The organism is Campylobacter concisus, from assembly GCF_902460575.1.
Classification (GTDB): Bacteria; Campylobacterota; Campylobacteria; order Campylobacterales; family Campylobacteraceae; genus Campylobacter_A; species Campylobacter_A concisus_AW.
Window position 1 is genome coordinate 362,594 of record NZ_CABPUY010000002.1, and the last position, 57,671, is coordinate 420,264.

A 57,671-nucleotide genomic window follows, 5' to 3' on the forward strand; every position below is an offset into this window, starting at 1 on the left:
CTCTAATGGCAAGCCAAGATTTCCTATATTTTTAAGGGTTAGAGAGGATTAAATTTCATCTATGGTCTCTTTTAACGCCCTAAAAGAGCTAAGCTGCGCCTCCTCATCAAAAATGAAGCTTTGAGCCATGATCTCATCGACTTCAAGTCTGTTTTGAAACTCTAAAATTTGCTCTTTAACGCTTTGCTTTGAGCCTATAAAAGAGCACGCCATCATCTCTTCCGTGACGCTTCTTTCTCTATTTTTTAGCTCTATCTGCCTAAAGTCGATCGGTCCAAAATGCGGAGCCTGTGCGCCTGCCTTGCCACTTATGGCAAAGACCTCGTCGTTATCTTTTTTTGGCGGTTGCAAATACTCTTTTCCGCCAGTTACTACGTTTAAGAAAAACTGCGTTTGCGTAGTGGCTAAACTCTTTGCTAGCTCGTCACTTTGGGCTATTATCACATTTGCTCCTGCGATGACATAAGGCGTGGCAAGAAACGAAGAAGGTCTAAAATTTTGACGATAAATTTCTACCGCTTTTTCTAGCGCACGTGGTGCAAAGTGCGACGCAAAGGCATAAGGCAGACCAAACTCAGCCGCCACATATGCGCTATATATGCTTGAGCCAAGTATGTAAATAGGTGGAAATTTTTCAATTTTTGGATAGGCTTTTACGGCTCTTTTGGCGTTAAAATAGTCCATTAATTCGTTTATTTGCATATCAAATTCTATCTCTCTGGCACCGCGTCTAAGCACCGCAGCTGTCTCTTGGTCGGTCCCTGGAGCTCTGCCTAGCCCAAGATCGACGCGGTTTGGATATAGAGTCTCAAGAGTGGCGTACTGCTCGGCGATAGAGTAGGGGCTGTGGTTTGGTAGCATCACGCCGCCAGAGCCCACACGAAGGCTTTTTGTATGCTCTAAGATGTGCGCGATGATGAGCTGCGTGGCTGAGCTAGCTAAATTTTTCATATTGTGATGCTCGGCAACCCAGTAGCGATTTATGCCGATATCTTCGGCAAATTTAGCCAGTCTAACGGCTGCGTCTATGGCGTCTTTTGCGTCACCGCCTTGTTTTATCGGTAGTAAATTTAAGATTGAAACATTCATTTTTATCCTTTTTTTGTAGATGAGGGATTATAAAGATTAAATTTAAAATAAATTGTAAGTCTATTTTAAATTTGTAAAGGCAAAGACCTATCCACGCAGCCTTCAAGCAAATTTTAAAAACTAACCTTGCTTTACTTTTGCTTTACTCTATTTTTGATAAAATTAACCACTTTTTTATGAAAGGCTTAAACTTGAAGATTTTAGTAACAGGTGGAGCTGGATATATCGGCAGCCACGTAGTAAAAGCACTTTTAAAGCAAGGCAAAGATGAGATAACCATCATCGACAATCTCTGCAAGGGCTCACAAAAAGCACTTGAGGCACTTCAAAAGATAGGAAATTTTAAATTTATAAATGCAAATTTAGAGGATGATTTGAGCGAAATTTTTGCAAATGGCAAATTTGATGCGATCATTCATTTTGCAGCGTTTATCGAGGTCTTTGAGAGTATGAGCGAGCCGCTAAAATACTATCTAAACAACACCGCAAACGTCGCAAGAGTGCTAAAATATGCAAAAACTTACAATGTAAATAAATTTATATTTAGCTCAACTGCCGCAGTTTATGGCGAACCAGACGTGGCAGAAGTGAGCGAGACAACGCCTACAAATCCGATAAATCCATACGGCAGAAGCAAGCTCATGAGCGAGCAGATCATAAAAGACTACGCCGCTTCAAATGAAAATTTCAAATTTGCGATACTTCGCTATTTCAACGTCGCAGGCGCAGACGAAGAGGGGCTGATCGGTCAAAACTATCCAAACGCCACGCACCTTATCAAAGTAGCGGTGCAAACAGCTCTTGGCAAGCGTGAGAGCATGGGTATCTTTGGCGATGACTACGCGACAAAAGATGGCACATGCGTTAGAGACTACATCCACGTTAGCGATCTAGCAGACGCCCACATCAGCGCACTTGATTACATCAGTCAAAATGGTAGCGAAACTTTTAACGCGGGATATGGTAGGGGATTTAGCGTAAAAGAGGTCATCGAGACCGCAAAAAAAGTAAGTGGGGTAAATTTTAAGGTGTTAAATGCGCCAAGAAGGGACGGCGACCCAGCTATCCTTATCTCAAACGCAAGCAAACTGCGCTCGCTAACAAGTTGGAGGCCAAAAAGAGACGATCTAGCGCTCATCATAAAAACTGCCCTTGAGTGGGAAAAAAGAATTTAAGGATAAGCATGAAAATAGCAGTAATCGGAACTGGATATGTTGGGCTAGTAAGTGGTGCATGCTTTGCTAAGATGGGCAACAGTGTGATCTGCGTCGATGTTGATAGCAAAAAGATCGAGGCGCTAAAAAACGGCGTCGTGCCTATATATGAGCCAGGGCTTGCTGATATCGTGAGTGAGTGCTATAAAAATGGCTCGCTTAAATTTAGCACGCAGATAACCGAGGCGCTAGAGCATGCAGATGTGCTATTTATTGCAGTTGGCACACCTATGGGCGCTGATGGACAGGCGGATTTAAAATATGTTCTCTCAGTTGCCAAGTCAATCGGAGAAAATTTAAACAAACCACTAATCGTAGTCGATAAATCAACCGTTCCAGTGGGCACTGGAGCTAAGGTGCATGAGGTGATCGAGGCTGAGCTTAAAAAGAGAAATGTAGAGGTTAAATTTGAAGTCGTCTCAAATCCAGAGTTTTTAAAAGAGGGCGCGGCGGTTGAGGACTTTTTAAAGCCAGATCGCGTTGTTATCGGAGCTAGCAGCGAGTGGGGCTTTAGCGTGATGAGAGAGCTTTATGAGCCATTTATGAAAAACCACGACAGGCTCATTTGCATGGACGTAAAATCAGCCGAGATGACAAAATACGCTGCAAATTCGATGCTGGCAACCAAAATAAGCTTTATAAACGAGATAGCAAATATCTGCGAACGTGTGGGCGCTGATGTAAATTTAGTTAGAAAAGGCATCGGCAGCGACTCAAGGATCGGATATAGCTTCATCTATCCAGGATGTGGATATGGCGGCAGCTGCTTTCCAAAAGACGTCGAAGCGCTCATCTACACAGCTAGACAAAATGGCTTTGAGCCAGAGCTTTTAAACGCGGTCGAGTCAAGAAATAAGACCCAAAAAAGAGTGCTTTTTGATAAAATTTATAACTTCTTTGGCGGCGATCTAAAGGGCAAAACGATCGCACTTTGGGGGCTTGCGTTTAAGCCAAATACCGATGATATGAGAGAGGCTAGCTCGCTAACTTTGATAAAGCTTTTAGACGAGGCTGGCGCAAAAGTGGTCGCTTACGATCCAAAAGCGAGTGAAGAAGCTAAAAAATATATGCCAAATTTAGATGTGAAATATGCTAAAAATAAATATGACGCTCTTGATAACGCCGATGCAATGGTGCTTGTGACAGAGTGGAGCGAGTTTAGATCGCCTGATTTTATGGAGATCAAAGAGAGGCTAAAAAATGCTGTCATATTTGACGGACGCAACCAGTATAACGCTAAAGCTTTAGCTGAGCATGGATTTAAGTATTTTCAAATAGGCGTCAAAGCGTGAAGCAAATTTTATCTCTCGTAGTTTTTTTGCTGCCTTTTGCGCTTTTAGCTAGCGAGGCTTCAGGCAATAGCGAGGCAAAGGCGCAGGAGCAGGTTTTTGAGCTACCTGTCTCAAAGATGCCGGTTGATTATTTTAAATATGAAGTTGCATTTTTTAAAGAGATGCAAACAGACTGTGAATTTGCTATGCTAGAGGGTGGACATTTAGATAAAAAAGAGGATAAAAGCGGGGTTTATTATGAATTTAGCGCAGAAGATAAGCCGCTTAATCCTTGCAACGGCAAAAAGAAAAAGAGGCAAATTTATTATGAATTTACTCAAATTTTGCCTGGCGCTAGCCCCATAAGGATCGTAACTCCGCAAGGTGTAGGCGCAGAGATAAGAATTTATGAACGTATAAAAACAATAAAACCAAAAATTTTAAAAAGGAAAGATAAATGAAACACTTAAGTAAAAAATAATTATAAGGTTATTTAAAATCATGGCATTAATAGTATTATTAGTACAGAGATAAGAATTTATGAACGTATAAAAACAATAAAACCAAAAATTTTAAAAAGGAAAGAGAAATGAAAATAGCAGTAGTAGGACTTGGATATGTGGGACTTCCACTAGCAGCAGCTTTTAGTGAGAAGTACGAAGTAGTCGGCTTTGACGTAAATGCAAAACGTATAGAAGAGCTTAAAAGTGGCTATGATAGAACGCTTGAACTTAGCAACGAGCAGATGAAAAAAGCGATCGATAATGGCATGAAATTTAGCCTAAATTTAGATGACATCAGAAGCTGCAACTTCTTCATCGTAACCGTCCCAACTCCTATAGATAAGAACAAACGCCCAGACCTAACCCCAGTGGTAAAAGCGACCCAGAGCGTAGCAAAAGTGCTTAAAAAAGGCGACATCGTTGTCTATGAAAGCACTGTCTATCCAGGCGTTACAGAAGAAATTTGCGTACCACTTCTTGAAGAGAGCGGACTTAAATTTAATAAAGACTTCTTCTGCGGCTACTCTCCAGAGCGCATAAACCCAGGTGATAAAGAGCACACTGTTACAAAGATCAAAAAGATAACAAGTGGCTCAACTCCAGAGATCGCTGACAAGGTCGATGAAATTTACCGCTCAATCATCACAGCAGGCACTCACAAAGCTTCAAGCATCAAAGTAGCAGAGGCTGCAAAGGTTATCGAAAACACCCAGCGCGACATCAACATCGCCTTTATAAACGAGCTTGCGATGCTATTTGAAAAGCTTCACATCAACACCATAGACGTGCTTGAGGCTGCTGGTACTAAGTGGAATTTCTTAAATTTCCGCCCAGGTCTAGTCGGCGGTCACTGCATCGGCGTAGATCCATACTACCTAACTCACAAAGCTCAAGAGGTAGGCTACAACCCTGAAATGATCCTAGCAGGTCGCCGCATCAATGATGATATGGGCAGATACGCAGCCGATCAAGTGATAAAACTAATGATAAGAAAAGGTGTGCTTATCAACAAAGCGCGTGTGCTTGTTCTTGGTATGACATTTAAAGAAAACTGCCCAGATATAAGAAATTCTCGCGTTATAGACGTGGTTGATGAGCTAAAAGACTTTGGCTGCAAGGTCGATGTGACTGATCCTTGGGCTGATAGCGCTGAGGTAAAACATGAGTACGGCTTTGATCTAGTAAAAGAGTATAACCTAGACGACTACGACTGCATCGTGATCGCCGTAGCTCACAATGAATTTAAAAAGCTCAACCTAAAAGGCCACTTGGTTTATGATATAAAAAATATCTACCCAGAGGCTGACGCTAGGCTGTAAGGAATTTAGTGCACAAAGTAAGCGTAAATTGTAAAATTTTACTTATCTTTCTGGCTGCTTATCTGTTTGGATTTGCAGCTAGGATGCTTTGGGTATTGTGGGCAAAGGATATGCCAGAGTTTTACTTTAATGGCGAATTTATGCTTACGACAAATGACGCATACTATTACGCAGAGGGCGCTAGAGATATGCTTGCTGGCTTTCATCAGCAAAATGACTTTAGCCCCTTTAATCACCCAATCTCAACCATAGTTTTTTATATTTGCAAAATTTTACCTTTCAAGATCGAAAGCGTGATGTTTTATATGAGCGCGCTTTTAGCACCTCTTATCGCACTTCCAGTTATCTTGATATCAAATGAGTTTAAAGCTCTAAAAGCTGGGGCCGTGGCGGCATTTATGAGCGTTATCTTGCCAGGCTATCTTGTAAGAACGTCACTTGGTTACTTTGATAGCGATATGCTAAATGTCACATTTGCGCTTTTTATCATCTATCTTTTGATCAGACTTTTAAATGCAAATGAACAAAAATTTATCGTTTTACCGGGGCTTTTTGTATCGCTTTATCTTTGGTGGTATCAAAGCTCTTATGCTCTTATTTTAAGCATCATTTTTATCTTTTTTATCTACACGCTTGCTTTTATGCGAAGCAGGATAGAAAACTACCAAGCGATATTTTTTATGTTTATAAGCATCGTTAGCTTCAATATTTTTTCAAAAGATCCGCTTATCGCAAATAAAATTTTGATTTTAAATTTAGCGGTTATTGCTTCATTTTACGCCATTTTTTTCAAATATAAAAAACTACTTTCACCCAAAATTCTAAGCATTTTTCTAGCTATTATGCTAGCTATTTTTATCTATTTTGGTGGTTTTGATTTTATTATCTCAAAGATTGGCAGTTACGTTTTAAAAAGCAGCTCAGAGGTTGCAAGTAAATTTCACTTTATAAGCGAATACACGCTAATCGATGAGGTAAAAAGCGCTAGCCATTTATATTTTGTCTATTTCATGGCTGGAAATATCCTTATTTTGCTAGCTGCAGTGATTGGATATCTGGCGCTTTGCTTTAAATTTCGACCATTTTTACTTAGCTTGCCACTGCTTGGACTTGGCGCTTTATCGCTATTTGGCGGAGTTAGATTTGCTATGTATGTAACGCCACTTGTAGCACTTGGTTTTGGGTATTTCTTACACTTTTTTTTAAATTTATTTGACCTTAGAAATTCTCTTAAAAATTTATCCTTTTTTATCTTTGCAGCAGCTGCGCTTGATCCAAATTTAGAGATCGCTTACTCTTATAGACCGCATACTTTGATCACGCACGATGAGGCAATGGCGCTTGATCAGCTAAAAAAGGCTGCTAAGCGCGATGACTACGTGCTTTCGTGGTGGGATTATGGATATGCGGTAAGATACTTTGCTGATGTTAAGACGCTAAATGATCCTGGCAGGCAAGGTGGCGAGAATAACTACTTTGTTAGCCTTGCTTTAAGAAAAGATGAGGCAACCTCAGCTAAGCTAGCTAGAGTAGTGAGCGAGTATAGCGATATCTCGTTTGAGAAAAAGAGCAGAGCGCTAGAAGAAATTTTAAAAGATCACAACACAAGCGATCTAAACACCTTTTTAAGCCAGCTTGAAAGCGCAAATTTTACTATGCCAGCGGCAAAAAAAGAGGTTTTTTACTATCTTGTGCCAGATATGATAGATATCGCTCCAAACATCTTTAGATATAGCTACATCGACGTTATGAGTGGCGAGAAGCCAAAAGAGGAGTTTTTTTACTACATTAGCCCTATAAATAGCGTTAGCGAGGCTGGCATAGACCTTGGAAATGGCTATATCTTACCGCTAAAAGAGCCAAAATTTATCACACAAAACGGCGAAAAAGTGGCGGTAAAGTCCTTTTATAAGATAAAAGGCTCTGGCAAAGAGCTGCAAATAGACGAGAAAACTATCGACGACAAGGCAAAAATCTCTGTTTTATTTTTAGAAGACTATGCACGCGTGGTTTTAGTTGATGAAAATGCCTTAAATTCAGCCCTTGTGCAGCTTTTTATATTTGAGCGAGCAGATGAGCGATACTTTGAGCCATTTGTCATCTCAAGTGGTGTAAAAATTTACAGGTTAAAAGTCTAATGCTGATCAATCTAATAAGCTCAATCGTCGTTTTTGTCGTATCAATGGGCATAAATTTCTTTCTTACGCCATTTATCTTAAAAAGCCTTGGCAACGAGGCTTTTGGCTTTGTAGGACTTAGCAACGCCATCGTTAGCTATGCAGCAGTCGTAAGCGTGGCGATCAACTCGGTCAGTGGGCGCTTTGTCGCTCATGCGTGGCACAAAAAAGACCTAAGCCTTGCAAACACCTACTACTCATCAGTGCTTGTTGTAAATATCTTCTTTTGCGCCGTTGTCGTGGTGCTTAGCTCTGTTTTCATACTAAATTTGCAAAGCTTTTTAAATGTCCCTGAAAATTTACTCTTTGACGTGAGAATGACCCTTGTTTTTTACTTTATAAATTTCTGCGTTGGGCTATTTAACGGCGTTTTGACGGTTTGTGCTTTTGTGACAAACAAGCTCTACCTACTCTCCATCAGAAACGCCATCTCAAGCGCGATCCTAGCAGCCCTCATCGTGGCGCTCTTTTTCTTTTTTAAGCCATTTATCTCATATATCGCCATTTCAGCGCTAATCGCTAGCCTTTTTGTCTTTTTTAGCACCATTTTTATGTCAGCTCGCATCACGCCAGAGCTAAAATTTAGCCTTAGTAAATTTGACTTTTCTAAGATCAAAGAGCTTCTAAGCTCTGGCATTTGGAACAGCTTTAATGCGCTAAACCGCATACTTTTAACAGGCATGGACCTTTTTATCTGCAACATTTTTGTAAGTGCAAACGCCACTGGCCTTCTTTCAGTCGCCAAGGCCGCTCCTATCATACTTGAGAGCTTTGTAGCGCAGCTTAGCGGTATCTTTGCACCAAAATTTGTCGAGCTTTACTCTAAAAATTTGATCACGGACCTCATAAAAGAGGCTAAATTTTCAATGAAGGTGATCGCCTTTGTGATGAGCGCTCCGGCTGCATTTTTCGTCGTTTTTGGGCTTGATTTTTACACGCTTTGGCTACCTTTTAAAAGCACAGATGAGGTTAAATTTATCTACAATGTCTCGATGATAACGCTAGTGCCGATCGTCTTTATAAGCTTTGTTTTTTCGCTTTTTAACCTTGATAGCGCGACAAACAAGCTTCGCCGACCAGCCATTGCCAACACCATTCTTGGCGTTAGCACGATCATAGCGCAGATCGCACTGCTCAAATTTAGTGACTACGGCGTTTATGGTATCGTCATCGTCGCAGCCATTTTTTATAGCATAAGGATTCTCGGCTTTGACCTCATAAATGCCGCCTTAAATTTAGAGGTGAAGCTCACCACATTTTACGGGGTTTATTTTAAAAATTTAGCCGTTTTTGCGCTTTGCGTGCTTGCGATGTTTGCCTGCAAGGACTTTGTGAGCTTAGATAACTGGCTAAAATTTGCTATCTTTGCTGCGATATACGCCGGCGCAGCTTATGTTTTGGGATATTTTTTGTTTTTTAATGCCTTCGAGCGAGGCATAGTCTGGCGTAAAATTTTAAAAAAATTTAAAAGGTCTTAAATGAATGAAATTTATTTGATCTCTTTGGCAAAAGATACCAAAAGGCGCGAGCTTTTGCAGCAGAAATTTGGCTCTTATGATAGCTTTAAGCTAATAGACGCAGTTGATGGCAGGGAGCTAAACGCGAGGGAGTACTATAAGATCATTTCGCCGTCATTTAAAGCTTACGGCAAGGTTTTAAGCCCAGCAGAGGTTGGCTGTTCGCTCTCACACGTAAAAGCCTACGAGGCATTTTTGGAAAGTGAGGCGAAATTTGCCCTCATCTTTGAAGACGACGTGATAGGAGATGACAATGCCATAAAAGAGGCATTTTTTGCAGCTAGCAAGATGCCTGAAAATAGCGTGCTCATATGTGGCATGCAAGATGGGCTGGAGGGCAGGTTTAGCGCCTTTGGCAAAAAGGTGGATAGTAGCCTAAGTAAGCCACTTTGGCAGGTTTCAAAGCACTCATTTTCGAGCATTTATAGAGCAGGGGCTTATGTGCTAACTAAAAAAAGCGCTAAAAATTTGCTTGAAATTCATAAACGTGCGCTTTGCACGACCGATGTTTGGGACTATTTGCTTGGCGTTAATGATATGCAGATGTATTTTTGCGACCTTTTTGCGCATCCAACTGATCTTAGTGGCTCAAATATCGAGGGCGAGCGGCTTGAGAGGGGATACAGCGCAAATTTAAAAGCATACATAAAAACATTTAAATTTATACTTTTCTCACGACTTGAGAAGCTTCAAGGCTACGAGAGAATTTTTAAAAGGGGCTAAATGAGCGAGCCATTAATCAGCATCGTAACCGCGACTTACAAGCGTCCAGAGCTTTTAAAAAAGGCCATAAAAAGCGCTCTAGCTCAAAGCTATAAAAATTTAGAAATAGTTGTAACCGACGACGGCGATGACGAGAGTGCGAGTGAAATTTGCAAGAGTTTTAACGACGCAAGGATCAAATTTGTAAAAAACAGCGCTCACAAAAAGAGCCCAAATGGCAACAAAAACAATGGCTTTGACAACGCAACAGGCGAGTTTGTCTGCTTGCTTGACGATGACGACGAGCTTTTGCCAGATGCTATAAAAGAGTGCTATGAAATTTTAAAAAGTGGCGAGTATTCGTGCGTTTTTGCAGACGCGATTTGCGAAAAAGATGGCGTGATGACCGATGTCGTGGCTGGTAGAAGCCCATATAGCAAGAGTGGGGCGATGAGTAAGGTTGATTATCACTGTGGGCGGATAAATGGCGAGTATTTTAAGCTTTTTTCGCGTGAATTTATAGATGATTTTAGGTTTGATGAGAGCAGTTTTGGCGGCGAAAATGAGCTTTATATCCGCTTTTTTGAAAAAAATGTCTTCTATCTTAAAAAACCACTTTACATCTACCGCATCGCAAGAAGCGATAGTGCGACGCTAAATGCCAGCAAGCACGCGCTAAATGTGGCAAACGCTTACATCAAAACAGCAAATTTGCACTACGACATCGCTATAAAAAATGAGCCAAAATTTCTAGCTATGCAGTATAAAAATGCCGCTTACTACGCCAAAATAGCAGGCGAATATGGGCTGATGCTAAGGTGTATCTTTAAAAGTCTTAGCATTAAATTTAGTAAAGAAGCGTTTATTTTCTTACTACTTAGCCCGCTTCCAAGTGGCATTTTACCGGCACTTTCAAAGCTTAGAGTGAAGATAAAACAAAGGTTTGGCGTATGAAGATATTATTTGTCACATCAACGCTTAGAAGTGGCGGTGCAGAGCGGGTTTGCGCGGTGATCGCATCAAGATTTAGCGTGGATCATGATGTAAGCCTTGTTAAATTTGACAAGGACGAGCCATTTTACGAGCTGGCAAGTGGCGTGAAGCTCATAAATTTAGGCGTTGGAGCTGATGAGCTTGGCTTGGTTGGAAATTTAAAAAAGAGAGTTTTAAAGGTGCTTGCTTTAAGAGCGCTCATAAGAGAGGGCAAATTTGACGCTGTGATATCATTTTTAGACGCCGTAAATACCTTGGTGCTCTTTAGCTCAGCAGGGCTAAAAACGCCTATAATCATAAGCGAGCACACAAACTACCTTGCGCCAAAAAGGGCGATCTTTAAGGTGCTAAGACGCCTTAGCTATCCATTTGCAAACGCACTTAGCGTCTTAAGCGACGAGGATCTTGGCTACTACTCGAAATTTTGCAAAAATGTGATGAAAATTTACAACCCGCTCTTTGAAGAGGTGCGAAGCGAGAGCTTTACTAAAGAAAATTTAGTCATCTTTGTTGGCAGGCTAAATAAGATAAAAAACTGCGAAATGTTTGTAAGAGTGGCCGCAAGCTTAAAGCAAAGCGGCTATAAATTTGTCGTGGCTGGAGATGGCGGAGAGAGGGTAAATTTAGAAAATTTAGCTAAAAATTTGGGTGCAGAGGTGGAGTTTTTAGGAAATGTAAGCGACATCGCCTCACTTTATAAAAGGGCAAAGGTGCTGCTATCTTGCTCAAATTTCGAGGGTCTTGGAAATACATTGATAGAGGCGATAAACTATGACTGTGTGCGGGTTGCGACAAAAACTAGCGGGGCAAAAGAGCTTATAAAAGATGGCTTTGATGGCTTGCTTTGCGAGATAAATGATGTTGATGATATGAGTGAAAAGCTTGCAAAAATGCTGCAAGATGAGGCAAAGATGGGCGAATTTGTCAAAAACGCAAGAGCTAGACTTGATGAGTTTAGCGTGAAGCAAATTTATAAAAAATGGTTGGAGCTTTTAAAGCTTGGAGGTGTGAAGTGAAAATTCTTTTTGTCATCGCCGCACTTAGAAATGGTGGGGCTGAGCGCGTGCTAAACGTGCTTGCAAATGAGCTTTGCAAAGACAATGAGATCACTATCGCCTTGCTTGAAGAGGACCTTGGACTTTATAAATTTAGTGAAAAGATAAAGATCATAAACCTTAATGTGAGTGGCTCAGGGCTGGCTTTAAAATTTAAAAAAATCCTCGCTCTTAGAGCGCTTTTTAAGGAGCAAAGGGCTGATCTCATAATTAGCTTTATCGACTGGACAAATGTCGCTTGCGTGCTGGCAAATGCTGGGCTAAAGAGCAAACTAATAGCAACCGAGCACCACGAGCATAGCTACTTAAAAAGTAAAGTAGCAAGCGCTATGCGTGATATTAGCTACCGCTTTGTAGATGGTTTAAGCGTGCTAAGTAAAAGCGACTACGACTACTATAAATTTGCCAAAAATCGCGAGGTCATACATAATCCACTTTTTATCGGCGTGCCTGAAATTTGCGAGAAGCAAAACGTCATCTTAAGCGTGGCAAGGCTGGAGGCGGTAAAGGGCTATGATATCTATTTTGAGGCGCTTAGTAAGGTTGATAATAGCTTGCTTGATGGCTGGGAGATAAAGATCGCAGGCAGCGGCAGGCAAGAGAGTGAGCTAAAGCAAATGGCTTCAAATTTAGGGCTTAATATCAAATTTCTAGGTCACATGAGCGACGTCACAAAGCTTTATAGTGAGGCAAAAATTTTCACTCTTAGCTCACGAAGCGAGGGGCTTTCAAATGTGTTAATAGAATCAGGCGCCTTTGGTTGCGCTAGGCTAAGTAGCGACACCGTGGGCGCAAGAGAGCTTATAAATGACGGCATTGACGGGCTTATCTTTAAAAATGGCGACGCAAATGATCTAAAAGAGAAACTTGAGATGCTTTTAAAAGATGAAAATTTAAGGCAAAAACTAGCAAAAAACGCCAGCGAAAGTGCAAATTTATTTAGCAAAGAAAATATCATCAAGCAGTGGCGAGAATTTATAAAAAAGGTTGTTAGCAAGTGAAAAAATTAGCCGTTTTTTTATACTCGATGGGGCCTGGCGGGGCTGAGCGAAATGTGGCAAATTTACTGCCATTTTTGATCAAACGTTATGAAGTTCATCTCATCTTAATGAGCAAGGTCATCGCTTATGAGATCCCAAGTGAGGTACAAATCCACTTTATAGAAAATAGCGATCCTTACGAGAGCGGGCTAAAGAAGCTTGCAAGGCTCTTTTTAGCGATGCCAATGCTTGCCTTTAAATATAAAAATCTTTGCCAAAATTTAAGCATCGACACGCAGTTTGTGCTGATGAACCGCCCATGCTACATAGCCGCAATAGCTAGGATTTTAGGGCTAAGGGCTAGGCTGGTTATCAGCGAGCGAAGTTGTCCGTCTATCTTATATAAAGACGATCTAAGTGGCAGGGTTAATAAATTTTTACTCACTCATCTTTATAAAAAGGCCGATCTCATTTTGGCAAATGCAGCTGGCAACAAAGAGGATCTGGTGCGAAATTTTGGCATGAGTGAAGCAAAAACAAAGGTGCTTTATAACGCCCTTGATCTAAAAACTATAAATTTACTAAAAGATGAGCCACTTGAGGATGGCTTTAAGCCATTTTTCATAAACATAGGCCGCCTTGATAGTGGTAAAAATCAAGCCATGTTAATAAAAATAATTGCCTCCATTAGCGACCCTCGAGCCACGCTTGGCATCCTTGGCAAAGGGCCTTTAAAAGATGAGCTACAAAATTTGATAGACAAATTTGGCGTGGGTGATAGAGTAAAGCTTCTTGGCACTGATAAAAATCCTTTTAGGCATATAAAAAACGCCTCTTGCTTGCTTTGTGCTTCGCGTTTTGAGGGCTTTTCAAATGTCTTGCTTGAAGCGCTCGCATGTGAAAAAACCATCATCTCAACCGAGCACAAGAGCGGCGCAAAGGAGCTTTTGGGCGATAGCGAGTTTGGCATCTTAGTGCCTGTTGATGACGAAAATGCGATGAAAGAGGCGATGATAAAGGTGCTTAACGAGCGTGAAATAAGGCAAAATTTTGAAAATGTTGCGTATAATCGGGCTAAATTTTTTGATAGTGAAAACATAGCGAGCGAGCTTATAAATTTTTTGGAAAATCCTAATGAATAGAAATTTATTTTTTAAAAATTACTCTTTATACCTTATGATATTTGCCGCAGTCATCTTTGGCATGGTTTGCAGGCTTTACTGGGTCTTTTGGGCGAGCGAGTATCCAGTCTTTTTCTGGAACAACGAGCTGATGATCAGCACAAACGATGGCTACGCATTTGCCGAAGGGGCAAGGGATATGCTAGCTGGCTTTCATCAAGAAAACGACCTTAGCTACTACGGCTATCCGCTTTCCACACTTACTTACTGGATCGTGAAATTTCTAGGCGTCAAGCTTGAGACAGCGATGATTTATATGAGTGTCTTTTTCTCATCGCTTGTGGCTGTGCCTGTTATCTTGATCGCAAACGAATACAAAGCAAAAATGGCTGGCTTCATCGCTGCACTTCTTGCAGTGATCGCAAATAGCTACTACAACCGCACGATGGCTGGTTACTACGACACCGACATGCTCATCATCCCGCTTAGCGTCTTTGTCGTTTGGGGGCTTGTTAGAGTGCTTGAGAAAAAGGACGCAAAGAGCCTGATAATAGCACCTTTAAGCGTGCTTATCTATATGTGGTGGTACTTAAGCGCCTTTTCGCTTATTAGCATTTTAACCGGGCTATTTTTACTTTACACGCTCATTTTTGATAGGAAAAATCCACTTTTTTACCTTGAAATTTCGCTGCTTTTGCTTGCCATCTCAAACCTTGATCTAACTCTTAAATTTATCGCTGTTATCGTTATTTATGCACTTTGCCTATTTAAAAAAGAGGTGATAAATTTAAAAATTGCTCTTGGTATTTTGGCGGTTATCTTTGTCGTTTTTGTCATCCGTGGCGGGCTAAATCCGATAATCTTTCAGCTTAAATTTTACGTCTTTAGAGATGCGCCTGAAGTTGGCGGCATGAGCTTTCACTTTTTTAATGTCAATCAAACTATCCAAGAGTCAAGCGTCGTTGATTTTACGCTATTTTGCGAGAGGATCAGCGCAAATGTCATAACATTTTTGATCTCGCTTGCTGGCGTCGCTCTGTTTTGCTACAAGCACCGCTCATTTGCCGTCTCGCTTGGCATGCTCGCACTTGGCTTTTTAGCCTTTAAAAGCGGCCTTAGATTTACCATTTATGCTGTGCCTATCATGGCACTTGGCTTTGGCTACTTAGTGGAGTTTGTGCTTGCAAATTTAAAGCTAAAAGGAGCCGTGCTAAATCTCATAAGAGCCTTCATAGCAGCTCTTGTGCTTGCTCCAGCGCTCATTCACATCTATGGCTACAAGGCTGAGCCAGTCTTTGTAAATAAAGAGGTTGAAATTTTAAATAAGCTAAAAAGCATCGCAGGACGCGAAGACTACGTGCTTGCGTGGTGGGACTATGGATATCCGATTAGATATTACAGCGATGTTAAGACGCTAATTGACGGCGGAAAGCACCTTGGACGTGAAAATTTTGCCGTGAGCTTTGCGCTTGGAAGCGACGAGATGAGCTCGGCAAATATGGCAAGGCTCGATGTCGAATACACTGAGCGAAATTTCAAAGAGCACTTTAATGGCAACTTGGCTCAAATTTTAAAAGATAGAAATTTAAGCGTTGATCAGTTTTTTAGCGAGATAAAAGAGGCAAATTTTAGCCTACCAGCAAAGAGCAGAGAGATATATTATTACCTGCCAGATAGGATGCTTAGCATCTTCCCGACCATTTTGCAGTTTAGCAAGATCGATCTAAAAAGCGGTAAAAATTTAAACAACGGACTTTTCATCACCACAAGAGCGATCTCGCAAAGCGAAAAGGGCATCAGGCTAAGTGGTGGATTTACTCTAACAAGTGATGTCACAAATTTGATCTATGATGGCAATGTCCTACCACTAAGATCTTTTATAGAGACCGACTACAACGAGGCTGGCAAGCTAAATGTAAAAGAGTATAAAAATAATGAAAGCTCAAACATTTCTGTCATTTTTATGAGGGATTATGGTAGGTTTATCATCCTTGATGAGAGTATTTTAAATAGCGCCTACATCCAGCTTTTCGTGCTTGAAAGATACGATCCAAAAGTCTTTGAGCCAGTCATACTTGATGGGGCAGCAAAAGTTTATAGGCTAAAGAGGTAGAGATGGCAAGGATAGGATTTTTAAGCCACGCTGATATGAGCATACACTTTTTTAGACGCCCTATCATGCAGGCTTTAAAAGATATGGGGCATGAGGTTTTTGCTATCGCTCCAAAAGGAAATTTCACTAATGAGCTTGCTAAAAGCTTTCACACCGTCACCTACGAGCTTGATAAGGCGAGCCTAAATCCACTAACCGTGATAAATAACTCAAAAAAACTATCTCAAATTTTAGGCGAGCTAAATTTAGACCTGCTGCAAACTGGCGCTCATAAGTCAAATGTCTTTGGCACGTTTGCTGCTAAAAACGCTGGCATAAAGCACGTGATAAATTTGGTTGAAGGCCTTGGTAGCTTTTATATCGATGATGATATTAAGACAAAGGCCGTGCGTTTTGTTATGGAGAGCCTTTATAAGCTCTCTTTTGCAAAAGCTGATGCTTGTATCTTCGTAAATGACGCAGATCCAGACTATCTGATCTCTAGAAATTTGATAGATAAAAGCAAGGTGTACCGCATAAAAAGTGTCGGCGTCGATACTGCTAAATTTGACCCAGCTATCACGCAGGCAGCTGATCTTGGCGATAAAAAGGTGGTTCTCATGATCGCCAGAGCCATGTGGCACAAGGGCGTTCGTGAATTTTACGAGGCAGCAGAAATTTTAAATGGCTATAAAAACTGCGAATTTGTCTTTGTGGGCGAGGGCTTTGCTGGCAATAAATCAACCGCAGACGAGAGCTTTTTAAAAGGTGGTAAAGTGCGATATCTTGGCGCTAGAAATGACATACCACAGCTTTTAAAGGCTTCTTACTTACTGGCTTTGCCAAGCTACAAAGAGGGCTTTCCAAGAACGGTTTTAGAGGCGATGAGCATGGCTAAAGCAGTCGTTGCAAGCGACGTGACAGGTTGCAATGAAGCTGTAAGAGAGGGCTACAACGGGCTTTTGTGCAAGGTAAAAGACGCAAGTGATCTTGCTGGTAAGATAAAAATTTTACTTGATGACGAAGCACTTTGCGCTAAGCTTGGAGCAAATGGCAGGGACTGGGCAGTTAGTGAGTTTGACGAGAAGCAAATCGCAAAAAGATATATAGAAATTTATAGGAAATTTATAGATGTATAGAAATTTTTTAAAGAGGGTGATTGACATTTTAGGAGCTTTGTTTTTGCTCATTTTAACATCGCCTATCATCATAGCGACAGTGGTCTTTATCTATTTTAAGGTAAGCCGTGATGTCATTTTTACACAGGCAAGACCAGGGCTAAATGAGAAAATTTTTAAAATTTATAAATTTAAGACGATGAGCGATGAGCGTGACGCAAATGGCGAGCTCTTGCCAGATGATCAGCGTCTTAGTAAATTTGGCAAACTTATCCGCTCTCTTAGCCTCGATGAGCTGCCACAGCTCTTTAATGTGCTAAAAGGCGACATGAGCTTCATTGGACCAAGGCCGCTTTTGGTCGAGTATCTACCCATCTATAACGAAACGCAAAAGCACCGCCACGACGTGCGCCCAGGTATCACGGGTCTAGCGCAGGTAAATGGCAGAAACGCCATAAGCTGGGAGAAAAAATTTGAGTACGACGTCTATTACGCTAAAAATTTAAGCTTTATGCTTGATGTAAAGATCGCTTTGCAGACCATCGAAAAGGTGCTAAAAAGAAGTGGCGTCAGCAAAGAGGGGCAGGCGACGACGGAGAAATTTAATGGCAAAAACTAAGAAAATTTACATCTACGGAGCGAGCGGGCATGGGCTTGTGATCGCTGACATCGCTAGAGATAACGGCTATGATGAGATAGTTTTTTTAGACGATGCTAGTGAGCGTAAATTTAGCCCAGAGCTTGAAAAAGCTGACATCATAATAGCCATAGGTGATAATAAAACAAGGCAAAAGATCAGCCAAAAGGTGGAGGATGTTGGTTTTGGGATAGTAAATTTGATCCATAAAAGTGCGGTTGTGAGCGAAAGCGCTGTGATAGAAAAAGGCGTAGTGGTCATGCCAAATGCCGTGATAAACGCAAAAGCTCGCATAAAAGAGGGCGCTATCATAAACTCTGGCGCAGTGATAGAGCATGAGTGTGTGATAGGCAAATTTGCTCACATCAGCCCAAATGCAGCCCTTGCTGGAAACGTTAGTGTTGGCGAATTTACGCATGTTGGCATTGGCTCAAGCGTCATTCAAGGCATAAGCATCGGCAAGAACTGCATCATAGGCGCTGGTAGCGTGGTTGTAAGAGATATAAAAGATGGCATAAAGGCGTATGGCGTGCCTGCATGCGAGCGTGCTAAGATATAAATTTAAAAATAAGTGCTAAAATCTCCAAAAAATCACGAAAGGTATGAAAATGGATAGGGTTTTTTTATCTCCACCAAATATGAGTGGAAAAGAGCAAGAATATATAAAAAAAGTTTTTGAAAGCAACTACATAGCGCCACTTGGCGAATATGTCAATAAATTTGAAGATAGCATAAAAGCTTACACTGGCGCCAAAGATGCACTTGCACTATGCGCTGGAACTGCGGCACTTCACCTAGCACTTCGCGTCCTTGGTGTAAAAGAGGGCGATTTTGTGCTAGCTTCTAGCTTTACTTTCATGGCTTCAGTCTCGCCGATACTTTATGAAAAGGCAACTCCAGTCTTTATAGATAGCGACGAGAGCTGGAATTTAAGCCCAGAGCTACTTAAAAAAGCGATATCAAATTTACCTAAAAAGCCAAAAGCGCTAGTCGTCACTCATCTTTACGGACAAGCTTCAAAGATGAAAGAAATTTGCGAAATTTGCCAAAATGAAGGCATCGCTTTGGTTGAAGATGCAGCTGAAGCACTTGGTGGATTTTACGGCGGCAAGGCACTTGGCACATTTGGCGTGATGGGCGGATATAGTTTTAATGGCAACAAAATCATCACCACTTCAGGTGGCGGCATGCTAGTTGGAGATAGCGAATTTGTAGAAAAAGCTAGATTTTACAGCACGCAAGCAAGAGAGCCTTTGCTTCACTACGAGCACAAAGACTACGGTTACAACTACCGCTTAAGCAACGTTTTAGGCGCTATTGGCGTGGCTCAGATGGAAGTTTTAGAAAAGAGAGTCGAGCAAAAGAGAAAAGTCTTTGAAATTTATGAAAAAGAGCTTGGCGATATTTTAGAATTTATGCCAGAGCTGCCAAATTCTCGTGGCAACAGATGGCTCACAACCGGCGTTTTTGCTAAAAAAGATGCACATTTAAAAGTTATAAAAGCACTAGCTGACGCAAATATCGAGAGCCGCCCACTTTGGAAGCCTATGCACTTGCAGCCTGTCTTTAAAGGTGCGTTAAGCTTTGTCGATGGATATAGCGAAGATCTATTTTCAAGAGGAATTTGCTTGCCAAGTGGCAGCGATATGAGCGAGCAGACACAAGAAAGAGTGATAAAAATAGTCAAGGAAAATGCGTAAATGTTTCATGCAACGAAGTTAAAAAGGCTCGTATTTTTCCTTCTTGGTGATGTTTTTATATTTGTTTTTTCGATATATGCAGCATATCTTTTAAGATTTAACGCCGACATCCCAGATATCTACGTGCAAGGACTTTTTGTAACGGCTGGATTTTTGATCGTATTTAAGCTCTTTTTCATGTGGATGTTTAAAATTTACAAGGTGCCATGGAGATTTTTTGGCTTAAACGAGGCACGTAAAATTTTCCTAGCTCACGTTTGCGCGGCGATCTTATTTACGATCGTGTTTTTCATCATACAAGATTTTTTAAATCCTTACCCAAGAAGCGTTATCTTTATCGACCTTCTCATCTCATGCCTACTTATCGGGCTTTTGAGAATTTCAAAACGAATGGTGCTTGACTTTTCAAACAGACCTCACAAAGGCGAGCCTTGTATCGTTATAGGCGCAACCTCAAAGGCACTTCACGTCTTACGTGGCTTAAAGCAGGGCTATCTTGACTACTATGCAGTTGGTGTGGTAGATGGCAGAAGCGACCTTGTTGGCACATATTGTGATGGATTTTTAGTTCAAGATAAAAAAGATATACCAAGCCTTATAAAAGACTATGACGCAAAGACTGCTATCATCGCACTTGCGCTCGATCAAGACGAGCTTCAAGCTTTGGTTGATGAGCTAACTGGATATGGCATAAGAGATATGAAACTCTTTTCACTTATCGAAAATGAGCCGATCAAAGATATTTCGATCGAAGATTTGCTCGCTAGAAAGCCAAAAGACCTTAATCCAGAAGCCATTTCAAATTTCTTAAAAGATAAAAGAGTGCTTGTCACTGGAGCTGGTGGCAGTATAGGAAGCGAAATTTGTAAGCAGTGCTTGAAATATGGCGTAAGTGAGCTTATAATGGTTGAACACAGCGAGTTTAACCTTTATAAAATAGGCGAAGATACAAGAGATAAAAGAACTGTTAGCAAGCTCGTAAATATCACAAATTTAAAAGACTTTGAAGAGGTTTTTGAAGAATTTAGACCAGAGATCGTCATCCACGCAGCAGCTTACAAACACGTGCCACTTTGCGAGCTAAACCCTCGCTCAGCAGTTGAAAACAACATCCTTGGCACAAAAAATGCAGTCGATCTTTCTAAAAAATATGGTGCTAAGAAATTTGTCATGATCTCATCAGACAAGGCTGTGCGCCCAACAAATATCATGGGCACAACCAAGCGTGTTTGCGAGCTTTATGCGCTAAATTCAAACGAAGCAGGTGTCTGCGAGATAGTTTGTGTGCGCTTTGGTAACGTCCTTGGCTCAAGTGGCTCAGTCATACCTAAATTTAAAGCGCAGATCGCTGCAAACAAGCCTTTAAGCGTCACGCACCCAGAGATCACAAGATACTTTATGCTTACATCTGAAGCGTGTCAGCTAGTCCTTCAAGCAGCCTCTATCGCAAAAGGCGGAGAGCTTTTCGTGCTTGACATGGGCGAGCCAGTTAAGATCGTCGATCTTGCTAAAAAGATGCTTCTGCTTTCAAACAAAGAGCATCTGGGTATCGAATTTGTGGGGCTTAGACCTGGCGAGAAGCTTTATGAAGAGCTACTTATCAACAAAGATGACGTTCAAACTAAGTATGAGTCGATCTTCGTGACACACTCACAGCCATACGATCTAACCCTTTTAAATTCACAGATAAATGGGCTTTTACAGCTTGAAGATGACGAGGTAGCGCCTGCTCTTAAGGTGATCGTACCAGAGTTTAATCATGCATTAAATTTAAAAGGCTAGTTTTGGTTATAAAAGATATTAAGAGATTTAGTGACACGAGATATAAGGCAAGGGCGTATATCTGCTATTTATTTAGTAGAAATTTGCCAAACAGACTGCCTGGAGTGTGCTTAGAAAACATAAAAGCTGGTTTTGATAAGATCAGCCACGAGATAGAAAATTTTGACGCACTATACATTTTAGATGAAAATGGCATACAGATCGAAGACTCGATCAGCCTAAATGAAAAGTATAAAATTCCAAAAGGCGAAAACCGCGCAAACAAGGCATACTACTACACCGCTGTGCGCGAGAAAAGGTGCGTTTTAAGCGATCCATATCCATCAAGTCTAAATGGAGGTTTATGCGTCACAGCAAGCGTGCCTATCTATAATGAAAAAAATGAGCTTAAATTTATCGCCTGCATTGACATAAGCCTAGAAAATATCCTAAATATGGTCGATAGCGGCTTTGTCGAGGAGCATTTTGGTAGATTTTTAAAGACAGTTTATGCACTCTTTTGTGCATCGCTTTTTATGATCTGCGCATTTTTATTTTGGCACGGCGTAAAGAGCTTTATCTCAAAGAGTATCGAGCATATAAATGTCGAAGAAATTTTTGAATCAACCATTATTTTAACGCTAGCTCTTGCCATTTTTGACCTTGTTAAGACGATATTTGAAGAAGAGGTTTTGGGCAAAAATCACGAAGAAAATAGCGTTATTTATAAGACGATGGTTAGATTTATCGGCTCTATCATCATCGCACTTGCCATTGAGGCGCTTATGCTTGTGTTTAAATTTGCTATCACAGCACCTGAAAATATCATAAACGCTATCTATCTAATAGGCGGCGTGGCGATGCTGATGGCGGCACTTAGCTTTTATCTCTTTAGTGTAAAAAGACAAGAGAACAGATGATTGCTATTATTGACTACGGTGCTGGCAACATCAAAAGCGTGATAAATGCTTTTAAATTTCTTGGACATGAGTGCGTTTTAGTAAGTGAGCCCGAGAGTTTAAAAGAGTACTCTCATATCGTTTTACCAGGCGTTGGAGCTTTTGGTGAGGCGATGAAAAAGCTAAAGATGAACGGCATGGATGAGGCGATAAAAGAGGCTGTAAAAAGCGGAAAAGCCTTTATAGGAATTTGCCTTGGCATGCAGCTTTTGTTTGAAAAAAGCTTTGAATTTGGCGAGCATGAGGGGCTTTCTCTTTTGCCAGGAGAGGTCGTTAAATTTGATGAAGCTAAATTTGATAAGCCACTAAAGATCCCACACGTTGGCTGGAATACGCTTAGCTTTAAACAAAATGGCCCTTTAAATTTAGGGCTAAAAGAGCTTGAGTATTTATACTTTGTGCATAGCTACCATGTAATCTGCGATGATAAATTTGCACTTGCAAAGACAACTTATGGCTATGAGTTTACAAGTGCTGTGCAGCATGAAAACGTCTTTGGTTTTCAGCCTCATCCAGAAAAAAGCCATGAGGTTGGGCTTAAAATTTTAGAAAATTTTGCGAGGTTGTGATGGAAATTTTCCCAGCGATAGATCTAAAAGAGGGGCAAGCAGTTAGGCTTAGTAAAGGGCTCATGCAAAGCGCTAAAATTTATAGCAGTGAGCCAAGTGAGCTTGCTAAGAGGTTTGAAGGTTACGGCGCAAAATGGCTGCATGTAGTTGATCTTGACGGAGCATTTGCAGGAGAAGCTATAAATTTTAAGACTATCGAAAAGATAGTGAAAGCTACAAATTTAAATGTGCAAGTTGGTGGCGGCATAAGGGATGAAGAGCGTATAAAGCGCTATTTGGACCTTGGAGTTAGCAGAGTGATCCTTGGCTCGGTTGCCCTTCGTGATCCAGAATTTACAGCAAAAATGGCTGGAATTTACAGGGTCGTAGTTGGCATAGACGCAAAAGATGGCTATGTGGCAGTGCAAGGCTGGGGTGAAGTTTCAAATATAAAAGCGGTCGATCTTGCAAAAAAATTTGCAGATGTGGGTGTAGAAGCTGTGATTTGCACCGATATTAACAAAGATGGAATGCTTGGCGGAGTTAATGTTGATTTTAGCTTGCAAATAGCTAGAAGCAGCAAACTTGAGACCATAGCAAGTGGCGGTGTGAGCGATATAAACGACATTTTGGCGCTTAAAGAGACAAATGAGATCTCTGGCGTGATCGTTGGTAAAGCTTACTATGAGGGACGACTTGATTTAAAAGATGCTTTCAAACAAGTTGGCTAGCGTTAAAGCTTTTATAAATTTTAATTAGCTAGAATAGGGCAATTTTTACTAAAAGGATATTATGTGAAGATTTTGGTTGTAGATGACAGCTCAACAATGAGAAGGATCATAAAAAATACTTTGCAAAGGTTAGGACATCAAGAAATTCTCGAGGCTGAGCACGGGCTTGAAGCTTGGAATATCTTGACACAAAACGAGGGTATTGAGGTTCTTATTACTGACTGGAACATGCCTGAGATGAACGGTCTTGAGCTTGTTAAAAAGGTAAGAGCTGAGCAAAAATATGTTGATATGCCTATCATAATGGTAACAACAGAGGGCGGAAAAGCCGAGGTTATAACAGCTTTAAAAGCAGGTGTTAATAACTACATCGTTAAACCTTTTACGCCACAAGTTTTAAAAGAGAAGCTTGAAGACGTTCTTGGTTAATGAAAGATAAATTTTACGAATTAAGCATCAAAACATCAAATTTTTATGATGAAATTTTAGAGTTAGTTTTTTCTTTTGGGGTCACCTGTGTAGAAGAGCTAGATCATGAGATCATCATCAGGGAAGAGTATGATCTAAAAGATATAGCTTGGGGTGTCGAAGAGTATACAAAAGGGCTCTCTAGTGTTCGTAAAATTTCAAATGATTTAAAAATTTCTCTTAATTTAAAAGAAAATAAAGACTGGCTAGGCGAATATAAAAAGGCAGTTAAGCCTATTTTGGTTGATAAAATTTATATTAGACCTAGCTGGGAAGAGCCACTTAGAGGTGTAACAAATATCATAATCGACCCAGCTCTAGCTTTTGGCTCAGGGCACCATGAAAGCACAAATTCTTGCTTGCAACTTTTACAAAAATATGCAAAAAGTGGTGATAGCACTTTAGATGTGGGATGCGGAAGTGGGATATTAAGTATTGCATTAGCAAAGCTTGGCTGCAAGGTCGATGCCTGCGATACAGACGAGCAGGCCACGCAAAGCTCGCTTAGCAATGCCCAGCTAAATGAGGTTAAATTTAATAAAATTTGGACAGGTTCTATTGCAAATTTAGAGCAAAAATATGACATCGTCGTAGCAAATATCATTGCTGATGTCATTTTTATGCTCTCAAATGACTTGAAAAAATCGCTTAAAAAAGGCGGCTATTTAGTATTGTCAGGAATTTTGAACAAATACGAAGATAGAATTAAAGATACGTTTAAGGATTTGGAGCTAGTTGAGATAAAACAGGCTAATGATTGGGTTAGCTTTGTTTATAAGGAAATAGATGAATAATCAAAATAATAACCAAAATAATGGCGATAATAACGGATTTTTTAACAAAAATCCCATTTTTATCTTTGCTATTTTTGCGATAGTTATAGTTCTAGCTTTTAGAAGCTTTGGTGGCGACGGACTAGGCGGTACTTTTGGGCTTGGCAGCAACGCTCAAAGCAAGATGGTGGCCTACTCCGAATTTAAAGATATGCTAAAAAATAAGCAACTAAATGAGGTTGCGATATCTGAAACCACGATAAAAGGCGTTGGTAATGACAAAACCATCTACCTCGCAAAGCGCATAAATGATCCAACGCTCATTGGCATACTTGAGCAAAACGGTATAACTTACAGCGTTTATAGCGAAAATAACTGGTTTGGAGATCTTATATTTTCATGGATCATACCGGTGTTTATATTTTTTGCTATTTGGATGTTTATCGCTAGTCGTATGCAAAAGAATATCGGCGGTGGCATACTTGGCATAGGAAGTGCGAAAAAGCTTATAAATTCTGAAAAACCAAAAGTTAAATTTGACGATGTTGCAGGCGTTGAAGAGGCAAAAGAAGAGGTTCAAGAGATAGTTGATTATCTAAAGAGCCCAGATAAATACCTAAGACTTGGAGCTAAAATTCCAAAAGGTATTTTGCTTGTTGGCCCTCCAGGTACTGGTAAAACGCTTCTTGCAAGAGCTGTTGCAGGCGAGGCTAGCGTGCCATTTTTCTCTATGTCAGCATCAAGCTTTATCGAAATGTTTGTTGGCGTTGGTGCAAGTAGGGTTAGAGACCTTTTTGAAAATGCAAAAAAAGAGGCTCCAGCGATTGTATTTATAGATGAGATCGATGCGATCGGTAAGAGCAGAAATTCTGGTCCGATGGGTGGCAATGACGAGAGAGAGCAAACGCTAAATCAGCTTCTTTCTGAGATGGACGGCTTTGATGCGGACAAGTCGCCAGTCATCGTCATAGCAGCTACAAATAGACCCGAAGTTTTAGATGCTGCACTTTTAAGACCGGGTAGATTTGACAGGCAAGTGCTTGTTGATAAGCCTGATTTTAAAGGACGTTGTGACATCTTAAAAGTCCATATGAAAGATGTTAAAATCGGCAAAGATGTAAATATCGAGGATATTGCAAGGCTTACTACTGGTTTAGCTGGTGCTGATCTTGAAAATATCATAAATGAGGCGGCACTTCTTGCAGGACGTAAGTCAAAGACTTTTGTAGAGCAGGCTGATCTAGTGGAGGCTGTCGAGAGATCGATAGCTGGTTTAGAGAAAAAATCACGCCGCGTAAATCCAAAAGAGAAAAAGATAGTCACTTACCATGAAAGCGGCCATGCCTTGGTAGCTGAGCTAACAAAAGGTGCAAAAAGAGTAACAAAGGTCTCAGTCGTACCACGCGGTCTTGCAGCGCTTGGCTATACGCTAAATACGCCTGAAGAGAATAAATTTATGATGCAAAAGCATGAACTACTTGCAGAAGTGGATGTACTTTTGGCTGGTAGGGCTGCTGAAGAGGTATTTATAAAAGAGATATCAACTGGAGCTAGCAACGATCTAGAGCGTGCAACTGATATCATAAAAGCTATGGTTAGCATGTATGGTATGAGTGATGTTGCTGGTCTTATGGTGCTTGAAAAGCAACGCGCGACATTTTTAAACGGCGGACAAAGCATAAAAGACTATAGCGACAAGATGGCTGAAAAGGTTGATGAGTTTGTAAAAGCACTTCTTCATGAGAGATATACAGCTGTGCTTGGTCTTCTTGAAATTTATAAAGGTGCCATTGAAAACATGGTTTCGGCACTTTATGAAGAAGAGACTATCGAGGGAAAAAGAGTTAGAGAGATCATCAAAAACTACGAAGAAGAAAATGGTCTTGAAAGCAGGCTTGTAGAGCTTGAAGAAGAGGAAAAAGGCAAAAAAGAGGAATAAAAATGAGTGGCTACATCGCAAAAGCAGGGTATAAATTTATATTATTCTTTTTGATTTTATTTGCTATATCTGCATTGTTTGGTATTGCGCCACTATTTTTTCTAGCGCTGCTTCTTTTAACTCTATATTTTTTTAGAGACCCTGAAAGAGAGCCTTTTACTGATGATAAACTAGCCTTACTTTCGCCTATAGATGGTAAGATAAAAGAGATCAGCGTTTCAAATTTTGATGATAAAGAGGTAGCTAAGATAGTTATCTCAAAGCCATTTCTTGGTGTAGGCACGCTAAGAGCTATAAGCGATGCTAGCGTCACTGAAGTTAAAAAAAGGCATGGGCTCTTTTTATGCCAGGCTATGAAAATTTCAGAGATGCTAAATGAAAGAGCGATAATTCGTTTTGAAAAAGGAAATATTAAATTTGCTATGAAGATCATAGCTGGAGTTTTTAGTAGAAGTTTAGAAATTTATAACATTACCAGTCTAAAAGCCTCTAGAAAATTTGGCTTTTTAGGAAGCGGCGAAGTGATTTTATACTTGCCAAGAGATACTAAAATTTGCGTAAGTGTTGGCGAGAGCGTTAAAGCTGCTTCACTTCTTGGATACTTTGAAGAGGAAAAATAAAATGAATAGCATACAAAAAATGCAGTTAATGTATATATTGCCAAATTTATTTACCGCAGCAAGCGCTTTTTTGGGCGTCATAAGCATTATTTCATCTATTCAGGGGAACTATTTTAAAGCTATTATTTACATCATTCTTTCACTGATTTTAGACGGACTTGATGGACGCGTGGCAAGACTTACAAAGACTACAAGTAAATTTGGTGTGGAGTTTGATAGCCTTGCAGACCTTGTAGCATTTGGTGTGGCTCCAGCGATTTTATTTTATCTAACAGTTGGTGCAAAATTTGGCAGATTTGGTGCGCTAATAGCAGCTATGTTTGTAGTCTTTGGAGCTATTAGACTTGCTCGTTTTAATGTCACTACCGGCACATACGAGCCAAATGTTTTCATCGGACTTCCTATACCATCAGCAGCGATTGTCAGTGTGCTTTGGATCGGCATTTATGTAGACTACACGTTCTTAGAGGGTTTTGAGTGGTGCTTGATATTGCTTGAAGCAGTTTTAGCTATCTTGATGGTTAGCAACATCCGCTACCCAAGCTTTAAAAAGATGAATTTAAAACAAACTCATGTTATACGGATTTTAGTAGCACTTGTAGTTGTTTTTTCTATGCTTTATCTATATCCATTCGAGAGCGCAACTTTAGTAATGAGTGTTTACGTGCTTTATGGTATTATTAGGGCGGCTATAATGTTTAGCAAAAATCACAAAAAAAAGGAGAGCGAATGAGCGAAAATGGCATAATAAAATCGCGTAAATTTTTACCAAAAATCGAAATCAAAAACTCTCTACTGCTGCTACTTAGGTAGCAAATTCTTCTTTACTTAACTCATTAAATTTAAATACAAAAAATCATAAAAGGACAAAAAATGGATAAAAATAAAATTATAATCTTTGATACGACTTTAAGAGATGGCGAGCAAAGCCCAGGAGCTTCTATGAACACAGCTGAAAAGCTACAGATCGCACTTCAGCTTGAAAGGCTTGGTGTGGATGTGATGGAGGCTGGATTTGCAGCGGCTAGCCCAGGGGACTTTGACGCGGTAAATCAGATCGCAAAGCAAGCTTCAAACATCACTGTCTGCTCGCTTGCACGTGCTGTTGAGCGTGACATCAAGGCAGCTGGCGAAGCATTAGCTCCAGCAAAAAACAAAAGAATTCACACTTTCATAGCAACAAGCCCGATCCACATGCAGTACAAGCTAAAAATGAGCCCAGACGAGGTGATCAGGCGTGCAGTTGAGGCAGTGCAATATTCAAAAACATTTTGCGATGACGTAGAGTTTAGCTGCGAGGATGCATGCAGAAGTGAGATGAGCTTTTTAAAAGAAATTTGTGACGCAGCGATAAACGCAGGAGCAAAAACCATAAACATCCCAGATACGGTTGGCTACTTGTATCCAGAGGAGATCACAGCTCGCATTAGCGAAATAGTAAAATTTATAGGTGGTAGAGCGGTAGTTTCAGTGCATAACCACAACGATCTTGGCATGGCAACAGCAAATTCACTAGCTGCTATAAAAGCTGGTGCAAGGCAGGTTGAAGGTACGATAAATGGCATCGGCGAGCGCGCTGGAAACGCTGCACTTGAAGAGATCGTGATGGCTATAAAAACTCGTCAGGACGTCTTTGCTCCACTTTACACAGGCATCATCTCAAAAGAAATTTATCCAACTTCAAGACTGATCGCTAGCATCACAGGCATCGAGCCACAGCCAAACAAAGCAATCGTTGGCAAAAACGCCTTTGCGCACGAGAGTGGCATCCATCAAGACGGCGTACTAAAGCACAAAGAGACTTATGAGATCATCAGTGCTGAGAGCATCGGCTTAGAGAAAAACTCACTCGTTCTTGGCAAACACAGCGGCCGCCATGCGTTTAAAGATAAGCTTGCTAGCCTTGGATTTGACCTTGATAGCGATGCGCTTAATAAGGCGTTTGAGAAATTTAAAGACTTGGCAGATAAGAAAAAAGAGATATTTGACGATGATATCAGAGCGCTTGTTGCAGAGGAGATCACCAAGATCCCGCAAGCTTACGAGATCACAGGCTTGCTTCAAAGTAGCGGCGGCAGCTTAGCAAGTGCCTCTATGAGCATCAGGCACAACGACGAGATCGTTAGCGACTCAGCCCTTGGCAATGGCACAGCAGATGCGATATTTAAGGTAGTTGATCGCATCAGCGGCATTAACGGCACGCTCAAAGACTACAAGGTCACAGCTGTTTCTCAGGGCAAAGACGCTCTTGCAAAGGTCGATGTAAAGGTTGAGTTTGAGGGCAAGACAGCCGTAATGGGTCACGGACTTGATATCGATACGATGATGGCAAGCGCTAAGGCCTATGTCGGCGCACTAAATAGCTACCTTCGCATCCATAAAAACTAAAATTTTAGCTGGCTGCTAAATTTGCAGCTGGCTAATTTAAATTTAGCTACTCTTTAAATTTACTGCGTTTTTCAAATTTTAAAATTCCATTCACTCGCAAGAATTGACTACTAAAATTTGGCTTCGCTTGTAGCTTAGCTCAAATTTTAGAGCCGAAATTACTCGTTCATGAAATTCGTAAATTTAAAACTTTGCTTGCTCGTTTGAGCAGGTTTTTAAATTTAAAATTTACTAAACACTTTTGTAGTCGCAAGAAGTAAATTTCTACATATCCAAGAATTTAAACAAATATCCTAAAATAACTAAAAAATTTAAAGGAAATTTCATGCAAAGTAAGCTTTTTACGCCGCTTAAGATAGGTGACATCGAGATCAAAAACCGCATTATCATGGCTCCGATGTGCATGTATGAGGTCAAAAAAGAGGATGGCCGTCCAAGGTGCTTTCACAAGCTCCACTACGCTACAAGGGCGATCGGCGGTGTTGGCATGATCATCGTTGAGGCGACGGCTGTGGAGGCGCGCGGCAGGATCACCAAAAAAGACCTTGGGCTTTGGAGTGACGAGCAGATCGAGGCTCACGCGGAGCTGGTAAAAGGCTGCAGTAAATATAGCGCCAAAATGGCCATCCAGCTTGCTCACGCTGGTAGAAAGGGCACTTGTGAGGGCGTCATCGCACCAAGTGCTATCAAATTTAGCGATGAATACGCCACGCCAAAAGAGATGAGCACTGGAGATATCGCAAGCGTTAAGCAAAGCTTTGTGGATGCTGCCATTAGGGCAAAGAGCGCAGGATACGAGGCTGTGGAGATACACGCGGCGCATGGATATTTGATAAATCAATTTTTATGCGCTGGCACGAACAAGCGAAGTGACGAATACGGCGGCACATTTGAAAACCGCATAAGGCTGCTGCTTGAAATTTTAAGAGAGATCAAAGCTGGCGCTAATATCACAGTTGGTGTGAGGATAAGTGCAAGTAGCTGGCTTAAGGGCGACTGGGAGGTAGAGGAGAGCGTAAAACTAGCGCGTGAGCTAGAGAAAAATGGTGCTGACTTTATCCATGTTTCAGCTGGCGGAGTCTATGCAAAGGTTGATAATGCGCCTAAATTTACGCCTCTTTATCAGGCTGGCTACGCAAAAGCTGTGAAAAATGCAGTCAAAATCCCAGTCTTTGCAGTCGGTCTTATCACAAAGGCTAGCGAGTGCGAGGCATTGCTGCTTGGCGATGTTTGCGACGGCGTGGCGCTTGGCAGGGAGCTACTACGCAACCCATATTTTGCTTTTGGCGCCATGAAAGAATTTGGCGAAAATGACAAAATAGAAAACGCCTATAAAAGGGCATACTAAAATTTACGGCAAGGTGAGAGCCTTGCCAAATTTCATTTTTCTTAAATAAAATCACTAAAATTTACTTGCTATTTTTTCTACACAACAAATACAAATTTATATTTTTATAGCTATAAAATCGCACTTATTTTAAATTTTTACCTGAAATTTATATTTAAAATTATAATATTCAATTTCAAAATTAGACTATAAACTAAAATAGTAATTTTAATAATCAAACTAGGAGGAGAAATGAGATTTAAGGGCTTATTTAAGCTCTCTCTTGCAGCAAGCGTGGCAGTTTGTGCAAACGCAGCAGACGAGAGCGTGCTAAGTGGCGTTGAAGTGACAAGCAGCAGTGGCGGATACGGCGTTGATGACATCAAAATTTCAACTAGAAATGCTGGCCTAGCAAAAGACGTGATGAGGGACATCCCTGGCGTCTATGTGGGCGGCACAAACGGCATGAATCAAAAAATTTATATGAGAGGCGTAAGTGACCGCGGTCTAAATATCACGATAGATGGCGCGAAACAAAATGGAAATACTTTTCACCATAACGCCGACTTGCTGATCGATCCTGATCTCATAAAGGCAATAGACGTCGAGGTTGGCTCAAGGTCAGTCGTAAATGGCTCTGGCGCGCTTGGTGGCTCAGTCGCCTTTAAAACGGTCGATGCAAAAGACTTGCTAGAAAGCGGCGAGAAGATCGGTGCAAAGATAAAGACAGGATACGCCTCAAATAACAGCGAATTTTCTCAAGGCCTTATGCTTTTTACTGCCCCAGTTGAAGGGCTTGACTTTATAGCAGCTATTAATCACAAGGGCTATGACTATGGCAAAAGTGGTAATAAAAGAAAGATAGGCGGCGATGGCAACGACCTTAGCTATCTTCTAAAGCTTGGTTATAGCTTCCTTGATGCACATAGAATTTCTATCTCAAGAGAGCATAATGAATTTAAGGGTCTTTACCCTTTAAGAGCAGAATTTGGCAGCTGGTATAGTGGCTCAAATAGTGTCGATAACCGCAAGTATGAGCGCGACACAACAACGCTAAAATATGAGTATAAGCCAAGCGATCTTTTAAATTTGGACGTAACGGCTTATAACACAAGACATCAAAGGGTCGATGATTCAAAATGGGGCGTAGAGACGAACGGCATAAATGCAAAGGCCAAAAGTGTAGTAGAGAGCGGCGCTTTGACGCAGACTTTTAGATATGGTGCTGAGTTTTATCAAAGTAAAAATTTCAACAAACCAGACAATCACTACCCAGAAAAGGTAAATAACTACTCAATATACGCAGAAGATGCGCTAAATTTTAGCTCGCTAACCGTTACTCCTGGTATCAGATACACTCATCACGAGCTAAAAAGCTACGACGGCAGAGCTGGAAATGTAAAGAGCTACACATATAAATTTAACGAATTTACCCCAGCGCTTGCGCTTGATTATGAGATCATTAAAGGGCTTAACGCATTTGCAAGCTATGCGAGGGTCTTTAGAGGGCCTGACGTCATGGAGTCGATGATGGCAAGTGGAAGTAGTAGGGGCAGGGCTTTAAACTGGGCGGCAAATAAAGACCTAAAAGCGACAACTGGCAATAGCTATGAAACCGGTCTTAAATACCATGGCGACATAAGCGAAGCTAGCTCATATAGCCTATCTGCAAAATACTTCATGACAAAATATAAAAATTTAATAGTCGATAACAACGCAGCAGGTGGCGGTATAAATCAAACTCTAGTCAGGATAAACGCTGGTGGGGCCGATATAAGCGGCGTTGAGCTACTTGCAAGGCTAAATTTAGACGCACTAAGCCTAGCTGCTAGCTATACTCACCAAAAGGTAAAATATAAAGATAGGGTTGCAAAATCAAATGGCAGCTACTACACCTCAAACATCATCGGCTACCGAGATCAGGGCGATAAATACACATTTAACGCCGAGTACGCATTTTCAAGGATCGATACGCTAATAGGCTACAACCTAATCTACTTTGCCTCGAAAAATACCATCTCAGCTGGCGATAATGAAAATGTCAAGATACCAAGCTATGCAGTTAGCGATATCTACGCTACCTATGCGCCAAGCAGCGGTAAATTTAAAGGGCTTGAGATAAATGCTGGAATTTACAACCTTTTTAACAAGGCATACGCTTCGCAGTCCCAACGAACGGCTAATTATACAGGCGATCCAAACTACGTAGACTGGGAGCCAGGTAGAAATTTCAAAGTAAACGTATCTTATAAATTTTAGCTTTATGGCAAGGTGAAAGCCTTGCCAAATTTCACTTTTACACAGCCCATTTTTCACGCCACGCTTTTTGCTGTTTGATTTAAATTTAATATAGTATCATTTGTGCAACTAAACTTTCAGGGGAGAAAATGAGGCAAAAGCACTTTGAAGTGGCAATTATTGGAGCGGGCATTAGCGGGACGGCACTCTTTTACGAGTTGGCTGCATTTAGCGATATAAAAAAGGTCGCGCTTTTAGAAAAATATGACGGCGTAGCTACGCTAAATTCAAGTGGCAAGGGCAACTCGCAGACCATCCACTGCGGCGATATCGAGACAAACTACACGCTAGAAAAGGCAAAAAAGGTCTCACAAGTGGCAAATATGCCAGTAAAATACGCCCTAAAATACAACCTAGAGGGCAAATATATGTTTGCTCATCAAAAGATGACACTAGCCATCGGAGATGCCGAAGTAGAGCGCATCAAGGAGCGATATGAGAGTTTTAAAGAGTTATTTCCTTATCTTGAAATTTATGACAAAGAGAAGTTAAAGCAGATCGAGCCAAATGTCGTTTTTGACGCAAATGGCAATGAACGTCCTGAAAATATCATCGCAATAGGCGCGCAAAATGGCCAGTACACTACGATGGACTTTGGCGGCGTGGCAAATTCGCTCGTGCAAAATGCGCTAAATTTAGGCGGAGATGGCTATGAGATCAGCTTAAGCTCAGAAGTGACTGATATGAAAAAGGTGGGCGATGCCTTTCACATCAAGATAAATGACGGCGAGGTGATCACAGCAAACTACGTCGTAGTCGATGCTGGAGCACACTCGTTATTTCTAGCTCACAAGATGGGTTATGGGCTACATCTTAGCACGCTACCAGTTGCTGGAAGCTTTTACTTTGCTAACAAGCGCCTGCTAAACGGCAAAGTCTATATGGTGCAAAACGACAAGCTGCCATTTGCCGCACTCCACGGCGACCCAGATATCCTAGCTAATGGCAACACTCGCTTTGGTCCAACTGCCCTTGTCATACCAAAGCTTGAGAGATTTCACGGCTGTTCTAGCTTTTTTGACTTTTTAAAGTGCTTAAAATTTGACAAAAATGTCCTTGAAGTCTTTACAAATTTACTAAAAGACGAGGATATAAGGTCCTATATACTAAGAAATTTCTTATTTGAAGTGCCATTTATCAACAAAAAAGAATTTGTTAAAGACGCTAGAAAGATCGTGCCAAGTCTAAGCGAAAATGACCTAAGCTACGCTGTAAATTTTGGTGGCGTAAGGCCGCAGGTGATCGACCGCAATAAAAAAAGGCTCGAGCTTGGTGAGGGCAAGATCAGCACAGGCGAGGGCATAAGCTTTAACATGACGCCAAGCCCGGGGGCTACTAGCTGTTTTGAAACGGCGAGGGCTGATATGGAGGAAATTTGCAAATTTTTGGGCAAAAATTTCGACGAAGATAAATTTAACGCCGAGTTTTTTGGGTAGAAAATGGGAGTGTTTGATATTTTTAAAGGAGGTGCAGATATGCCAAAAACAGCACAACAAAGAAAAGATGAGAACATAAAAATTTTAAAGCAAGAGGGCATAGCGGTGCTTGAGAGCTTGCCGCTTCGCTATGAAAATAGCGAGGTTACGCCAAGAGATATTGACGAGATAATAAAGCGCGCAGTTTGCTCATTTACAGCGATCATGTGTGCTTGCACGATCCGTGATGAGGGCTCTTTGGGCAAAGAAAATATGGCGTGGGCAAAGAGCTTTTTAGGTGAAGCTTACGACGGACTAAGTGTAAAAGAAAAAGAGGTCGTTGAAGACAGAGCCGATATGGACACGGCTGTGAATATGGGCTGGAAATATGAGTCGCTTTGGATCTTACTTTGGGCGCTTGGCATAGCTGAAGATATCGGTCAGATGGATAAAATTTGCGACTGTGAGTTTGTGATGAATGTCTTTAGAGAGGGCGGGCTAAAAAGCCGTTCAAAGCTTCGCAGTATGGATGAAATTTTAAGTAAGCTTGATCTAGTTTATCGCTATCACTGGGCGTGTGTAAATGCAAGAGTAAATGGCACAAAGGCGGCTGGACTTGACGAAGAGGTCGTTATGGAGAGGCGAGCAGGGCTTGAGTGGCTATGCTGCAAAGGGCAAGAAAATGACGATTTGAGCGCTGAGTTTAACTGCTGGGACTATCCTGATCTAAACACTTGATCTAAGAAATTTTAAGCTCAAATGAGCTTAAAATTTATCTTAATGTAAATGCTATAGGAAAGCGAAGATAGCGAGCTTCTTTTGGTTTTGGAAACTCAGAGCTCGCTTTTTACTTGCCTTTAATAAGTGGCTAAAATGCTCGTAAATGTCGCAATAAGTGTTAAGCAAATTTAACTAGCTTAGCGCGGCTTAAACGGTAAAAAACTAACTCTCAAGGCCTAAATTTGCTCTGTATTCTTCGTATGTGCCTTTAAAATCAACGACTTCGCCATTGCCTTTTAGGTGCAAAATTCTATTTGCAAAGGCGTCTATCAGCTCTCTGTCGTGGCTTACGCAGATGACTGAGCCATTAAAGTTGTAAAACGCCTCGCCAAGCGCGATGATAGCCTCAAGATCGAGGTGGTTGTTTGGCTCGTCCATGACAAGTAAATTTGGCCTATGAAGCATGAGCTGAGCTAGTCTTACTCGGTGTTTTTCGCCACCGCTTAGCGCTCCGACTGCTTTTTCTTGCTCGGCACCGCTAAAGAGCATCCTGCCAAGGCACTTTCTGATCTCGTCGATGTCCTTGTTTTTGGCATCTTGCAAATATTCATAAAGCTTTAGCTCGCCATCTATCTTATTTACCGTATCTTGTGCAAAATATCCTAGCTCGATAGTCGCGCCTATATGCACCTCGCCCGCGTCAGGCTTTATCTCGCCCATTATGATCTTACAAAGTGTGCTTTTGCCAACGCCGTTGTGGCCGATGATAGCTAGCTTATCGCCCTTTTCGAGCTTAAAGTTAAAGTTTTCAAATATCACTTTATCATCAAATTTCTTACTTACATTTTTAAGCTCAATTAGCTCATTGCCTATCTCGCGGTTTGCACGAAACAGAATACTTGGATCACGCCTGCTTGAGACTGCGATCTCTGCTATGTCTAGCTTTTCAAGCTGTTTTGCACGTGAGGTCGCCTGCTTTGCCTTGCTCGCATTTGCTGAAAATCTCGCGATAAATTTCTCCAGCTCCTCTTTCTCTTTTAGTTTCTTATCGCGCTCCATCTCATGCTGCTTTGCGATCAAATTTGCAGCCATATACCAGTCGTCGTAGTTGCCTGAAAACTCGCGAATTTTCTTAAAATCCACATCCAAAATATTTGTACAAACTCTATTTAAAAAGTGCCTATCGTGGCTGATAACGACAAGCGTGCCCTCGTGGCGGTTTAGCTCGTTTTCTAGCCATGCGATCGCGTCTATGTCAAGGTTGTTTGTTGGCTCGTCTAAGAACAAGATATCTGGCTTTGGAAATAGCACTTGAGCCAGCAAAACCTTAACTTTATCTGAGTTTTCAACCTCGCTCATGAGCTTATCAAATTCATTTAGTCCAAGCGAGCTTAGGATTTTTTCTATCCTAGTCTCGTACTCGTAGCTTGGGTCTTCTTCAGCGCTTATCATCTCAAGCTCGCTTAAGCGCTCATTTATCTCATCTGTAAATTCCTCGCTCATATAGAGCTTTTCTTTCTCTTTGACAGCGTCATATAGGCGTTTGTTGCCATAAAGCACCGCATCTTTTAGAGTGAAATTTTCAAACGCAAACTGATCTTGCCCAAGCACGCCAACCTTTAGTCCATTTTCTATGATGATCTCGCCGCTAGTTGGCTCGATAGCTCCGCTTAAAATTTTTAAAAATGTCGATTTGCCAGCGCCATTTGCGCCGATTAGTCCGTATCTGTTGTGGCGATTTAGCTTTAAATTTACATCCTCAAATAGCAAACTGCTTGCAAATCTTTGAGTAAGTCCCCTAACTTCTAACATTATTTTTCCTTGAATTTATTTTTTGCGATTTTGCCTAAAATTTGATTAAAAAGCCATTTTGCTACTTTAGTCTAAAATACCCCGTGATCTTATGCGAGCGGTATTAAACGCACCTGCGATAGATGTTTTTAAGCCCAATTTTTAGGATAGCTTGCGAAATTTCTACTCATATCTTCAAAAATGAGCCTTTGCAGATCCATATCCTGATGACGTAGCGCCCTTACCACAACGTCGGTGCAAACGCCCTTTTTGATATCCACGTCGCCCATTGGGTAAGCAAGCCTTTCGTAGCTTGGATCGTAACTTAGAGTCACACCTATCTGCGACCTAGCGTCATTTACAAATTTACTCGCCGAAAAGGCAAAAATTTGCGTGGCAAAAAGAGCTAAAAGTAGAAATTTCTTCATTTTCTACTTTAAAAGCATGGTTTTTAAGATTCGTTTTCCTATCTCAACGCCTGGCTGATCGTAGGTGTTGATGCCTAGCATGATACCAGTGGCCGAGGTTAGTAGCTCGTAGTAAAAAATGAGCCAGCCAGCATGAAACTCATCAAGCCTCTCAAGCGTGATCGTATCGACGCTTATGCCCTCTTGCACCAGCGCCATAGCAGTCGCGTCGCACTGCAAATTTATAAGCTCATTTAGGCTTAGACCTGCCACAAAATCGCACTCCTCAAGCCCTTTTAGGCTTAAATTTGGGATAGTCTTGTCGCTTGCGTGATCTTTTATCTTTATAAATGTCACACTCTTATCTTTTACGCCGTCCATGATAAGCTGCAAAAAGCTGTGCTGATCGCGGCTGCCGACAAGTCCAACTGGCGTAAGGCCGACCCTTTTATAGCCTCTTTTTTTACCGAGGCTCTCAGCCCAAAGCTGCACGTACCAGTCGTTAAATTCAAAAAATCTATCGCAATAGCTAAAAATGACATTTATACTGGCATTTCTGCTAGTGGCGTAGTGGTAGGCTTTAGCGACTATTGAGCTATCTTTTTGCTCGATGTATTGCTTCTTGCAAGTAAGCGCGCCTTCCAAAAGTGCCTTTATATCGTAGCCGCAGATACCAAGAGGCACAAGACCGATCGCACTTAGCACGCTAAATCTCCCGCCAACATTTTTTGGGATATTGAAAAATTTGATGCCATTTTCTTTGGCAAAATTTTCTAAATTTGTGCCTGGATCGGTTATGATGAGGAAATTTTTGCCTAAATTTTGAGGTTTAAAGTCATCAAGCAAACATTTAAAAATAGTGATCGTCTCGATTGTATTGCCTGATTTTGAGCTTATTATAAAAAGTGTCTCGTCAAATTTTAGCCCACTAAGCGTGCTTTTGTAGCTGCAAGGATCGACGTTATCTAAAAACAAAAGCTCTCTTTTTATCCCCTTTGTGCCATCAAGCATTGATTTTAGCGCCTTTACGCCAAGACTGCTACCGCCAATGCCAACAAGTACTACATTTTTGATATGAGCTAGCCCCTTTTCATACTCTTCGATCTCGCCAAGTAAATTTTGCCCAAGCACTGGCAGGTGGTAGTAGCCTATCTCGCCGCTTTCGTATTCGTCGTTTATGCGTTTGGCATAAGAGTCGATGACCTCGCTGCTTGCAAAGTTAAATTTAAATGAAGTTTCTATCATTTACTGCGCTCGTAAAAGAAATTTGTAGCCTCGACAAAGCCATCGATGCTGCCACAATCAAACCTCTTGCCCTTAAATTTATAAGCTAACACCATGCCATCTTTTGCCTGCGTTTTTAGCGCGTCTGTGATCTGAATTTCACCATTTTTGCCTGGCTTTGTTCGCTCTAAGATGTTAAAAATATCTGGCGTTAAGATGTAGCGTCCGATTATCGCTAAATTTGTCGGAGCCTCAGCAGGATCAGGCTTTTCAACCATATCATCAACCATTATAAGATCATCTTCTATAAACCTACCGCTTACGACGCCGTAAGACTTAGTCTGCTCTTTTGGCACCTCCATCACTGCAACGACGCTGCAGCGATACTTTTCATAAATTTTAACCATTTGCGAAAGCACGCCCTCGCCATTTTCATTTATGCATAGATCATCTGCCAAAATAACCCCAAATGCCTCATCTCGAACTAGAGTTTTGCCCGTATAAATGGCGTGTCCAAGCCCTTTCATGGCATTTTGCCTAGTAAATGAAAATGTGCATGAGCTCATTAAATTTCTAACTTCGCTTAGTAGTGACTCTTTTGAGCTGCCTGCGATCTCTTTTTCTAGCTCGTAGCTGATATCAAAATAGTCCTCAAGCGCCCTTTTTCCGCGTCCTGTGACAAAGGCCATATTATCCATGCCAGCCTCAAGCGCCTCATCAACGCCGTAGTGAATGAGTGGTTTTGTAAGGATCGGCAACATCTCTTTTGGGAGCGATTTTGTAGCTGGTAAAAACCTCGTTCCATATCCAGCCGCTGGAAATAGGCAAGTTTGTATCATTTTAGTCCTTCGTAAAAAATTGCAAAATTCTACTATCTTTTCCTTAATAATATAAATTTGTCTGAATTTACAAGGCTTTAATTAGCAAATTGATAAGATTTTTAAAATTTTTAAAAAAGAGCAAATTTGCAGACGATTGATAGGATATTTAAAGCCCAGCTTGATATAAAAAAGTCAAATTTCTTAGCATTTTTGTGCCCGATAAGCTCGTTTAAAAGCTTGCACGAACACCTAAAAGAGGAGCATTTTAAGGCTGTTCACGTAGTTTGGGCGACAAGGGAGCTAAACAAATATGGACAAATCGTTGAAAATCAAAGTGATGATGGCGAGCCAAAGGGCACTAGCGGCCAGCCAAGCCTAAACGCGCTAAGAGGGGCGGGGCTTATAAACGTTGGGGTCTTGATAGTTCGCTACTTTGGCGGGATAAAGCTTGGCACTGGAGGGCTTGTTAGAGCCTACTCTGGGGCTGTGAATGAAGTGATAAATGAAGCCATAAAAGATGGTGGCGTGATGAAATTTGAGATAAAAGATGAGGTTAAATTTTTTACACCATTTTCGCTGATGAGCCGCTTTGAGCACTACTTTGCCACTAAAAATTTAAGCGAGTTTGAAAGAGATTTTAATGACCTTGGAGCGATTTGGAGCGTAAATTTAAACGAAGCCGAGTTTGCTGAGCTATTTAAATTTTGTAAAGAATTTGAAGCAAGCGAGTTTAAATTTCTAGCCTTGCCACTTGGCAGCAAAGCGCTGTTTATTTATTAATTGTAAAATCGCACAAATTTAAAAAGAAAGTAAAAAATGGAAATTTGGAACGACATTTATAACCACTTTAACCCAGTCGCCTTTAGCCTCTTTGGTTTTAGCGTGCACTGGTATGGGCTTATGTATATTTTAGCCCTTGTTTTGGCGCTCGCTATGGCAAAGTATCTCGTTAAAAAAGATGATATCCCTATCTCAAATCAACTTTTAGATAACTACTTTTTTTGGGTAGAAATAGGCGTCATTTTAGGCGCTAGACTTGGCTGGGTTTTAGTTTATTCTGGCGAAGCGGGATATTATCTAACGCAGCCTTGGCAAATTTTTAATCCAATCCACAACGGCGAGTTTATAGGAATTCGCGGCATGAGCTATCACGGCGCTGTGGTTGGCTTTTTGCTAGCGACAGTTTTATTTTGCAAAAGATATAAGCAAAACGCATGGCAGCTACTTGATCTTTGCGCCATTTGCATACCTTTTGGCTACACCTTTGGCAGGATAGGAAATTTCTTAAATCAAGAGCTTTTTGGCAGGGTTACAGACGTGCCTTGGGCGATAAATGTCTTTGGTCAGCCAAGACATCCAAGCCAGCTTTACGAGGCATTCTTAGAAGGTTTAGTTATTTTTGTCATTTTATTTTTATATAGAAAATATAAGAAATTTAATGGAGAGCTCATAGCACTTTACGCCATTTTATACACATTTGCAAGATTTATTTGTGAATTTTACAGAGAGCCTGATTCTGGACTTGGATTTATTATTTTTGGTCTATCAATGGGGCAAATTTTATCACTTATTATGTGCGTGTTTGGAATTTTTGTCTATATTAAACTCTATAAGAGATTTACGAAAATTTAATGTCAATATTTAAAATTTATTAAAGTAAAGTTCTGATAACATTAGCTTTATCAATTAATGCTAATGTTTAAATTAGTATTAAGAAATGATAACTTATTTCAAATTTCTTAGGAGGGCTCATGACCGGGCTTATAGAAGGTTTTTTGGGGAAACGGTCGGACGGCAAAAAAAGCCGCACTCCAGCCGCTTGGGATAGATGGCAAAGTATTACAGGATTTATTCTAGCCTGTTTCATATTGTGCCATATGGTTTTTACTTCTACTATACTACTTGGCAAAGACGCATTTAACGCTGTCGTAGGATTTGCAGAGGCTAAATTTTTATTTGGCGAGGCTACTTGGTGGATCACAAATGTTATAGCTGCTGTTATCTTTGTAGTTTTTGTAACTCACGCCTTCTTGGCAATGAGAAAATTTCCTGCGAATTACAGACAATACTTAATGTTTAGAGGCCACAAAGACCGCATGAAGCACCTTGATACCACACTTTGGTGGTTCCAGTTTTTAACAGGCTTTGCTCTATTTTTTGCAGCAAGCGCCCACCTCATCGACATCATCTTTGGCGGACACATCACTGCTGATAAATCAGCCGCTGCTTTTCACAAACTAGAAATTTTCTACTTCGCACTACTTGTTTTCATGGTCGTTCACGCTAGCGTTGGCATGTACCGCTTATATGTCAAATGGGTAAGCATTGATGGCGTAAATAAACACGAAATGTTTGCTAAAAGAAATAAGGCAAAGACAGTTGTATTTGTCATTTATGGCATACTTGCTGTGATCGCGCTAATCGCCGATTTCGTGTGGATCAGCCATTAAAAAGGAGCTAGAAGATGAATGTAAAATATTATGACGCATTGGTAATTGGTGGCGGTCTAGCTGGTCTTAGAGCTGCTGTGGCTGCTGGAGAAAAGGGCTTAAGTACCGTAGTTTTGAGCCTCATCCCTGTAAAACGCTCTCACTCTGCTGCTGCGCAAGGCGGCATGCAAGCAAGCCTTGGTAACTCTAAAATGAGTGAAGGCGATAACGAAGATGTCCACTTTGCTGACACAGTAAAAGGTAGCGACTGGGGTTGCGATCAACAAGTTGCACGTATGTTTTGTCAAACTGCTCCAAAAGCTATCCGTGAGCTTGCAGCTTGGGGCGTGCCTTGGACTAGGATCACAAAAGGCGAAAGAAGCGCTATCATCAACGCTCAAAAGACAACTATCGTTGAAAAAGAAGAGGTTCATGGCCTTATCCACTCACGTGACTTTGGTGGTACAAAAAAGTGGAGAACTTGCTACACAGCTGACGCAACTGGTCACACCATGCTTTTTGCTGTTGCAAACGAAGCGCTTAAGCACAATGTAGAAATTCACGACCGCAAAGAGGCGATCGCTTTGATACACCAAAATAACCGCTGTTACGGCGCGATCGTTCGTGACCTAGTAAATGGCGAGATCACAGCTTATGTTTCAAAAGGCACACTTATAGCGACTGGCGGTTATGGTAGAGTTTATAAACACACTACAAACGCTGTTGTTTGCGAGGGTATCGGCGCTGCGATCGCACTTGAGACTGGCGTAGCTCAGCTTGGCAATATGGAAGCTGTTCAGTTTCACCCAACTCCGATCGTCCCATCTGGCATTCTTTTAACAGAAGGTTGCCGCGGTGATGGCGGAATTTTACGTGACGTTGATGGATACCGCTTTATGCCTGATTATGAGCCAGAGAAAAAAGAGCTAGCTAGCCGTGACGTCGTTAGTCGCCGTATCATGGAGCACATCCGTGCAGGCAAAGGCGTACCTAGCCCTTATGGCTATCACGTTTGGCTTGATATCTCTATCCTTGGACGCGAGCACATCGAGAAAAATTTACGTGACGTTCAAGAAATTTGCGAAATTTTTAACGGCATCGATCCTGCTGACACTGAAGTATATACTGACGAGACAGGACATCAACGTGGCAAAGGCTGGGCGCCGATCCTGCCTATGCAACACTACTCAATGGGCGGCATCAAGACAAAACCAACTGGCGAGAGCCCAACACTAGCTGGTCTATTTAGCGCTGGTGAGGCTGCTTGCTGGGATATGCACGGCTTTAACCGCCTTGGTGGTAACTCAGTTTCTGAGACAGTTGTCGCTGGTATGATCGTTGGTGATTATTTTGCAGATTACTGCGCTAGCCACGAGATCGAGATAAACACAGCTGATATCGAGAAATTTGTTAAAAAACAAGAAGACTATCTAAATAGCCTTGTTAATAAAGAGGGTAAATTTAACGTCTTTGATATCAAAAACAAGATGAAAGAGGTAATGTGGGAGCACGTTGCGATATTTAGAACAGGCAAAGGCCTAGAGCTTGCTGTTAAAGAGCTTGAAGCGCTCTATAAAGAGTCACTTGATGTAAAAGTAAGCAACAAAGCACTATTTGGCAACCCAGAGCTTGAAGAGGCTTACCGCGTGCCAAAGATGCTAAAACTAGCGCTTTGTATCGCAAAAGGTGCGCTTGATAGAACAGAGAGCCGTGGCGCTCACTGCCGTGAAGACTATCCAAAAAGAGATGACCTTAACTGGCTAAACAGAACGCTTACAAGCTGGAAAGAAGGCGACACTATGCCAACTATCACTTATGAGCCACTTGATATCATGAAGATGGAGATGCCGCCAGCATTTAGAGGTTATGGTGCAAAAGGAAATATTATCGAGCATCCAAACAGCGCTATCCGCCAAAAAGAGGTCGATGAAATTCGCGAGAAAATGCAAGCAGAAGGCAAGAGCAGACAAGAAATTCAAGAGGCTTTGATGCACTATGACCTTCAACCAAAATATAAAGCACCAAATGAAAGAGCAGGTATAGGAAATGAGTAGAAAAATAACCATAAAAGCTTTTAAATACAATCCTTTAAGCAAAGTTTCAAAGCCTCATTTTGCGACTTATGAGCTTGAAGAGACTGATGGTATGACGCTATTTATCGCGTTAAATCAAATTCGTGAGAAATTTGATCCAGATCTCAGCTTTGACTTCGTTTGTCGTGCGGGAATTTGCGGTAGTTGTGGCATGCTAGTAAATGGCAAGCCAAGCCTAGCTTGCAGAACCTTAACAAAAGACTTTGAAAGCGGTGTCATAGAGCTTATGCCTTTGCCAGTCTTTAAACTACTAAAAGATCTAAGCGTAGATACTGGCAACTGGATGAACGCTATGAGTAAGCGCGTCGAGAGCTGGATACACACAGATCACGAGACAGATATCTCTAAGCTTGAAGAGAAAGTTGAGCCAGAAGTCGCTCAAGAAGTTTTCGAGCTTGATCGCTGTATAGAGTGCGGAATTTGTGTTGCATCTTGTGGAACAGCTATTATGAGACCTGATTTTATCGGTGCTGTTGGTCTAAATAGGGTCGCTAGATTTAAGATAGACGCACTTGATAAGAGAACTGACGAGGACTTTTACGAGCTAATCGGCGATGATGATGGCGTATTTGGTTGTATGACTTTGCTTGGCTGCGAAGACAACTGCCCAAAACACTTACCACTTCAAAGCCGCATAGCTTATATGCGTAGAAAAATGGCTGCTATAAAGTAGCAAAGGGGCTGTAAAAAGCCCCAAATTTATTTAAAAACTCTACAAACAGAGACCAAGATACAGATACAAATATCTAGCGCTGCGAATAAGAAAAAGATAAATATTAAAAGCGGAAACGACAAGACTATACCCATTATATAGCCAAGCGGCAAGGTAATAAAAAACAAAAGACCAAACCCAGCACTAATGCAAAAAAAATATCGCAAACAACGAAGCGATAATATTTACAAAAAGAGTGATATTTTCAGAGAAAAACTCTGTTAGGCTTACGTATTTCATGCGGTGATTATATCTATAAAAATGTAAAAACAAGAATTTTTTTGGTAAAAAATTTATATAATTTAACATCAATCAAATTCATTTTTAGGATATGAAATGATACCAAGCTATAAAGAGATGATGCTCCCTATTTTAGAATTTGTAGCACAAAATAACAATACAAACAGAAGTGAAATTTACAAATTTATAATAAATCAGTTTAAGCTAAACGATGAAGATCTTTTGCAAAGGATAAAAAGAGGGACACCTACTTATATAAACCGTGCCGACTGGGCTCTAACGTATTTGGCAACCACTGCACAGGTAAAGGCAAAACCAAAGATGAAGCCTCTTGAAAAAGTTGGCAAAAGTCTGTTTTCTATAACAAATTTTGGTAAAGAGCTGATAAGTAGCAAGGACACAAAAGAGAAATTTATATCTTGGTATGATGAAATTTATAAGCAAGAGATCAAACAAGAAAAGAAAGAAGCAGTAGAAAATACACCAGACGACAGCCTAAAAGAAGCATATGAAAAGATAAAAGAAGAGTTAAAAAGTGAAATTTTATCTAGCATTTTAGAAAAAGAGCCTAGATTTTTCGAACATCTAGTAACAGAGCTTTTAGAGAGGATGGACTATGGAACTGGAAGCCTTACAAATAAAGGTCCAGATGGCGGGATAGACGGCATCATAGACGAAGATGAGCTAGGACTTTCTAAAATTTACATCCAAGCAAAGAGATATAAAGATGGTAGCAACATAGGTAGGCAAGAGATACAGCAGTTCATCGGCGCCATCTCAAATAAAAATACCAAAAAAGGCGTCTTTATCACTACAGCGAAATTTACAAAAGAGGCCCAAACGTTTGCCAAAGATAGTCAAAACTTTAGCGTAGTCTTGATAGATGGCGACAGACTAGCCGAGCTAATGATAAAGTATAAAGTAGGCGTTCAAACAAGCCAAATTTATGAAATTTGCAAGATCGACACCGACTTTTTTGACGAAAATAATTTTTAGATACAAGAATAAGCAATCTTTTTGTTTTCATCGCATAAATTTTTTGCGTAGCCACCCAAATAAATCTAAAATTTACCAACTCAAAACACATTTTAAACCAAATTTCACTCTTATAAACGCCGTCTAAATTTTAAGTGTTATAATTACGGCAAAATAACGATTTTAAGGAGAGTGTATGTCTTCACGCATTATCACTGGCGTTTTGATGTTTGTTGCTATTTTGGTAGTTTTTTTTATAGATAATTATATTTTAAATTTTATTTTGCTTGGCGCTGTGCTTTACTTTGCCTTTAATGAGTCGCTCAAGCTTTATGGCATCGATCACAAACAGCTAGTTTATGCAGCGCTCGCATTTTACGTGCTTACATATTTTACAAATCCGATCTTCATCGCGATCCTTGCGATCATGCTAGTGGCATCTATCCTTGCACATATAAAAAGCGAAAATTTAAAGCTAGTCGCCCCTTTTGTCTATCCGACAACTCCTATCTTTATGATGTGGATGCTCTACTCGGAGTATGGCATGGGCTATCTTGCGTGGCTTATCTTAAGCGTCGTTGCAAGCGATAGTGGCGCATTTTTCGTTGGTAAGATGTTTGGCAAGCATCCATTTAGCCCAAGCTCACCAAACAAGACTATCGAGGGCGCAGTTGGCGGCGTGGTAGTAGGCACCATAATTGGTTGCGTCGTTGGAAATTTCGTAACAGATGGATTTTTTCAAATTCTATTTTCAAGCTTTTTGGTCTGCGTCTTTGCGGTCTGGGGAGATCTCTTTGAGAGCTATCTAAAGAGACTTTGTGGCGTCAAAGACAGCGGCACACTTTTTCCAGGACACGGCGGTATGCTTGATAGGATAGATGGCTATTTATTTGGCGTTGTTGCGCTGCTTTGGTCGCTATCGTGGTAATACTTGGCTCAACTGGCTCGATCGGCAAAAATACTCTAGCGCTCTGCGAGAAATTTGACATTAGCGTCGAGGCACTAAGCTGCGCTAAAAACGTAGCTTTGCTAAATGAGCAAATTTTAAAATTTAAGCCAAAATTTGTCTGCGTGGGCGATGAAAAGCTAGTTAAAAATGTAAAAAATATTGAGGCCAAAAACATCTTTTTTGGCGAGGCTGGACTACTAGAAATGCTTGAAATTTCAAGCTCAAAAAAGGTGATAAACGCCCTTGTTGGCTTTGCTGGGCTTGCTCCTAGTCTAAAGACACAAGCACTTGGCAAAAGGCTAGCACTTGCAAATAAAGAGAGCCTTGTAGTTGGTGGTAAATTTTTAAAAACAAGAGAAATTTTACCCATTGACAGCGAGCATTTTGGGCTTAAATTTCTACTAGAAAACAAAACTCCAGCCAAAAAGCTCATCATCACAGCAAGCGGCGGGGCATTTTATAAAAAGCCGATCAAATTTCTAAAAGATGCCACGCCAAGCGACGCTCTAAAACATCCAAACTGGGATATGGGCGCAAAGATCACCATTGATAGCGCGACGATAACAAACAAGCTTTTTGAGGTGATGGAGGCCTACTGGCTTTACGGCATCAAAGATATCGAGGCCGTGATAGAGCCAACCTCAGCCATCCACGCCGTAGTAGAGTTTATCGATGGCTCAAGCACGATGCACCTCTCGCGCACTGATATGAAGCTAGCTATCGCGCACGCTATGCTTGAAAAGGTGAGTGAAAATATCGTCTCACACGCAAATTTACTTGATCTTAAAAATATCAAATTTCACAAGATCAGCCCTAAAAAATATCCAGTCTTTTCGCTAAAAGATGAAGTCTTGGCTAGTCCTGATCTAGGTGTCGTCATAAACGCTGCAAACGAGGTTGGAGTGTTTAGCTTTTTAGAGAAAAAGTGCTCATTTTTGGATATATCAAGGCTTATTTTAGGCTCAGCTAAAAAATTTAAGAGTCTTAAAATTTCAAGTGTAGATGAAATTTATGAAGTTGATAAAGAGGTTAGAGAATACGCAAAAAGGATGCTAAATGCAAAGGTATGAGGGGTATAAATTTGATCTTAGGCAAAGTCTCATCGGTGTGCAGTTTTTATTTGTCGCCTTTGGCGCGCTCGTGCTCGTGCCTATCCTTACGGGGCTTGATGCAAACGTCGCGCTCTTTACAGCAGGTCTTGGCACACTGCTTTTTCAGCTAATAACTAGAAAAAACGTCCCGCCGATCTTTCTAGCAAGCTCGTTTGCCTTCATCGCTCCGCTTCAGTATGGCATCGAAAAATGGGGCATACCAGTGACGATGGGCGGAGTTATATTTGCTGGATTTTTCTATGTCGCGCTAAGTCTTGTCGTTCGCTTTGGCGGAGAGAAAATTTTGCATAAAATTTTACCTCCAGTTGTCGTTGGTCCAGTCATCATGACCATAGGTCTGATACTTGCTCCAAATGCCGTCAAGATGGCAACTTCAGCTACTGAGGCTTACACTCAAAATGTAGCTATGATGGTAGCAGCCACCTCGCTTATCGCCACTATCGTTGTCATGATGCTAGGACGTGGGATGTTTAGGCTTATACCGATCCTACTTGGTATCATCGCTGGCTACATCGTGGCTTACTGCTTTGGCATGGTTGATTTTAGCGCCATCGCAAACGCCCCTTGGTTTAGAGTGCCAAGCTTTAGCGCACCAAAATTTGAACTCGAAGCGATCATCTATATGATACCTATCGCCATCGCCCCAGCGATCGAGCACATCGGCGATATGCTCGCTATCTCAAACGTCACAAAAGAGGATTTTTTGAAAAATCCAGGCCTTAAAAATACCCTTTTAGGCGACGGTCTAGCCACCTCGCTAGCTGCTGCCTTTGGTGGTCCGCCAAACACCACCTACTCAGAGGTCACAGGCGCAGTTAGCCTTACAAAAGCGTATAATCCAGCGATCATGACCTTTGCAGCGATCACCGCTATCGTGCTAGCCTTCGTTGGCAAGCTTGGTGCGGTGCTCTCGACCATTCCAGCACCAGTCATCGGCGGTATCATGCTGCTACTTTTTGGCATCATCGCAAGCGTTGGCATGGAGACACTGATAAAAAATAAAGTAGATCTTGCCGATCCTAGAAATATGATAATCGTAGCCCTCATCTTCATCTTTGCCATCGGCGGTATGGTGCTTGACCTTGGTGCGGTTAAATTTTCAGGTATCGGACTTGGCGCGGTTACTGGTATAGTTTTAAATTTGCTTTTGCCAAAAACAAAGCATTACGAAGGATATTAATGCGTAAATTTAGACTTTTTTTAGCAGCTCTTGCGGCTGCAAGCCTTGCAAATGCAAGCGCACTGGACTATGCACTTATCAAAAAAGGTGAGCCAAGTAGCAATACTATGCTCTTAATCGGTGGCATCCAAGGCGACGAGCCAGGCGGCTTTTTGGCGGCTTCTATCGTTGCGACTGACTATAACATCACAAAAGGCTCGCTTTGGGTCGTGCCAAATTTAAATTTCCCAAGCATCATCGAGCGAAGTCGCGGCACAAAGGGCGATATGAATAGAAAATTCGCCCACGTCGAAAAGGACGATCCAGACTACAACTCGGTGATGAAGATAAAAGACGTCATCACCGACAAAAACGTCACTCTCATCTTAAATTTACACGATGGCAGCGGATATTACAGAGATAAATTTATAAGCAAGGACGAAAATCCAGACAAATGGGGCAACACTTGCATAATAGACCAAAGCACACTGCCAGACTCAAAGTACCCAGAGCTTGAAAGCATCGCATCAAGCGTAAAAGACGTGCTAAATAAGCACCTTATAGATCCAAAACATCAGTATCACGTCAAAAATACGCACACAGCGATGGGCGACAAAGAGATGCTAAAAAGCCTCACCTACTACGCGATCACACAAAACAAGTCTGCCTTTGCAAACGAAGCTAGCAAAAATTTAAACGCTGAGCAAAGGACATATTATCACCTTATAGCGATCGAAGAGTATATGAAAAAGGCTGGCATTAGCTTTACTAGGCCCTTTGAGCTTGATGTCAAAAGCGTGAAAAAGGCGATCGAAAAGGAGATCAGGCTTGAGCTATTTGACAGCTACGCTCTTAGCCTTAAAAATTTAAAGCCTGTGATAAGCTTCGTGCCATTTAAAAAGGGCGAGCTAAGCTATCGCTCGCCAAATCCACTAATCGCCGTTATAAAAGATAAAGATACTTACAAAGTGCAGTATGGCAACCGCTCTGTCACAAAGCTAAAGCCGCAATACTTCGAGTTTGCAAAGCCGCTTGATAAAATTTCTCTCTCGATCGACGGCAACGAGCAGGAGCTAAAAAGTGGCGATAAATTTAGCGTTAAAAAGAGCTTTAAGATAAAAGCTCTCAAAAACGTGCGCGTAAATGTCATAGGATACGGCACAAAAAGCGTTGATGAGAGCGAGCAAGATATCGATAAAAACAGCTTAAACAAAAGCTATAGCATAGATAAAGATGGCAAAATTTACCGAGTTGAGTTTTACAAAAGCGAAAATGGCAAAGAGAAATTTGCTGGCATGATACTAGCGGAGTTTAGATGATACTTGGCATAGAAAGCAGCTGTGATGACAGCTCTGTCGCGCTCATAGATGAAGAGACGCTGGAGCAAATTTATTATAAAAAGATCTCGCAAGAAGAGGAACACGCTATCTTTGGTGGCGTGGTCCCAGAGCTTGCAGCAAGGCTTCATACAAAGGCACTGCCAGCACTTTTAAATGATATCTTGCCAAATTTAAAAGATATAAACGCCATCGCTGTGACAAACGAGCCAGGGCTAAGCGTGAGCCTGATAGGCGGCGTCAGCATGGCAAAAGCGCTAAGCGTCGCCCTAAATATCCCACTAATCGCCGTAAATCACCTAGTTGGTCACATCTACTCGCTATTTTTAGACCGCGAAGCCACCTTTCCGCTTGGAGTTTTGCTAGTTAGTGGCGGACATACGATGATACTTGAGATTAACGAAAATGGCGAGATTTTAGAGCTTGCAAGTACAAGCGATGATAGCTTTGGTGAGAGCTTTGACAAGGTGGCAAAGATGCTTGATCTTGGCTACCCAGGAGGTGCTGTGGTGCAGGAAAATGCACTTTTGTGCGAGGACAAAGATAGGTTTAAATTTACCGTCCCACTTCTTCATGACAAACGCCTTGAATACAGCTTTTCAGGGCTTAAAAACCAAGTCAGAGTTGAAATTTCAAAGCTTGAAACTATCGCGCAAAAAGATATCGCAGATATTTGCTACGCCTTTGAAAATACGGCCTGCGAACACATTTTAAATAAACTTGAAAAGGTTTTCAAGCTAAGAAATTTCAAGCGATTTGGCGTGGTTGGCGGAGCAAGTGCAAATTTAAATTTACGAAAAAGGCTTGAAGTGCTTTGCCAAAAAAATGGATGTGAGCTTTTGCTAGCCCCACTTGAGTTTTGCTCCGATAATGCTCTGATGATAGCAAGAGCTGGGCGTGAGAAATACTTAAAAAAAGAGTTTATCCCGCATGATAAGCTAACTATAAATCCAAGGGTTAGCTTTAAGAAATTTGAAATTTAAAATTTGAGTAAATTTGATGGTGGCTAAAGCTAGCCACCTTGCTTAAATTTAAAGCCTTGTCTTCATCTTTTCAAATTCGTCTTGTATGACTTGCTCGTGTGGTTCGCTAGTCATTTTATTTATCGCGTCGCCCCAGATACTGACCATGATGATGGCTAGGCTTGAGGTTAAAATGCCAGGTAAAATTTCATAAACATAGGCATTTAACCCTGATGTTATCCAAAATATTACGGTCGCACCGCCAGCTATCATGCCAGCAAGTGCTCCAAGTGCGCTCATGCGTTTCCAGTAAAGGCTAAAAAGAAGCACCGGACCAAAGCTCGCGCCAAATCCAGCCCAAGCGTTACCAACGACGTTTAAAACGTTATCTGTAGAGATAAAGGCAAGCACTGTGGCAATTATCGCTACGACCACGACTGCGTAGCGACTGATCGCTGTTTGCGTGCTTTGGCTCACCTCTTTTTTATAAAAGGCAAAGATGAAGTCCTTTGTGACCGAGCTTGAAGTGACTAAAAGCTGGCTTGAGATGGTACTCATGATCGCTGAAAGCACGGCTGAGATGATGATACCTATAAAAAATGGCGGGAAAAGTAGCTCGCCAAGCTTTAAAAACACGGTCTCAGGATCGCTTAGTCCGCCTCTTTGGCTAAAATAGACAAATCCGATAAGCCCACTCATAATTGCACCTAGTAGGCCGATCGTCATCCAGCCGATACCGATCCTTCTTGCCTTTGCAAGCTCTTTTGAGTCACGTATCGCCATAAATCTAACGATAATATGTGGCTGTCCAAAGTAGCCAAACCCCCAAGCTAGAAGACCCAAAATGCCCCAGAAAGTCTGGTCTCTAAATGGATTTAGGTGATTTGCATCAAGCTTGCTTATCTCTTTTATCAAATTTGTATCGCTTGGCAAGTCTAAATTTAGATATGCCACGACTGGGATCGAGACTAGGACGCAAAACATCAAAAGTCCCTGAAATGCGTCAGTTATACTAACAGCCTTAAATCCGCCAAAAAATGTGTAAAAGACTACGATTATGAGCGTAAAGACCGCTCCGTATGCAAATTTTAAGCCAAAAAAGCTCTCAAAAGTCTTGCCACCAGCGATGATGCCACTACTTACGTAAAGTGTGAAAAATATCAAGATGATAAGACCTGAGATAATCCTTAGAATTTTCGTCCTATCTTTAAAGCGGTTTTCTAAAAAATCAGGTATCGTGATGCTATCGCTCGCGACCTCAGTATAGACCCTAAGCCTCTTTGCTAGAAATAAGTAGTTGCAGTACGCTCCCACGATAAGGCCAGCTATCATCCAGACATTTGCCACACCAGTTGCGTATAGAGCCCCGGGCACGCCAAGTAGCATCCAACCACTCATATCAGAAGCACCAGCACTAAGTGCGGTGACGACTGGACCCATTTGACGGTTATCTAGCAGATATTCGTTCATACTTGCATTTTTATCGTAGAAATATCGTCCGATGAAGAGCAAGAAACCAAAATAGATGGCGATGGCTAAATAAGACCCAAAGCTCATAAATTTCCTTTCAAATAAAATAAAACGCTTATGTTATTACAAATTTATTTAAATTTCAATGCTAATGCAATCCTTAAATTCATTTAAGCAAAATGATATATTTTTTTTCGTATCATTTAAGGCTACATTTTAAAGAAAGGACGAAGTTGAACGCTCAAAATTTAGCCAAATTTCTATTTTTTATAATAATTGTCTCGCTTGGAACATATTTTTTCTATCCAAGAGATCTTAGCGAGGCGCAAGAGATCGCATATATCAAAAGTTACGGAGTAACACTTGGCCTTACGATAGGCGGTATCGCTATAGGTATAACGCTTGGATTTATTTTAGCTTTTATTAAATTTTTAGATATCAAGGTTTTAAATTTCGTCATAGACGAGTATATCGACATCTTGCGTGGAACGCCTGTAATACTTCAACTTCTAATATTTTCAGTGGTGATTTTCGCCACTTGGAGTGACAACTTCTATGTCGCTGTGATCGCACTTGGACTAAATAGCTCGGCATACGTCGCTGAGATCGTAAGAAGCGGCATAAATAGCGTCGATAAAGGTCAGATGGAGGCTGCTCGTGCGATGGGGCTAAACTACTACGTTTCGATGCGTGAGATAGTCTTCCCACAAGCTACTAAAAATATCTTGCCAGCGCTTGCAAACGAATTTATCTCGCTTTTTAAAGAGACTTCAGTCGTTGGCTACATAAGTGTTGTTGATATCACCATGCAGAGCAAGAGCTTGCAGGCGGTGTTTTACAGCCCAGAACCGGTCATTTTTACAGGCATCGTTTACTACGTGAGCGTTAAATTTTTCACCTTCTTGGTGAAGCTACTTGAGAGGAGACTAAATCGCCATGATTGAGATTAAAAATTTAAATAAAAGCTATGGCGATCTACTCGTTTTAAACGATATCAGTGTAAATATCAAAAAAGGTGAGGTTATAGCGATAATTGGCCCAAGTGGCGGCGGCAAAAGCACATTTTTGCGCTGCATAAACCGCCTTGAAGAGCCAGATAGCGGACATATTAAGATAAATGGCGAAGATATCCTCAATAAAAAATCAGACATAAATAAAATTCGCCAAAAAGTGAGCATGGTCTTTCAGCACTTTAACCTTTTTGCAAACAAAAACGTCTTGCAAAATTTGACCCTTGCTCCGATAAAAGCTGGGATCTTAGACAAAGAGAGTGCCGAGAGGAGGGCAGATGAACTGCTAAAGAGTGTTGGACTAAGCGATAAGAAATTTGCCTACCCGCACAAGCTCTCAGGCGGTCAAAAGCAGCGTATCGCGATCGCTAGAAGCCTAGCTATGGATCCAGAGGTGATACTATTTGACGAGCCAACAAGCGCGCTAGATCCTGAGATGATCGGAGAGGTGCTTGATATCATGAAAGATGTCGCGGCAAAGGGTATAACGATGCTTGTGGTGACTCACGAGATGGGCTTTGCAAGAAACGTGGCAAATAGAATTTTCTTTATGGATAAAGGCAAGATAGCAGTTGATGATACGCCAAAAAATGTCTTTACAAATCCGCAGCATGAGCGTCTGCGAGAGTTTTTAGGTAAAATTTTAAACCACTAATAAAGGAGAAAAATGAAAAATTTATTAAAAGTTCTAGCGTTAGGGTTAGCTCTGTTTTTTATAGGTTGTGGTGATAATAGCGACAAAAAAACCGCTGCAAATGCTCCAGAAGCTAGCAAAGAGGTAGTTTATAAGGTAGGTTCAAGCGCTGATTATCCTCCGTTTGAGTATCTTGATGATAAAAATCAAATCGTTGGTTTTGAGATCGATCTTCTAAACGAGATCACTAAAAAAACTGGGATCAAATTTGACGTTGCAAATATGAGTTTTGATGGGCTAATACCAGCTTTAAAAACTGGCAAGATCGATATCGCGATAAGCGGTATGAGCGCGACTGACGAGAGAAGAAAGTCTGTTGATTTTACTAAGCCATATTATTTTTCAGAGAATTTATTTATCCGCAAAAAAGGCTCAGATGTAAATAAAGACAACCTTAAAGATAAGAAAATTTCAGCTCAAGTTGGTACGCTTCAAGAAGAGGCAGCTAAAAATATCACAACTCAGTCAATCCCAGCTGAAAATGTAGCGGCAGCTATAATGTCACTAAATGCCGGCAAAATCGATGTTGTGCTTACTGATAGCCCAATAGGTGTTGAGTTTTTGAAACAAAATCCAGACTTAGAGGAGTTTTTAAGACTTCCTGACGGCACAGAGGGCTTTGCGATGGCATTTGATAAGGGCAAACATACTGATCTTATCAAAAAGATAGATGCTGCGATCGAAGAGCTACAAAAATCTGGCGAATTTGACAAAATGCTCGCCAAATACGACCTTAAAAAATAAATCCTAATATAAATTTGCAAGAGGCAAGATGCTTCTTGCAAAAAATCTCACAAATTTCTAATTTATAAAATTAAATATTATTTAAATATATTGTAATAAAATTGTCAATTTAATTTAAGGAGAATGCAATGAAGTCACTCAGGATGAGAACGGCACTTGTGCTAAGTGTCATGCTTTTGGTTTGTGTTAGTGTGGTTGGTCTTGTGACCTATAACATGGCTAAAAATTTATATACCGACAGGGTCGAAAGTAAAGAATTCCCACTTGCTGTCAATGAAGTTGGTTATAAAATAGAATCTTACATCGATAAGATAATCGACGCTTCTTATCAAATAACTCAAAATAGCTTTTTAATAGACTGGGTTAAAAACGGCGAGGACGAGCACGGCAGAAAGGTCTTGTTTGACTATTTTCAAACTCTTGCTAAAAATTTAAAGCTAGATACGATAATGTTTGGCTCAGATAGAACCCTAAACTACTACGTCGAAGATAAAATTTTAAAGGTCATTAACCCAGAAAATGACAAGTGGTACTACGCCTTAAAAGATGGCAGCAGCCTAAACCTGATCGACATCAACAAGGCTGAAGACGGCAGCGGCAAGATAATGATGTATATAAACTACAAAGTTCTAAAAGATGATAAATTTTATGGCATCGCAGCAACTGGCGTAAATTTAAATGAGATAGTAAATTTTGTCCAGTCACAAAAAATAGGTCGCGGCGGTAAATTTCTACTAGTCGATGAAAAAGGCGACATCAAGATCGGCAAAGACATAAGTGGCAATCTAAAAGATTTAGTTGGCGATGCAAACCTTAAAAAGCTAATCAACGAAAATGGCAGCTACATATCGCTAGATAAAGATGGCAGAAATTTATTGATCGGCTCAAAATATATCAAAAGTATGGGCTGGTATCTTATCGGCGAGCTTGACAAAGATGAGCTTTTAGAGGATCTAAACTCACTTGCCTATGCATCTGTTGGAGTGCTTGTAGTGGTGCTTATTTTAGGACTATTGCTCTCACTTTACCTATCGTCTTACCTCCTAAAAATCATCCTCAAACTAAAAACAGGGCTACTATCTTTCTTTGATCTACTAAATCACAAGACAAACAAAGCACAGCCTATAGAGATAACATCTAAAGATGAATTTGGCCAAATGGCAGAGCTAATAAACAAAAACACAAAGGCCATTGAAGATGGCATGAAAGATCAAAGTATATTCATCCAAAAAGCCAACACCTTTGTAAATGAGATAAAAGATGGCAACTATGAAGCAAGCTTAGAAGCAGATACTAATAACCCAGCTCTAAATCAACTAAAAAGCACATTTAAAGATCTACAACTTGCTCTTAAAAATGCAATCTCAAGTAACGGCAAAGATGTACTTGATCTACTAAACACTTATAAAAACCAAGACTTTACAAAAAGACTTGATGATGATGGTAAGATAGCAAGTGGCATAAACTCACTTGGCATAGAGATATCTAAAATGCTAAATGACAATCTAAACCAAGCACAAGTACTAGAAGAAAAAGCTAAACTTCTAGCTGAGTCAGTTTCTAAAGTAGCAAGCTCAGCAAACACTCAAGCAAATAGCTTACAAGAATCAGCAGCTGCAGTTGAGCAAATGTCAAGCTCAATGAATGCCATATCTCAAAAGACAGCTGATGTTATAAGACAAAGTGATGAGATTAAAAACATCATAACTATCATTAGAGATATAGCAGATCAAACAAATCTTCTAGCTCTTAATGCAGCAATAGAAGCAGCAAGAGCAGGAGAACATGGCAGAGGCTTTGCCGTAGTTGCTGATGAAGTTAGAAAACTAGCTGAGAGAACTCAAAAATCACTTGGTGAGATAGAAGCAAATACAAATGTATTAGCTCAATCAATAAATGAGATGAGTGAATCAATCAAAGAGCAAAGTGAAGGCATAAACATGATCAATCAATCAGTTGCCCAAATAGATCACCTAACAAAAGAAAATGTGGTGATTGCAAACCAAGCAAACGAAGTCACATCAGAAGTAGATGAGATGGCTAAAGCTATAGTTGAAGAGGTTAGGAAGAAGAAATTCTAGCTTTTTTATCCAAAGGGGGACAAGGG

At 40.9% G+C, this 57,671-nt stretch carries 52 protein-coding genes and 1 pseudogene (1 of these 53 cut by a window edge); 47 read left to right on the forward strand and 6 right to left on the reverse strand.

Features of this window, described 5'->3' with window-relative positions; genetic code table 11:
* A protein-coding gene (locus tag F3G76_RS05735) for a DNA ligase (RefSeq protein ID WP_149706248.1) crosses the window boundary here: on the forward strand, positions 1-52 show its end. The gene continues 797 nt to the left of window position 1, outside the view; 52 of the gene's 849 nt are visible here — the last part of the coding sequence; its start codon lies beyond the left edge, outside the window; the stop codon is at positions 50-52.
* Here F3G76_RS05735 and F3G76_RS05740 read toward each other — a convergent pair.
* The gene (locus F3G76_RS05740; protein ID WP_149706169.1) at positions 49-1,089 is read right to left on the reverse strand and encodes an LLM class flavin-dependent oxidoreductase; all 1,041 of its coding nucleotides are present in this window, start codon (positions 1,087-1,089) and stop codon (positions 49-51) included. The two genes, F3G76_RS05735 and F3G76_RS05740, sit on opposite strands and share 4 nt — an antisense overlap.
* Before the next feature lie 191 nt (positions 1,090-1,280).
* On the opposite strand from F3G76_RS05740, the gene galE reads away from it, so the two are divergent.
* The 30 genes from galE to F3G76_RS05890 all read left to right on the forward strand — a co-directional run bounded on the left by galE (position 1,281) and on the right by F3G76_RS05890 (position 35,453).
* Positions 1,281-2,264 carry a UDP-glucose 4-epimerase GalE gene (galE, locus tag F3G76_RS05745; protein WP_149706170.1) on the forward strand — a complete coding sequence of 328 codons (984 nt, stop codon included), beginning with the start codon at positions 1,281-1,283 and terminating at the stop codon, positions 2,262-2,264.
* Positions 2,265-2,272: 8 nt separating this feature from the next.
* Complete coding sequence (locus tag F3G76_RS05750; RefSeq protein ID WP_149706171.1) at positions 2,273-3,595, forward strand: UDP-glucose dehydrogenase family protein; 1,323 nt, start codon at positions 2,273-2,275, stop codon at positions 3,593-3,595.
* Positions 3,592-4,035, forward strand: a complete 444-nt coding sequence (locus F3G76_RS05755) for an ecotin (RefSeq protein ID WP_149706172.1) — start codon at positions 3,592-3,594, stop codon at positions 4,033-4,035. The genes F3G76_RS05750 and F3G76_RS05755 overlap by 4 nt, the downstream gene beginning before the upstream one ends.
* A 128-nt stretch (positions 4,036-4,163) precedes the next feature.
* Positions 4,164-5,396: a nucleotide sugar dehydrogenase gene (locus F3G76_RS05760; RefSeq protein ID WP_103571625.1), complete on the forward strand. Its 1,233-nt coding sequence runs from the start codon at positions 4,164-4,166 to the stop codon at positions 5,394-5,396.
* An 8-nt stretch (positions 5,397-5,404) separates the two neighbouring features.
* Positions 5,405-7,534: an STT3 domain-containing protein gene (locus tag F3G76_RS05765; RefSeq protein ID WP_103570216.1), complete on the forward strand. Its 2,130-nt coding sequence runs from the start codon at positions 5,405-5,407 to the stop codon at positions 7,532-7,534.
* Entirely contained in the window at positions 7,534-9,051 is a 1,518-nt protein-coding gene (locus tag F3G76_RS05770; protein ID WP_149706173.1) for an MATE family efflux transporter, read from the forward strand. The genes F3G76_RS05765 and F3G76_RS05770 overlap by 1 nt, the downstream gene beginning before the upstream one ends.
* The gene (locus F3G76_RS05775) at positions 9,052-9,813 is read left to right on the forward strand and encodes a glycosyltransferase family 25 protein (RefSeq protein ID WP_149706174.1); all 762 of its coding nucleotides are present in this window, start codon (positions 9,052-9,054) and stop codon (positions 9,811-9,813) included. It abuts the gene before it with no gap.
* Positions 9,814-10,746, forward strand: a complete 933-nt coding sequence (locus F3G76_RS05780; protein ID WP_103570219.1) for a glycosyltransferase family 2 protein — start codon at positions 9,814-9,816, stop codon at positions 10,744-10,746.
* Positions 10,743-11,801 (forward strand): glycosyltransferase, encoded by a 1,059-nt coding sequence (locus F3G76_RS05785; protein ID WP_149706175.1) that lies wholly within the window; start codon positions 10,743-10,745, stop codon positions 11,799-11,801. Before F3G76_RS05780 ends, F3G76_RS05785 begins: the two co-directional genes overlap by 4 nt.
* Positions 11,798-12,841: a glycosyltransferase gene (locus tag F3G76_RS05790; protein WP_149706176.1), complete on the forward strand. Its 1,044-nt coding sequence runs from the start codon at positions 11,798-11,800 to the stop codon at positions 12,839-12,841. Before F3G76_RS05785 ends, F3G76_RS05790 begins: the two co-directional genes overlap by 4 nt.
* Complete coding sequence (gene pglJ / locus F3G76_RS05795) at positions 12,838-13,962, forward strand: N-acetylgalactosamine-N,N'-diacetylbacillosaminyl-diphospho-undecaprenol 4-alpha-N-acetylgalactosaminyltransferase (RefSeq protein ID WP_149706177.1); 1,125 nt, start codon at positions 12,838-12,840, stop codon at positions 13,960-13,962. Before F3G76_RS05790 ends, pglJ begins: the two co-directional genes overlap by 4 nt.
* Entirely contained in the window at positions 13,955-16,054 is a 2,100-nt protein-coding gene (locus F3G76_RS05800) for an STT3 domain-containing protein (RefSeq protein WP_149706178.1), read from the forward strand. Before pglJ ends, F3G76_RS05800 begins: the two co-directional genes overlap by 8 nt.
* Before the next feature lie 2 nt (positions 16,055-16,056).
* A complete protein-coding gene (gene pglA / locus F3G76_RS05805) occupies positions 16,057-17,172 on the forward strand; it encodes a N,N'-diacetylbacillosaminyl-diphospho-undecaprenol alpha-1,3-N-acetylgalactosaminyltransferase (protein WP_149706179.1) in 1,116 nt (371 codons plus the stop codon).
* Positions 17,165-17,770, forward strand: a complete 606-nt coding sequence (pglC, locus tag F3G76_RS05810) for an undecaprenyl phosphate N,N'-diacetylbacillosamine 1-phosphate transferase (RefSeq protein WP_149706180.1) — start codon at positions 17,165-17,167, stop codon at positions 17,768-17,770. The genes pglA and pglC overlap by 8 nt, the downstream gene beginning before the upstream one ends.
* A complete protein-coding gene (pglD, locus tag F3G76_RS05815) occupies positions 17,757-18,347 on the forward strand; it encodes a UDP-N-acetylbacillosamine N-acetyltransferase (protein WP_149706181.1) in 591 nt (196 codons plus the stop codon). Before pglC ends, pglD begins: the two co-directional genes overlap by 14 nt.
* Positions 18,348-18,396: 49 nt before the next feature.
* Complete coding sequence (gene pglE / locus F3G76_RS05820) at positions 18,397-19,488, forward strand: UDP-N-acetylbacillosamine transaminase (protein ID WP_149706182.1); 1,092 nt, start codon at positions 18,397-18,399, stop codon at positions 19,486-19,488.
* Positions 19,489-21,270, forward strand: coding sequence for a UDP-N-acetylglucosamine 4,6-dehydratase (configuration-retaining) (gene pglF / locus F3G76_RS05825; protein WP_103601582.1), 1,782 nt, complete (start codon positions 19,489-19,491; stop codon positions 21,268-21,270).
* Positions 21,271-21,272: 2 nt separating this feature from the next.
* Positions 21,273-22,169, forward strand: a complete 897-nt coding sequence (locus tag F3G76_RS05830; protein WP_009294679.1) for a PDC sensor domain-containing protein — start codon at positions 21,273-21,275, stop codon at positions 22,167-22,169.
* Positions 22,166-22,777 (forward strand): imidazole glycerol phosphate synthase subunit HisH, encoded by a 612-nt coding sequence (gene hisH, locus F3G76_RS05835; RefSeq protein WP_149706183.1) that lies wholly within the window; start codon positions 22,166-22,168, stop codon positions 22,775-22,777. The genes F3G76_RS05830 and hisH overlap by 4 nt, the downstream gene beginning before the upstream one ends.
* Entirely contained in the window at positions 22,777-23,487 is a 711-nt protein-coding gene (hisA, locus tag F3G76_RS05840; RefSeq protein ID WP_149706184.1) for a 1-(5-phosphoribosyl)-5-[(5-phosphoribosylamino)methylideneamino]imidazole-4-carboxamide isomerase, read from the forward strand. Before hisH ends, hisA begins: the two co-directional genes overlap by 1 nt.
* 63 nt (positions 23,488-23,550) lie before the next feature.
* Positions 23,551-23,916, forward strand: coding sequence for a chemotaxis response regulator CheY (locus F3G76_RS05845; protein ID WP_002939933.1), 366 nt, complete (start codon positions 23,551-23,553; stop codon positions 23,914-23,916).
* The gene (locus F3G76_RS05850) at positions 23,916-24,749 is read left to right on the forward strand and encodes a 50S ribosomal protein L11 methyltransferase (RefSeq protein WP_149706185.1); all 834 of its coding nucleotides are present in this window, start codon (positions 23,916-23,918) and stop codon (positions 24,747-24,749) included. Before F3G76_RS05845 ends, F3G76_RS05850 begins: the two co-directional genes overlap by 1 nt.
* On the forward strand, positions 24,742-26,667 hold the full coding sequence (gene ftsH, locus F3G76_RS05855) for an ATP-dependent zinc metalloprotease FtsH (RefSeq protein ID WP_103573197.1): 1,926 nt from the start codon (positions 24,742-24,744) through the stop codon (positions 26,665-26,667). The genes F3G76_RS05850 and ftsH overlap by 8 nt, the downstream gene beginning before the upstream one ends.
* Positions 26,668-26,669: 2 nt before the next feature.
* Positions 26,670-27,287, forward strand: coding sequence for a phosphatidylserine decarboxylase (locus tag F3G76_RS05860; protein WP_149706186.1), 618 nt, complete (start codon positions 26,670-26,672; stop codon positions 27,285-27,287).
* A gap of 1 nt (position 27,288) precedes the next feature.
* A complete protein-coding gene (gene pssA, locus F3G76_RS05865) occupies positions 27,289-28,020 on the forward strand; it encodes a CDP-diacylglycerol--serine O-phosphatidyltransferase (RefSeq protein ID WP_021086093.1) in 732 nt (243 codons plus the stop codon).
* A 140-nt stretch (positions 28,021-28,160) separates the two neighbouring features.
* The gene (locus F3G76_RS05870; protein ID WP_149706187.1) at positions 28,161-29,675 is read left to right on the forward strand and encodes a 2-isopropylmalate synthase; all 1,515 of its coding nucleotides are present in this window, start codon (positions 28,161-28,163) and stop codon (positions 29,673-29,675) included.
* A 325-nt stretch (positions 29,676-30,000) separates the two neighbouring features.
* Positions 30,001-31,023: an NADH:flavin oxidoreductase/NADH oxidase gene (locus F3G76_RS05875; protein WP_103644147.1), complete on the forward strand. Its 1,023-nt coding sequence runs from the start codon at positions 30,001-30,003 to the stop codon at positions 31,021-31,023.
* A 231-nt stretch (positions 31,024-31,254) separates the two neighbouring features.
* Positions 31,255-33,261, forward strand: a complete 2,007-nt coding sequence (locus F3G76_RS05880; protein ID WP_149706188.1) for a TonB-dependent receptor domain-containing protein — start codon at positions 31,255-31,257, stop codon at positions 33,259-33,261.
* A 128-nt stretch (positions 33,262-33,389) separates the two neighbouring features.
* On the forward strand, positions 33,390-34,736 hold the full coding sequence (locus F3G76_RS05885) for an FAD-dependent oxidoreductase (RefSeq protein WP_149706189.1): 1,347 nt from the start codon (positions 33,390-33,392) through the stop codon (positions 34,734-34,736).
* 39 nt (positions 34,737-34,775) lie between these two features.
* Complete coding sequence (locus F3G76_RS05890) at positions 34,776-35,453, forward strand: DUF4272 domain-containing protein (protein ID WP_149706190.1); 678 nt, start codon at positions 34,776-34,778, stop codon at positions 35,451-35,453.
* A gap of 204 nt (positions 35,454-35,657) precedes the next feature.
* Here the strand turns inward: F3G76_RS05890 and abc-f are convergent, their stop codons facing one another.
* The 4 genes from abc-f to galU form a co-directional block, all read right to left on the reverse strand.
* The gene (gene abc-f, locus F3G76_RS05900) at positions 35,658-37,247 is read right to left on the reverse strand and encodes a ribosomal protection-like ABC-F family protein (RefSeq protein ID WP_103588329.1); all 1,590 of its coding nucleotides are present in this window, start codon (positions 37,245-37,247) and stop codon (positions 35,658-35,660) included.
* A gap of 128 nt (positions 37,248-37,375) precedes the next feature.
* On the reverse strand, positions 37,376-37,654 hold the full coding sequence (locus tag F3G76_RS05905; protein ID WP_223227432.1) for a DUF1287 domain-containing protein: 279 nt from the start codon (positions 37,652-37,654) through the stop codon (positions 37,376-37,378).
* A gap of 3 nt (positions 37,655-37,657) precedes the next feature.
* On the reverse strand, positions 37,658-38,878 hold the full coding sequence (locus tag F3G76_RS05910) for a glucose-6-phosphate isomerase (RefSeq protein WP_149706191.1): 1,221 nt from the start codon (positions 38,876-38,878) through the stop codon (positions 37,658-37,660).
* On the reverse strand, positions 38,875-39,696 hold the full coding sequence (galU, locus tag F3G76_RS05915; RefSeq protein WP_009294249.1) for a UTP--glucose-1-phosphate uridylyltransferase GalU: 822 nt from the start codon (positions 39,694-39,696) through the stop codon (positions 38,875-38,877). The genes F3G76_RS05910 and galU overlap by 4 nt, the downstream gene beginning before the upstream one ends.
* 126 nt (positions 39,697-39,822) lie before the next feature.
* Here galU and F3G76_RS05920 point away from each other — a divergent pair, with 126 nt between their 5' ends.
* The 11 genes from F3G76_RS05920 (at position 39,823) to tsaD (ending at position 51,667) form a co-directional block, all read left to right on the forward strand.
* On the forward strand, positions 39,823-40,458 hold the full coding sequence (locus F3G76_RS05920; RefSeq protein WP_107944468.1) for an IMPACT family protein: 636 nt from the start codon (positions 39,823-39,825) through the stop codon (positions 40,456-40,458).
* Between the two features lie 36 nt (positions 40,459-40,494).
* Positions 40,495-41,310, forward strand: a complete 816-nt coding sequence (gene lgt / locus F3G76_RS05925; protein WP_107791487.1) for a prolipoprotein diacylglyceryl transferase — start codon at positions 40,495-40,497, stop codon at positions 41,308-41,310.
* A 119-nt stretch (positions 41,311-41,429) separates the two neighbouring features.
* Positions 41,430-42,128: a fumarate reductase cytochrome b subunit gene (locus F3G76_RS05930; RefSeq protein WP_035160410.1), complete on the forward strand. Its 699-nt coding sequence runs from the start codon at positions 41,430-41,432 to the stop codon at positions 42,126-42,128.
* 14 nt (positions 42,129-42,142) lie between these two features.
* Positions 42,143-44,161, forward strand: coding sequence for a fumarate reductase flavoprotein subunit (locus F3G76_RS05935; RefSeq protein WP_149706192.1), 2,019 nt, complete (start codon positions 42,143-42,145; stop codon positions 44,159-44,161).
* Entirely contained in the window at positions 44,154-44,873 is a 720-nt protein-coding gene (locus F3G76_RS05940) for a fumarate reductase iron-sulfur subunit (protein WP_004317555.1), read from the forward strand. The genes F3G76_RS05935 and F3G76_RS05940 overlap by 8 nt, the downstream gene beginning before the upstream one ends.
* Positions 44,874-45,248: 375 nt before the next feature.
* On the forward strand, positions 45,249-46,148 hold the full coding sequence (locus tag F3G76_RS05945; RefSeq protein ID WP_149706193.1) for a restriction endonuclease: 900 nt from the start codon (positions 45,249-45,251) through the stop codon (positions 46,146-46,148).
* A 175-nt stretch (positions 46,149-46,323) separates the two neighbouring features.
* Entirely contained in the window at positions 46,324-47,055 is a 732-nt protein-coding gene (locus tag F3G76_RS05950) for a phosphatidate cytidylyltransferase (RefSeq protein ID WP_103596897.1), read from the forward strand.
* Positions 47,037-48,146 (forward strand): 1-deoxy-D-xylulose-5-phosphate reductoisomerase, encoded by a 1,110-nt coding sequence (gene dxr, locus F3G76_RS05955; protein ID WP_149706194.1) that lies wholly within the window; start codon positions 47,037-47,039, stop codon positions 48,144-48,146. Before F3G76_RS05950 ends, dxr begins: the two co-directional genes overlap by 19 nt.
* On the forward strand, positions 48,133-49,368 hold the full coding sequence (locus tag F3G76_RS05960; RefSeq protein WP_149706195.1) for a uracil-xanthine permease family protein: 1,236 nt from the start codon (positions 48,133-48,135) through the stop codon (positions 49,366-49,368). Before dxr ends, F3G76_RS05960 begins: the two co-directional genes overlap by 14 nt.
* The gene (locus F3G76_RS05965; protein ID WP_149706196.1) at positions 49,368-50,666 is read left to right on the forward strand and encodes a M99 family carboxypeptidase catalytic domain-containing protein; all 1,299 of its coding nucleotides are present in this window, start codon (positions 49,368-49,370) and stop codon (positions 50,664-50,666) included. The genes F3G76_RS05960 and F3G76_RS05965 overlap by 1 nt, the downstream gene beginning before the upstream one ends.
* Positions 50,663-51,667, forward strand: a complete 1,005-nt coding sequence (gene tsaD, locus F3G76_RS05970; protein WP_149706197.1) for a tRNA (adenosine(37)-N6)-threonylcarbamoyltransferase complex transferase subunit TsaD — start codon at positions 50,663-50,665, stop codon at positions 51,665-51,667. Before F3G76_RS05965 ends, tsaD begins: the two co-directional genes overlap by 4 nt.
* Positions 51,668-51,715: 48 nt before the next feature.
* Here the strand turns inward: tsaD and putP are convergent, their stop codons facing one another.
* Positions 51,716-53,203, reverse strand: a complete 1,488-nt coding sequence (gene putP / locus F3G76_RS05975; protein ID WP_149706198.1) for a sodium/proline symporter PutP — start codon at positions 53,201-53,203, stop codon at positions 51,716-51,718.
* A 146-nt stretch (positions 53,204-53,349) separates the two neighbouring features.
* Between putP and F3G76_RS05980 the strand changes: the two genes are divergently transcribed.
* From F3G76_RS05980 to F3G76_RS11120, 5 genes and pseudogenes are all read left to right on the forward strand, one after another.
* Complete coding sequence (locus tag F3G76_RS05980) at positions 53,350-54,060, forward strand: amino acid ABC transporter permease (RefSeq protein ID WP_149706199.1); 711 nt, start codon at positions 53,350-53,352, stop codon at positions 54,058-54,060.
* A complete protein-coding gene (locus F3G76_RS05985; protein ID WP_149706200.1) occupies positions 54,053-54,781 on the forward strand; it encodes an amino acid ABC transporter ATP-binding protein in 729 nt (242 codons plus the stop codon). Before F3G76_RS05980 ends, F3G76_RS05985 begins: the two co-directional genes overlap by 8 nt.
* Positions 54,782-54,793: 12 nt before the next feature.
* The gene (locus F3G76_RS05990; RefSeq protein ID WP_149706201.1) at positions 54,794-55,564 is read left to right on the forward strand and encodes a basic amino acid ABC transporter substrate-binding protein; all 771 of its coding nucleotides are present in this window, start codon (positions 54,794-54,796) and stop codon (positions 55,562-55,564) included.
* Positions 55,565-55,779: 215 nt separating this feature from the next.
* A pseudogene (locus F3G76_RS11115) lies at positions 55,780-56,505 on the forward strand (cache domain-containing protein); the annotation flags it as partial.
* A 549-nt stretch (positions 56,506-57,054) separates the two neighbouring features.
* Positions 57,055-57,645, forward strand: coding sequence for a methyl-accepting chemotaxis protein (locus tag F3G76_RS11120; RefSeq protein ID WP_410369067.1), 591 nt, complete (start codon positions 57,055-57,057; stop codon positions 57,643-57,645).
* Positions 57,646-57,671: the final 26 nt, after the last annotated feature.

Excerpts from the sequence above, each read along its gene's own strand:
- pglC (WP_149706180.1), top strand. The coding sequence starts at position 17,165 with ATGTATAGAAATTTTTTAAAGAGGGTGATTGACATTTTAGGAGCTTTG.
- F3G76_RS05800 (WP_149706178.1), top strand. The coding sequence starts at position 13,955 with ATGAATAGAAATTTATTTTTTAAAAATTACTCTTTATACCTTATGATA.
- lgt (WP_107791487.1), top strand. The coding sequence starts at position 40,495 with ATGGAAATTTGGAACGACATTTATAACCACTTTAACCCAGTCGCCTTT.
- F3G76_RS05930 (WP_035160410.1), top strand. The coding sequence starts at position 41,430 with ATGACCGGGCTTATAGAAGGTTTTTTGGGGAAACGGTCGGACGGCAAA.
- F3G76_RS05785 (WP_149706175.1), top strand. The coding sequence starts at position 10,743 with ATGAAGATATTATTTGTCACATCAACGCTTAGAAGTGGCGGTGCAGAG.
- pssA (WP_021086093.1), top strand. The coding sequence starts at position 27,289 with ATGAATAGCATACAAAAAATGCAGTTAATGTATATATTGCCAAATTTA.
- F3G76_RS05960 (WP_149706195.1), top strand. The coding sequence starts at position 48,133 with ATGCAAAGGTATGAGGGGTATAAATTTGATCTTAGGCAAAGTCTCATC.
- F3G76_RS05885 (WP_149706189.1), top strand. The coding sequence starts at position 33,390 with ATGAGGCAAAAGCACTTTGAAGTGGCAATTATTGGAGCGGGCATTAGC.
- F3G76_RS05880 (WP_149706188.1), top strand. The coding sequence starts at position 31,255 with ATGAGATTTAAGGGCTTATTTAAGCTCTCTCTTGCAGCAAGCGTGGCA.
- F3G76_RS05870 (WP_149706187.1), top strand. The coding sequence starts at position 28,161 with ATGGATAAAAATAAAATTATAATCTTTGATACGACTTTAAGAGATGGC.
- F3G76_RS05905 (WP_223227432.1), bottom strand. The coding sequence starts at position 37,654 with ATGAAGAAATTTCTACTTTTAGCTCTTTTTGCCACGCAAATTTTTGCC.
- pglD (WP_149706181.1), top strand. The coding sequence starts at position 17,757 with ATGGCAAAAACTAAGAAAATTTACATCTACGGAGCGAGCGGGCATGGG.
- abc-f (WP_103588329.1), bottom strand. The coding sequence starts at position 37,247 with ATGTTAGAAGTTAGGGGACTTACTCAAAGATTTGCAAGCAGTTTGCTA.
- F3G76_RS05850 (WP_149706185.1), top strand. The coding sequence starts at position 23,916 with ATGAAAGATAAATTTTACGAATTAAGCATCAAAACATCAAATTTTTAT.
- F3G76_RS05750 (WP_149706171.1), top strand. The coding sequence starts at position 2,273 with ATGAAAATAGCAGTAATCGGAACTGGATATGTTGGGCTAGTAAGTGGT.
- F3G76_RS05740 (WP_149706169.1), bottom strand. The coding sequence starts at position 1,089 with ATGAATGTTTCAATCTTAAATTTACTACCGATAAAACAAGGCGGTGAC.
- F3G76_RS05760 (WP_103571625.1), top strand. The coding sequence starts at position 4,164 with ATGAAAATAGCAGTAGTAGGACTTGGATATGTGGGACTTCCACTAGCA.
- F3G76_RS05875 (WP_103644147.1), top strand. The coding sequence starts at position 30,001 with ATGCAAAGTAAGCTTTTTACGCCGCTTAAGATAGGTGACATCGAGATC.
- F3G76_RS05775 (WP_149706174.1), top strand. The coding sequence starts at position 9,052 with ATGAATGAAATTTATTTGATCTCTTTGGCAAAAGATACCAAAAGGCGC.
- F3G76_RS05985 (WP_149706200.1), top strand. The coding sequence starts at position 54,053 with ATGATTGAGATTAAAAATTTAAATAAAAGCTATGGCGATCTACTCGTT.
- F3G76_RS05945 (WP_149706193.1), top strand. The coding sequence starts at position 45,249 with ATGATACCAAGCTATAAAGAGATGATGCTCCCTATTTTAGAATTTGTA.
- F3G76_RS05990 (WP_149706201.1), top strand. The coding sequence starts at position 54,794 with ATGAAAAATTTATTAAAAGTTCTAGCGTTAGGGTTAGCTCTGTTTTTT.
- F3G76_RS05770 (WP_149706173.1), top strand. The coding sequence starts at position 7,534 with ATGCTGATCAATCTAATAAGCTCAATCGTCGTTTTTGTCGTATCAATG.
- F3G76_RS05910 (WP_149706191.1), bottom strand. The coding sequence starts at position 38,878 with ATGATAGAAACTTCATTTAAATTTAACTTTGCAAGCAGCGAGGTCATC.
- hisA (WP_149706184.1), top strand. The coding sequence starts at position 22,777 with ATGGAAATTTTCCCAGCGATAGATCTAAAAGAGGGGCAAGCAGTTAGG.
- F3G76_RS05940 (WP_004317555.1), top strand. The coding sequence starts at position 44,154 with ATGAGTAGAAAAATAACCATAAAAGCTTTTAAATACAATCCTTTAAGC.
- galU (WP_009294249.1), bottom strand. The coding sequence starts at position 39,696 with ATGATACAAACTTGCCTATTTCCAGCGGCTGGATATGGAACGAGGTTT.
- F3G76_RS05860 (WP_149706186.1), top strand. The coding sequence starts at position 26,670 with ATGAGTGGCTACATCGCAAAAGCAGGGTATAAATTTATATTATTCTTT.
- pglA (WP_149706179.1), top strand. The coding sequence starts at position 16,057 with ATGGCAAGGATAGGATTTTTAAGCCACGCTGATATGAGCATACACTTT.
- hisH (WP_149706183.1), top strand. The coding sequence starts at position 22,166 with ATGATTGCTATTATTGACTACGGTGCTGGCAACATCAAAAGCGTGATA.
- tsaD (WP_149706197.1), top strand. The coding sequence starts at position 50,663 with ATGATACTTGGCATAGAAAGCAGCTGTGATGACAGCTCTGTCGCGCTC.
- ftsH (WP_103573197.1), top strand. The coding sequence starts at position 24,742 with ATGAATAATCAAAATAATAACCAAAATAATGGCGATAATAACGGATTT.
- putP (WP_149706198.1), bottom strand. The coding sequence starts at position 53,203 with ATGAGCTTTGGGTCTTATTTAGCCATCGCCATCTATTTTGGTTTCTTG.
- pglE (WP_149706182.1), top strand. The coding sequence starts at position 18,397 with ATGGATAGGGTTTTTTTATCTCCACCAAATATGAGTGGAAAAGAGCAA.
- F3G76_RS05950 (WP_103596897.1), top strand. The coding sequence starts at position 46,324 with ATGTCTTCACGCATTATCACTGGCGTTTTGATGTTTGTTGCTATTTTG.
- F3G76_RS05780 (WP_103570219.1), top strand. The coding sequence starts at position 9,814 with ATGAGCGAGCCATTAATCAGCATCGTAACCGCGACTTACAAGCGTCCA.
- F3G76_RS05935 (WP_149706192.1), top strand. The coding sequence starts at position 42,143 with ATGAATGTAAAATATTATGACGCATTGGTAATTGGTGGCGGTCTAGCT.
- pglF (WP_103601582.1), top strand. The coding sequence starts at position 19,489 with ATGTTTCATGCAACGAAGTTAAAAAGGCTCGTATTTTTCCTTCTTGGT.
- F3G76_RS05965 (WP_149706196.1), top strand. The coding sequence starts at position 49,368 with ATGCGTAAATTTAGACTTTTTTTAGCAGCTCTTGCGGCTGCAAGCCTT.
- F3G76_RS05890 (WP_149706190.1), top strand. The coding sequence starts at position 34,776 with ATGCCAAAAACAGCACAACAAAGAAAAGATGAGAACATAAAAATTTTA.
- F3G76_RS11120 (WP_410369067.1), top strand. The coding sequence starts at position 57,055 with ATGCTAAATGACAATCTAAACCAAGCACAAGTACTAGAAGAAAAAGCT.